Source organism: Streptomyces sp. NBC_01334, from assembly GCF_035983595.1.
Taxonomy (GTDB): domain Bacteria; phylum Actinomycetota; class Actinomycetes; order Streptomycetales; family Streptomycetaceae; genus Streptomyces; species Streptomyces coriariae.
In genome coordinates, this window is sequence record NZ_CP130718.1 from 8982989 (window position 1) to 9039978 (window position 56990).

Below are 56990 nucleotides of genomic sequence, written 5' to 3' on the forward strand. Positions count from 1 at the left end.
ACCTACCTCGGCGAGGTCAAGGCCCTGTTCGCGAAGTACGAGGCCTTCGACCGGGAGGACGCGAGCGGCGGTGGCGTCCTGGCCGACGCGATCCTGGCACCGCCCGTCACCACCCTCACCATCACCTCGCCCTACGGCTCCCGCCAGCACCCCCTCACCGGCGTCACCAAACTCCACACCGGCGTGGACTTCGGCGCACCCCAGGGCGCCCAGGTCTCCGCCGCCCGCGCGGGCACGGTCGTCTTCGCGGCCATGACCACGGCCTACGGCAACCGGGTCGTCGTCGACCACGGCACGATCGAGGGCAAACGGCTGCAGACCACGTACAGCCACCTTTCCGCCATCGACGTCACCGTGGGACAGACCGTGCAGTCCGGGACCCCGCTGGGGCGGGTCGGCTCCACCGGCCTGTCCACAGGGCCCCATCTGCACTTCGAGGTGATCTACGACGGCTACTACGCCGACCCGGTGCCGTGGCTGGCGCCGAACGGCTGACGGCTCCTCACGGAGGGCAGGTGCGACGGCCGGCTCAGAGCGCGAGGCGGCTGCCGACCGACCGGGCGACCTCGGTGTGGGCGAGGTACTCCACGATGCTGTGGGCCCGGTCGCGGGCGTTGATGACGGCGAGGTCGGTCAGGCCGTCCGCCCAGTCGTCGGCCAGCGGGCATCCGATGGCGACCGCGTCGTTGGGGCACCACACGTTGCCCCAGTCCGCGACCATGTCGGGACGCTTGGGCCCGCCCAGGAGGAGCCTGCTGTACACACTGTCCAGGCCGAGAGGGCTGCCGGCGGTGGTCAGATGGACGACGCTCACCCCGGGGGACAGCCGTGTGGTGAGGTCCAGGCCGACGACCGTGCCCAGGCTGTGACTGACGAGGACCACCTCGCCCGAGTCCGGCACCGCCTCGAGGACACAGTTCAGGACCTCCTCACGGACGGGCCGGGTGTCGTCGAGGTACGCGGCCACGTCACGGAAGATCAGGGCGATGGCCCATTCGTCGAGGTCGCTCCTGGCGGCCAGCCAGCTCAGCCTCTTCTGGAGGACACCGACGATGTCGCCCAGACCGAAGCCCTCGGTGGCCAGTTGCCGCTCCTGCGGCATGTCCCACTTCAGGGCCGCCTCGCCGATGATCTCCTCGTACACCGCCCGGGCGGACGGAGCGGAGGGCGCGACCGCCTCCGCCGCCATGGCGGTCGGCGCCTCGACCACGTGGGGGACGGCTTCGTACGCGGTGAGGGCCTGCGCCAGCCTGTCGCCGTAGTAGGGGAACCAGACGTCCGCCGGGTCGACGGGAGGAAGCCCGGCCCGCACGAGACCCTGGTTGAGCCCGGCCGCCCATTCGCGGCGCAGTTTCTCGGGGTCCTTGCCCTCCTGGGAACGACCGTGCAGGAAGACCAGGTGCCGGTCGCCGCCGAACGCGCCGTCCCGGGCGCGCAGGCCCGCCCGCGCGGCGGCCCGCTCGGGAGCCGGTGGCGGCGCGGCGACGACAGCGGGTGCCGGGGCGGGACCGGCGGCGGCCCGCGCCTGGGCCAGGCCAGCCTCGGCGCCCAGGTCGTCCAGCGGTGACGGCGGCGGGGAGGTGCGCGGCAGCGCGGCGAGGTGCTTCAGGATCGAGCTGATGCGCACGCCCTCGTTGGCCACCCAGTCGATGGCGTCCTCGCCGTCCCCGGGGCGCCAGACCTGCCCGTCCTGGCGCAGGACGCGGCCCTTGTCGTCCGTCCTGGGCACCCCGCTGTGATGGAGCGCGACGACCTCCCACTGGTCGTTGAAGACCGGGGATCCGGAGTTCCCGGGCTCGGTGTCCGTCCTGTAGTGGAGGAAGTCGTCGAGGCGCGTCTGGAGCATGTTGTCGCGTACGGCGATCTCCTTCAGCCGGCCCATCGGGTGGCCGATGACGTTGACGGGCTCGCCGATCACCAGCTTCCCGGTCTGGACGCTGAGCCGGTTCCAGCCGAACGTCTCCCCGGGGGGCCGCCCGTCCGGGCCGGAGGCGACGAACACCAGCGCGAAGTCGAGGCGTTCGTCCGCCGCGAAGAAGGAGTCGGGGTCGAGCCCCAGCCGTGTCGGCGCCTGAGGTGTGTTGTCGACGGTGACCTGGGCGTCGAACTCCACGAAGCACTGCCGGGAGGCGTCCGCGTCGGTGAGGACATGATGGTTGGTCATCAGCAGGCTCGGCGAGACGAGGAAGCCGGTGCCGAGCGGCAGTTCACGGCCGTTCTCCCGGACCGAGATCCGGGCGACGGTACGTGCGGCCCGGCTGCCGCGCGGCAGGAAACTCCAGGCCTGGAGCTCCTTGGACACCCCGAGGATGCGTTCGTACGCCGCGGTCGCGGCCAGCGGCTCCGCGCGGACGGCCTCCACCACCATGGAGGGAGGCACCGCGTGCCGTTCGAGCAGACGGGCCGCGCGGGCCGCGAGTGCCTCCTCGGAGTCGGGGAAGGCGACCCCGGCGTCCTGCCGCCGCTCGACCGCGCGCCGCTCGTCGCCGGCTTCGCCGTACCGTGCGGCGGCCGCCGCTACCTGGCGCTCCCGCTCGCCACGGGACCTGTCCGTCGCAGCCACGTCAGTTCACCGTCCTTCCGGCGATGTGCCACGGCACGAACGCGTTCGTCAGGCCCGCGAGCGCCGGACGCAGCTCCGCGTGGTGGCGCAGCAGCACCGTGATCATGCTGTTGTCGTCGATCCAGGCCATACCGGCCTTGGAGTACACCTCGGGCGTGTAGTACTCGGTGAAGAAGCGATCGCTGTTCAGTCGGCGCGAGGCCATCAGGACGAAGATGCGGAACGCCGTGTCGCTGAAGGCGAATCCGGTCGGCAGCCGTTCCGCGTACAGCCCCACCATGAGATCGACCTTCTCGACATCCCCGTCGTAGAGCCGCTCGATCTGCTCCGCCCACTGCGGATTGTCCGTCAGCTCCGCGAAGGTCTTCGCCGGCCTCAGCCGCAGCAGACGGCGGAACTCGTTGTAGCGAGGGACGCCCAGCTCACGGGAGCGCAGGATGTCGGTGGCGGCGAGGTCCTGAAGACGGCCGTCGGGACGCTCGAACTCCTGGAGGAACCGGGGGAAGTTGTGCAGGGTGACCAGTCCGGGATGCAGGGTGCCGAAGCTGTAGAGCAGATCGGCCGTCCCGGTGGTCTCCAGGACCTTCAGCGCACCGGGGCCCGAGATGTCACGGAGGGTGCAGTGCCGCAGGGTGGCGTCGTCGGCGGCGGAGCGCAGGTGCCATTCGTCACGGATCAGCGGGTGCATCCGGTAGACGGCGACGAATTCCTCGGTGAGGGCGTACGGGACGCCGTAGTGGTCCGTCTTGCCCCCGGGGATACCGCTGACGACCTCGCTGCCGCTGATCCGGCCGAAGAGGTTGTGGACGCGCTCGCCCGCGAGACCCCACCAGTTGGCGCGCAGCGCCGTGACGGTGGTGGGGTGGCTGATCACAGCCGGGGTCCACTCCACGGTGTGGATCTTGGCGAGCAGTGCGGCGTTGATCAGGCGGGCGCGCTGGAACAACTCCTCGTCGCCCCAGGACGGGTACGCGCCGTGCAGGTGGTCGCAGATCGCGTTGTGCTCCCGGGCGAACAGGCGCTGCATCATCGCCAGACCCAGCCAGAAGCCGGGCACCCGCGAGGGATCGTGGGAGGCGTCCGAGGGGAACGGGGACTGCTCGTCGTCCCACAGGTGCACCTTGCCCAGCTCGCCGGTGCGCATCAGGCGCTGCTCGGACTCGTTCGATCCGTAGAGCTGCGAGGCGTCCCACCAGTGGGAGGAGACGTTGACGCGGGTGTCGGGCGTCCCGGCCGGTGCCGCGGGGTCGCGCGTCGGGTCGTCCGGTGTCCGCATGATCCGCATGGGCTGTTCCGGCCACGGGTCGTCGTCCGTGAGGGGGAGTTCCCAGGGCCGCTCCGTGGGGCTCGTACCGTGGCTGAACCAGTCGCGGACCATGAACTGGAGCCAGGCGGCGACCAGGGAGTTGACCGACTCCGCCGGGGTCAATCCGTCCCGGGTGAGCAGCGCGCGGCTGACTTCGCGGGGGCTCGGCCGCGACAGGACGTCCTCGGGCGCGGCCGGGGCGATCCGGTCCAGCGGGATGTTCCGGCCGAAGCGCGTGCCCGCCATGCCCATCCGAGGCTCGCCGAGGTCGTTGTGGCTGCCGTCGGCGGTCCGGTTGACCTTGTGGCTCTCGGACGGCGGCGCCGAACCGGCGGGGTCGACCGAGGGCAGACGACCGGTGTCGTGGAGGTTCTTCTGCCGGAGCCTGACGCGCAGCCCGAGGAGTGTCAGCAGCCCCGGCAGGACGGGCAGCCTGTCCCAGCCGACGCGCCGGTCGATGTACTGGGCGCCCGCGGTGACGATCCGCCAGGGCAAGGACGTACGGTATCCGGCCGCGGGACGCCGTGCGGCGCGTGGTCGCTCGCTCATCACGTTGCTCCTGTCCTGCACGAAAACGGCGCACGCCCTCGCACGGACGACGGCCAAGGGGGGGCGAAAGAGCGAGGGAGTCGAAGCCTGCGGCGGCCGCTCGTCCCGGCCGACGGGTCGGGGTCGGCGAGGGCCGCCGTCGGCGACCGGCCGAGCCCGCCTCCGGCGCGCGAATACCATGAAAAACCCTCGAATACCATGTTATGAGAGCCGCCTCTCACCCGCACCTCAAGGCCGGGACCGCGCCACGTCACCGGTGGTCCTCGACGCCCAGCCGCACCGTGACGGCCTTGACGGCCGCACAGGTGCAGATTCGGCCGGGCACGCCGCGACTCCTCCGCGTCGAGCCGGGCCGGCGCGTGACGCGCCCGCTCGTGCGCGCAGCGCCCTCGGCTCGGAGGCGGCCTCGGCCCCGGTCCCCGTACCGCCGGGACAACTCCGCGTGATACCGGGCCCTGTTGAACCTGAAACAGCTCGCTGCTTCGCAACTCGATCACCCGACATCGGCAGGGCGTCGACGCGCACGGCCCACCCGGTCGGCCTAGTCTGGGAAGAGGGGTGACTCTTCGTCCGGGCCGACATGGAGGAGAACCGCGATGAGCAAGGTCGCCACCAACACCTTCCAGACGTATCGAGCGGTCGCCAGTTTCGAGCGGGCCAGAGAAATAGCCCGCACGACGTCACCGTTCACCATCGAGATCCGCTTCCTCGGCGGACTGACGAGCACTCAGCAGGACGCCTTCGCCGCGGCGGCCGACCGTTGGGCGAAGGTCATCGTCGGGGATCTGGACACCGCCCTCGTCAACGGCGACATCATCGACGATCTGCTCATCGAGGCCGAAGGGGTCACCATCGACGGCCCCGGCCGTGTGCTGGGGATGGCCGGTCCCACCGACTTCCGTGACGACTCCGCGCAGTTCGGGTCGTTTCTGCCGGCGAAGGGCGTGATGAGGTTCGACTCCGCCGATCTCAGCCAGATGGAAGCGGACGGCACGCTCGTCGACGTGATCACGCACGAGATGGGACACGTCCTGGGCGTCGGCACCCTGTGGGCGGCGTTCGACCTCCTCAAGGGCGCCGGGACCCAGAACCCCACTTTCGTCGGTCCCCAGGCGATGGCCGAGTTCGCCGCACTCCTCGGTGAGGAGGACCCGGTCCCGGTACCGGTCGCCAACTTCGGCGGGCCCGGCACTCAGGACAGCCACTGGCGCGAGGCGGTCTTCGTCAACGAACTCATGTCGCCGTTCATCTCCGGAGCCGGCAACCCGCTGAGCCGGATGACGGCGGCGAGCCTCGGCGACCTCGGCTACCAGGTCGACCTAGACGGTGCCGAACCGTACGCACTGCCGGATCTGCTCCAGATCGCCAGGGAGGGTGCCCTCGTACCGCACACGGCGCCGCTCGGTGACGGCATGATGCTTCCGGTGGTGCCGACACGGCTTCCCGCCGAGACACCGTAGGCTCCCGCCCCTGATCAGGCCGTCCGTGTGCGCGGACCGGGCGCGCACGGTCACCGCAGGACGGCCTCCCAGGTGTCCACGGCGTAGTGCAGGACCATTCCGTGGCGCGCGTACAGCCCGGGCGCGCCGGTCGCGTTGGAGGTGTCCACGCCGAGCCCGACGGTGTCCCGGCCCCGGGCGGCGAAGGCCGCGAAGGCGTGCCGCAGCAGCAGCCCGGCCAGCCCGCATCCCCGGGCCTCGCGCAGCACGCCGATGCTGCGGATCCAGCCCATCGCCTCGCGGTCGTCGCGGGCCATCAAGAACCCGGCGTCCCCGGACTCGTCCGTGCCGGCGATCCACACGAGCGACCAGTCGAGCCCCGCCGCGTCCACGTCGTGCAGCCACTGCTCGTAACCGCGCGGCTGGAAGTCGAAGTGCTCCGCGAAAGCGGACTGGTAGAGCGCGTGGACACGGACCCGGTCCGCCTCGGTGGCGCAGGACCGCAGCCGGAACCCGGCGGGCAGCGCCGACGGCTGGTCCCCGGCCCGGTCCAGGGGGCGGCGCAGCACGTGATACCGCCGTACGACCGACCAGCCGCGGGCGCGGAGCAGCTCGGTGTCGAGCGTGGGCGCCGCGTTGAGATGCAGATGCACCACGGCCCGCCCGGCGCCGTTCTCCCGCGCCTTCTCCAGCGCCCGGGTCTCCATCGCCGCCAGGACGAGCCGGCCCGCCTCCTGCCGGTCGGGCAGGACGTAGTGGTCGATATCGACGCGTTCGCCGCCCGACTCGTCCCACAGCAGCCCGTAGCCGACCAGCCGGTCCCCGTCGAAGGCGAGCCAGGAGTCCCGCTCCAGATCCGTCTCGGGATGCTTCAGATCGGCTTCGACGGTGTGCAGGTCCGTCTCGGGCCGGCCGATCTCGATGAGGTCGATCTCGTTGAGGAGACCGGTGACGGCAGGCGCGTCGGCGAGGGCGGCGGGACGCAGGGCGTAGGGCATGGCGCCAGGGTCCTGGGGAGGGGAGCAGGCCGCAACGCAATTTCACCTTGCGCAAGGTGCAGCCATGAGCCCTGTATGCGCCCCCGTGCGCCTGGGCAGAATCCGTTCTGCCATTGATCATGCGGGCGGGTGAACACGGGGACACACGATGACGCCGTGTCACTCGCCACGAACATCCAGGGAAGGCAGGTCGGTTGTCGTGCAGTTGCGTCTTCCCTCCTCCATATCCGAAGCCCAGCGGTGTCTGGCCGAGGGAGCGGTACCGGTAGGAGGTGCCACGCTCGTGTGGGCCGGCTGGCAGCGGGACGGCTTCCCCGAGCAGGCCGTGTCGCTGCGCAACGTCCCGGAGGCCGGCACGGTCGGCCCCGAGGAACTCGGCGGGGCCGTGCTGCTGAACCGCGTCGACGCCACCGTGCCCGAGGCGCTGCACCGGGCGGCCTCCGGCGTGGGCACCGGCGCGGTGCGCCGGGCCGCCACGGTCGGCGGCAACATCGTCGGCAGCACCCTGCGCTGTCTGCTCCCGGCGGCCCTCGTCCTGGACGCCCGGGCCACCGTCCTGGAATCCGACAGCGTCTACGACACCGATCTGACCGAGCTGCTGGCGAAGCGTCACGTGCTGCTCGCCCTGCGCTGGCGCGCACCCCTGGTCAGCGGCTACCGCAAACTGGAGGGCGAGGCGGGCGGCCCACCGCCCCTCGTCGTCGCCGCCGCGGTGCACGCCGACGGCGACAGCCCCCGCGACCTGCGGGTGGCCGTACGCGACGGCTACGAGGTGTTCAGCGAGAGCACGCCGTACGACCCGGACCCGGAACAGGTCCTGCACGCCCTGGCGGGCACCGACCTGGGCGCCCTTCCCGCCGTCGCCCGGGACGCGGTCCACGCCCAGGTCGCCGACGTACTGGCCCGCGTCGCCGAAGGCTGAGGCCCGGCCGCGAGGCCTCCGGGTCACGACAGGCTCTCCGGTTCACGTCTCCCGCTCGGGCGCGTACACCTCCGCCGTCAGTTGGAAGGTCCAGGCGACTCCCTCCCGCGCCGTGCGGGTCGCCGGCGGTACCCGCAGCCAGTAGGTGCGTCGCGTCCCGTCCGGCTCCGGTGTGGAGTTGAGGACCTCCACCATGACGACGGGCTCGTCGTCCGGGAGGTCGATCCGCCATAGGGTGCCCGTCTCGTCGCGGTGGACGTGACGCGCTCCGGAGTCCGCCAGGTAACGGTCGTAGCCGTAGTACTCCAGCATGACCCGGCGCAGTTCGGCGTTCTCCTCGGACCGGATCCGGTCCGGGGTGAGCGCCGGCAGTTCGGCGAGGAACCCGGCCGGGACCGGCATGCCGCGCCAGGCGTGCAGGGCGAAGCCGTCGGGATACGCCAGTGCCGGGCCGTCCCCGTGGTCGAGCCGGCCCGCCTCGTCGCGGTGCAGGGCGACGGGACGCTCACAGACCACCGCCAGCCGCGCGAACGGCCACCACCAGCCGGCGTGGCGACTCACCGCGGCCAGCCCCTCGAGCGGGCCCCGGTCCGTCGGGAACGCGGCGAGCCACGGTGCGTCGTGCTGACCGAGCACGGCGTCCAGCAGCACCAGCCGGACCTCCGCCGCCTCCTTCCCCGTGTCCCCGCCGGCCAGTTCCTCCAGCACCCCGGCGCGGATCCGGTCGACCAGCGCCTGCGTCGTGTCCCACAGGAGCCCGCCGGTCGCCGCCCAGTGCGCCGCCCAGCCCGCCGCGCCCAACCGTGTGTGCAGCCGCTGCCGTTCACCCGCCCACGGGGCGCTGCGGACTGCCTCACGCACGCTGGGGCCCTTGTCCGCCGACTCCCGGACCAGCGTGACCGCCGCCCGCGGTGAAGCGGCCCACACCACGTGCTCCGGCTCCGGCAGCCCGGCCTGCCGGTAGGCCCGGCGGACGCCCGCCTCGGCGGCCGCGCGGTCGGCGGGCACGGCCGCCGCGGCACAGGCGCGCCAGCCACGGACGTCGTCGAAGGACGTACCCTCCACCACCGCCCCGGGAATGTCCGTGGTCGTCATCTGCCCCTCCGTCATCTCGGTCACCCGCTCCTCAGTCCGCGACGATCCGCACGGATCCGGGCACGTACTCCCGCTGCCGGATCACCCGGTACCAGCCCTTCGGCAACGCGATCGCCGCATGCTCCTCGTGGACCACCCGGCCGCCCTGGGGAAGGCGCAGCAGCAGCGGACCGAACGGCCCGGGCTCCCGGACCAGATCGCCCGGGCCCACCACCGCGTGGGCGTGCCCCGTGACCTCGCCCAGCGCCAGCACGAGCCGGCCCCGCCCGTCCCGCCGCTCCTTCGGCGCGACCGCCACGTGCGGCGGCAACGCCTCCTCCTCGACGGGCACGATCAGCACGTCTCCCTGCCGGTACATGGCTCTCCCCTCCCCGCCGGACGCTTCGCGCACCGGCCTCATGACGAAGACGGTACGGACCACCACTGACAACGCCCCCGCACCGAGGCCCGAGCCGATGCTCCGAACCGAGGCCCCGGCGCGGGGGGTTGTCAGTGCCTGTTGGTAGAACTGCGGACACATCACGGACCGCGCATCTTTTTTCTCCCGGGAGCAGCCGCATGACCGTCACCGACCACCTGCACGCGCTGTACCGGCTGCCCGCCCACACCTTCCCGGGCCCCGGTGGCAGGACGGACGACCTGCCCGACCCGGAGGCCTTCGCCTGGCGCGTCACCAGCGACGTCTACGACGCCGACGAGGACTGGACGAAGGCGTTCGCCCGCTTCTGCTCCGCCGTCGACACCACCCGCGTGAGAGCACTGATCGTCGGCGCCTGGCAGGAGGCCTACGACACGGACCCCTCCGACGTCATCGAGGCACTGGTGGCCGCCCGGGACAGGTTCCCCGCGCTGCGGGCGGTGTTCCTCGGCGACATGGTGGGGGAGGAGTGCGAGATCTCCTGGATCAACCAGACCGATGTCACCCCGCTCCTGGCCGCGTACCCCGCGCTGGAGGAGTTCGGCGTGCGCGGCGGGTCCGGGCTCCGTTTCCCCGCCGTGAGCCACCGCGCGCTGCGCAGCCTCGTGATCGAGACGGGCGGGCTGCCCGCGGAGGTCGTGCGCGGGGTCGGCGGCAGCGACCTGCCCGCGCTGGTCCACCTCGACCTGTGGCTCGGCACCCCCGAGTACGGCGGCGACAGCGAGGTCGCCGACCTGGAGCCGATCCTGTCCGGCGCCCGGCTGCCGAGCCTGTGTCACCTCGCCCTGCGCAACAGCGAGATCCAGGACGCCGTGGCCGCAGCCGTCGCGTCCGCGCCCGTGGTGGCCCGGCTGGAGGTGCTGGACCTCTCCATGGGCGTGCTGACCGACGAGGGTGCGGCCGCCCTGCTCGGCGGTCAGCCGCTCACCCACCTCAAGAAGCTCGACCTCCACTACCACTACCTGAGCGAGTCCCTCCAGGAGCGCGTCCGGCGGACCGTGGAGACCGCGGGCGTCGAGGTGGACCTCGACCGCGACGACGCCGAGGAGGACTCGGACGACGACGGCACGCCGTGGCGCTACGTTGCCATCGGGGAGTGAGCACACCACCCATGGGTCACCGTCCCTCCTCCCTCGACGGGTTCCGCCCGGCGCGCGCGTCCGAGCCGCGCCTGGCGGTGGTCGGCAACCCGGAGAACCGTCGGGTCGCCCTCTTCGAGGACGCGGTACGCGCGGCCGGCCTGCCGGCCCCGCGTGTCGTGCCGTGGGCGGACGTGCTGCGCGACGGCGGCGCCGACTTCGCCGCCGAGGAGATCGTCCGCCTGGACTCACCCGGCGAGAACCCCGAGGTCGACCGGCTGCTGCGCGGAGCCGTCGATCCGACGCGGGTCGAGGGCTCGGGCCGCTGGTACACCCGCTTCACCACCGCGGTACGCAGCCTGCGCGGCGGCGTCCGCCTCGACGACCCGGACGAGCTGGCGGTGCTGTTCGACAAGCGGCTCTGCCACGCCGTCCTGGACGCGGCGGGCGTCCCGGTGCCCGCCTCACCCACCTCGGGTCCGCAGGGCGCGCCGGTGCGCGGCTGGGACGACGTACGCGCGTCGATGCGTGAGCACCGGATGGCCCGGCTCTTCGTGAAACCCGCGCACGGATCGTCCGCCTCGGGCGTCCTCGCCGTCGAGTCGGGCGGCGGCGGCCGGATCAGGGCCACCACCTCCGTGGAACTGGCCGCCGACGGCGGCCTGTACAACTCCCTCAAGGTGCGCCGTTACGAACGCGAGCAGGACATCGCGGCCGTCGTCGACGCGCTCGCCCCGGACGGACTGCACCTCGAGCGCTGGCTGCCGAAGGCCTCCCAGGACGGCAGGGCCGCCGACCTCAGAGTCGTCGTCGTGGCCGGTCGCGCCACCCACGCGGTGGTGCGCACCAGCCGCTCGCCGATGACCAACCTCCATCTCGGCGGCCGCCGGGGCGACCTGGACGCCGTCCGGGAGGCCGTCGAGGCGGCGGGCGCCCGCTGGACCGACCTGCTGGGCGTGTGCGAGCAGGCCGCCGCCTGCTTCCCGCGCACCCTGTGCGTCGGTGTCGACCTGCTGCCGGCCGTCGGCTGGCGCAGGGCCGCGGTCGGCGAGGTCAACGCCTTCGGCGACCTGCTGCCCCGGCTCACCGGCCTGCCCGGCAGCGGCGCGGAGGGCCTCGACACCCATGCCGCCCAAGTGGCCGCCGTCCTGGGTGACCTCGCCCGGTACAGAACAGGAACACCGCATGCCTGAGCCCGACATGAACGAGGTGGTGGGCAGCCACGACCTCCTGCTCGTCACCCTCGACACACTCCGCCACGACGTCGCAGCCGAGCTGGCGGCCGCGGGCCGTATCCCCCACCTGGCCGGCCACCTCCCCGGCGGCCGCTGGGAGGAGCGGCACGCGCCGGGCAGCTTCACCTACGCCTCCCACCAGGCGATCTTCGCGGGCTTCCTGCCGACCCCGGCCGCTCCCGGACCGCATCCGCGCCTGTTCGCGGCGAGCTTCGCGGGCAGCGAGACCACCGCGGGCGGAACCTACGTCTACGACACCCCCGACCTGGTCTCGGGCCTCGCCGCGGACGGCTACCACACCGTGTGCATCGGGGGAGTGGGCTTCTTCAACAAGCAGGGTCCGCTGGGCTCGGTGCTGCCCGGCCTGTTCCACGAGTCGCACTGGGCACCGGAGTTCGGCGTCACCTCACCCGGGTCCTTCGAGAACCAGGTCGCCGAGGCCGAGCGCGTCGTACGCCGGCTCCCGCACGAACAGCGACTGTTCCTCTTCGTCAACGTGTCCGCCCTGCACCAGCCGAACTGGTTCCATCTGCCCGGCGCGACCCGTGAGACCGGCGACAGCCGGGAGACGCACGCCGCCGCGCTCGAGTACGTGGACCGGCACATCGGGCGCCTGTTCGCCGCCGCGAGCAGCAGGCGCCGCTGCTTCGCGATCGTCTGCTCCGACCACGGCACCGCCTACGGCGACGACGGCTACACCGGGCACCGCCTCGGCCACGAGTCCGTGTGGACCGTGCCGTACGCCCACTTCTTCCTCGACCCCGCACCCCGTCCGACGGAGGCCGGCCGATGACCACCGCCGAGCCGGCCACCCGCACCGGCCCGTATCAGCACTACGTCTACGCCTACCCGCACAAGACGGCCTACCGGCAGCTCCCCGACCGCCCGTCCCTCAAAACCCTCTGGGCGGCCGAGCCCAAGGACGCACTCTCCCTCTACCTGCACATACCGTTCTGCGAGGTCCGCTGCGGCTTCTGCAACCTCTTCACCCGCATCGGCGCCCCCGACGGACTGACCGGCGCCTACCTCGACGCCCTGGAACGGCAGGCGAGGGCCGTACGGGAGGCACTGGGGGAGACGGACGACGTCCGCTTCGCCACGGCTGCCTTCGGCGGCGGCACCCCCACCTTCCTCACCGCCGCCGAGCTGGACCGGCTCTGCGACATCGCCGAGCACCGCATGGGCGCCGACCTCCGCGCGGTCCCGCTGTCGGTCGAGGCCTCGCCCGCCACGGCCACCGCCGACCGCCTCGCCGTCCTGGCCGGCCGGGGCGCCACCCGACTGAGCCTGGGCGTGCAGAGCTTCGTCGACTCCGAGGCCAGGGCCGCCGTACGCCCGCAGCGGCGCGCCGAGGTCGAGGCGGCGCTCGCCCGCGTCCGCGACACCGCCGTCCCGGTCCTCAACATCGACCTGATCTACGGCATCGACGGCCAGACCGAGCGGACCTGGCGGCACTCCCTGGACGCGGCCCTTGCCTGGCGGCCCGAGGAGCTCTACCTCTACCCGCTCTACGTCCGTCCCCTGACCGGCCTCGACCGTCGCGGTCCCGGCGGGGCCGCGGGCCCCGACCCGGCCTGGGACGAGCAGCGGCTACGGCTGTACCGCGCCGGCCGCGACCACCTCCTCGCGCACGGCTACACCCAGCAGTCCATGCGCATGTTCCGCCGTACCGACGCCCCGCCGCAGGGCGCGGACGACTACGCCTGCCAGACCGACGGCATGATCGGCCTCGGCTGCGGAGCCCGCTCCTACACGGCCGGCCTGCACTACTCCTTCGACTACGCCGTCGGCATGCACCAGATCCGGGGCATCATCGACGACTACGTCGCCGCCGACGCGTCCGACTTCGCCCACGCCGAGGTCGGCCACCCCATGAACGGCCAGGAGGCGCGCCGCCGCCACCTGCTCCAGTCGCTCCTCCAGGCCGAGGGCCTGCGCCTCGACGACTACCGGGCCCGCTTCGGCGGCGCGCCCGCCGACGACTTCGGCCCCGAGCTCGAACGCTTCGCCGACCGCGGCTGGCTGACCGACGCGGACCCGACGACCCTCAGGCTCACCCCCGAAGGCCTCGCCCACTCCGACGCCATCGGCCCCGAGCTGTTCTCCCCGGCCGTGCGGGCCGCCATGGCCGCCTACGAGCGGAAGTGAACCGGCCGCCATGGACCTGACCCTGCTCTACCGCGGCCCGCTCGCCTCCTGCGACTACGACTGCCCCTACTGCCCGTTCGCCAAGCGGCGCGACAGCACGGAGCAACTGCGCGCCGACCGGGCCGCCCTCGAACGGTTCGCGCAGTGGGCCGCGGCCCGCACCGACGACCGGCTCTCGCTCCTCTTCACCCCGTGGGGCGAGGGACTGGTCCGCTCCTGGTACCGGCGCACCCTCGCCGACCTCTCCCACCTCCCGCACATCCGCCGGGTCGCCGTCCAGACCAACCTCAGCTGCCGCACCGACTGGCTCGCCGAGGCCGATCCCGACACCCTGGCCCTGTGGTGCACGTACCACCCGGGCCAGACGCCGTACGACCGCTTCCTCGGCAAGTGCCGCGAACTGTCGGAGCGGGGCATCCGCTTCAGCGTCGGCGTCGTCGGCCTGCCCGAGCACCTCGACGCGGCCCGCCGGCTGCGCGCCGACCTGCCGGCGCACGTCTATCTGTGGATCAACGCCGCCGAGGGCCACACCTACGAGGACGCCGAGGCCGACCGGTGGACCGCCCTCGACCCGCTCTTCCCGTACAGCCGCCATCCGCACACCAGCGCCGGCCTGCCCTGCCGCACCGGCGACTCGGTGATCTCGGTCGACGGCGAGGGCACCGTCCGGCGCTGCCACTTCGTCCGCGCCGAACTGGGCAACCTCTACGACGGCTCGTACCGCGCCGCCCTGCGTCCCCGCCCCTGTCCGCTCGCCGTCTGCGACTGCCACATCGGCTATGTCCACCTCGAGACGCTGCCGCTGTACGACGTCTTCGCGGGCGGGGTCCTGGAACGGATCCCGGCCCCCGCCCCCGCACAGCACTCCGCCCGCATCACGACGATCGCGATGCGGGCGGAGACACGGGCGGGGACGACGGACCCGCAGGACGTGGACTGATACGGGCTACGGGGTCACGTCCGTGACCCTCCAGCGCTGGTTGGAACCGGAGTTGGCCTGCCAGGTCGTGACGGCCGCGCCCTCGTTGGTCGCCTGGCCGCCGACCTCGAGGAGACGTCCGGTGGCCACGTTGACCAGGGTCCATGTCCCGTCGCCGGTGGTCGACATGATCCACTCGGTGGCCGGGTCACGCTCGCCGGTGTCGGGTTCGACCACCGGCACGTTGTCGCGGACGGCGAGGCGCTCACCCTCGGCCGGGTTGGCGAGGACGTAGTGCTGGCGGGCGCCCGTCTTGCCGTACCGGGCGTCCAGCTGCCACTGCTGCGCGGTGCTGCCGTCGGCCGAGCCGATGACGAGGTTCGTGCCGTTGGCCCCGACGGTCACCGCCTTGCCGCTCTGCACGCCGGTCAGCGTGTACGAGTGGCCCTTGCTGAACAGACCCGCGTTCTTCGCGACGCCGGAGACGCCCTTGACGGCGAAGGAGGTCACCGACTGGGCGGGGACGGTGTAGGTGGCCCTGCCGTCGACGACCTTGACCGGGGCCTGCTGCTTGAGCTTGCCGTCGGCGCTGGTCACCGTGGGGGTGACGGTCGCGCTGCCCTTGACGGTGCGGAACTTGGACAGGTCGATGGTGACCGTGCGGGCCTCGGTGGTGCTGTTGACGTGGACGACCGAGGCGCCCTTGCCGTCCTTGGTCACGGCGGCGGCGCTGGAGGTGTCGTCCACCTTGATCAGCTTGTCGCCGGGCTTGATGAAGTGCGTGAAGTTCCTGGCCGTGTCGAACTTGGTGTTGGTGTAGATCGGGCAGGACTGGAGGGTGTCCGTGCTGGTGCAGCTGAACGGGAGCTGGATGGAACCCCAGTTGCCGCCCTTCGCGGACTCGCCGCCCGGCTTCATGTTGTCGTAGTCCTCGACCGGCTGCCAGAACACCCAGGCGGTGGGCTCCAGTTCACGCAGGTCGTTCACCATCTGCTGGGCGAGCCCGAGGCCCGGACGCATGTCCGTGAAGCTCTGCCCGTCACCCCAGTCGCCCTCGACCTCGCTCATCCACAGCGGCTTGTCGGCGGCCTTGGCGAGATCGCGCACGGTGGTGCGCTGCCCGGTGCCGTAGGTGTGGACGTTCATCTGGTCGACGAGGTCCTTGGAGGCCTGCGAGTAGGCGTTCCAGTTCGTCGCGAAGATGGACGGGTTGGTCTCGTCCATCGCCGATATCTGCGCCTTCGTCTTCGCCTTCTTCAGCGCGGGCGCCAGCGCGGCGAGCACCTTCTGCTGGAGCTCGGGGCCGATGTGGGCGCCCTCCTGACGGCCGCCCACGGGCTGGCCGTTCGCGTCCAGCCGGGTGCCCCAGTAGCCGGTGTTGGGCTCGTTGAACGGGTCGACGGTGTCGACCTTGATGCCCTCGGCCTTCTCCAGCCGCTTGGTCGCGCCCGCCACGTAGGCGGCGAAGTCGTCGACGGAGTCGGCCTTGAGCTGGTCGGTGTTGGCGTTGAAGCCGCCGGACACGTATCCGCTCTCGGTCATGAACCACGGAGGGGAGTTGCTGAACGTCTCCCAGTGGGTGATGTCCTTCTTGATGCGGTCCACCCACCAGCGCTGGGTGGCGTCGGCGTCCTTGTTCCAGTCGGCCGGGTCGTCAGCGCTCCACCAGTCGGTGTCCTCGCGGGTGGTGCCCTCGGGCGCCTTCCACCAGCCCTCGACGGCACCGCCGGCCCGCAGATAGTCCGTGACGTCCGGGGCGTTGCCGCCGCCGATGTTGTACCGGGCGATGTTCAGCGCGAGGCCGTCGTCGCCGAAGAGCAACTTGGCCAGCTTCTCGCGGATCGCCGGGGGATAGTCCCCGGTGGCGTTGGCGAACCAGACCAGGCTGGTGCCCCAGCCCTCGAACTTCTGCTGCTGGTACGACGGATCCGGCGTCACGGTGACGGCGGCCTCGGCGTGGGCCTGCACGGGGACGCTGAGGAGGGCGGCCCCGGTGGCCAGCGCGGTGAGTGCGGCGGCCCCGAGGTTCCGTCTGCTGCGGGTACGGCGTGCCATCTGTGCTCCCAACTGCGGTGCGGTCGCTGTGGTGGGCCCCTCCTGCCGCGCGGACAGGAGGGGATGGCCCTCGGCGCGGCTGCGTGCCGTGCCGAGGAGTCGTGGGGGGTGCGGGTGTGTGGCGTCAGTCGCAGGGCCGGCGCAGTACGGCGACCTCCCGCGGCCCGAGGACGAGGGCGCCCTCCGTGCCGCCGGTGCCGAGCAGGACCTCTCCGTCCATCCCGGTCACCGGTACCGTGTCGTCGGTCCGGTTGACCAGGAACAGGAACCGTCCCTCGGCGCCGCGCCGGACGGTCAGCTCGACCGCCCCCCGGACGTCCGCCGGGAGTTCACTGCCGACCCCGGCCGGCTCCAGCAGCCGGGGCAGCAGCGAGGTGAGCCCGTCGACACCGAGCCGGGTGGAGACGTACGAGGCCGAACCGTCGCCGGTCGGGCGCCGGGTGATGGCGGGACGCCCGGCGTGCACACCGGTGTTGTAGTGCGCCAGCACCTCGGTGTCGGAGTCGGTGACGGTGATCCGGTCGGTCCACAGGCTGCCCGAGGTGGCGTCGTCCAGTTCCACGGACTCCCCGGCGAGCAGCGGGCCGAACTCCTCGATGCGGATGCCGAGCAGGTCGCGCAGGGCGCCCGGGTATCCGCCGAGCCAGACGTGGTCGTTCTCGTCGACGACCCCGGAGAAGTACGTGGTGACGAGGTGGCCGCCCTGCTCGGCGTAGCGCGTGAGGTCCTTGGCCAGTTCGGCCGGCACCATGTGCAGCACGGGTGCGATCAGCACCTGGTGCCGGGAGAGGTCGGCGCGGGTGGTGACGAGGTCGGCGCGGACACCGAGCGCGAGCAGCGCCGAGTACCAGTCGAGCGCCTCCTGCCGGTAGTCCAGCAGGGCCGTGGGGTGGGAGTCCTGCTCACTGGCCCACCACGACTCCCAGTCGTAGAGGATGCCGACGGCCGCCGACTCCCGCTCCGAACCCGCCACCGGGGCAAGGGACTTCAGCGTGGCGCCGAGGGCGGCCACCGCGCGGAACAGGTCGCTGTCCTCGCCGGCGTGCGGGACCATCGCCGAGTGGTACTTCTCGGCGCCGGCCGCCGACTGCCGCCACTGGAAGAAGCACACCGCGTCCGCGCCGTGCGCCACGTGCAGCAGCGAGTCACGGGCCAGGTCGCCGGGCCGCTTCGCCACGTTCACGGGCTGCCAGTTGACGGCACTGGTGGAGTGCTCCATCAGGAACCAGGGCCGGCCGGCCGCGATGCCGCTGGTGAGGTTCGCCGAGAAGGACAGCTCGTCGCGGTCCTGCGGGCCGGGGTGGACGTAGTGGTCGTTCGAGACGAAGTCGATCTCGCTCGCCCAGTCCGGGTAGTTCATGCCCTTGGTGTTGCCCATCACCATGAAGTTCGTGGTGACCGGGATCTCCGGCGTGATGTCCCGCAGGATCTCCCGTTCCGCGACGAGGTGGTCCTTCAGGGCGTCCGAGGAGAACCGCTTGAAGTCCAGCTGCTGCGTCGGGTTGGGGTGCGAGGCGGCCAGCCGGGGCGGCAGGATCTGCTCCCAGTCGCTGTAGCGCTGCGACCAGAAAGCGGTGCCCCAGGCGTGGTTGAGGGCGTCGAGCGAGCCGTAGCGGGCGCGCAGCCAGACCCGGAAGGCGTGGGCCGCGTCGTCCGAGTAGTCGTAGACGTTGTGGCAGCCCAGCTCGTTGGAGACGTGCCAGGCGACGAGCGCCGGATGGTCCCGGTAGCGGTCGGCCATCTTCCGGACCAGGCGCAGGGCGTACTCACGGAAGACGGGAGAGGTGGGCCGCCAGTGCTGGCGGGCGCCCGGCCAGAGCGTCTCGCCGTTCGCCGTGACCGGCAGGATCTCCGGGTGGGCGGTGGTGAGCCAGGGCGGCGGGGAGGCGGTGGCGGTGGCCAGGTCGACGCCGATCCCGCCCGCGTGCAGCAGGTCCATGACCTCGTCGAGCCAGCCGAAGTCCCAGGTGTCCGGACCCGGCTGGATCCGGGCCCAGGAGAAGATCCCCACGGAGACGACGGTGACGCCGGCCTCCCGCATCAGCCGCACGTCCTCCTCCCACACGTCCCGGGGCCACTGCTCGGGGTTGTAGTCGGCGCCGTACGCCAGACGCGGAGCGGGGTCACCGTCCGCCCCGCGCAGCATGCGGGACTGGAGGGTGGAGATCATGGCGGTCCTTCCGAAGGTGGTGCACGGGGGCGGCGCGGCCCGGGTGCCGCGCCGCCCGGCGTTTTGTGCTTCTCGACTGCTTGCCGAGTGCGTGTCGAATGTCTGCCGACTGCTTGCCGACGGACTACTTCTCGACGGTGAAGCCCTGCTCCTCGCCGTACTTGATCGAGGCGTCCTGCCAGGCCTTCAGACCGTCCGCCAGCTTGGTGCCGGAGACGTAGGCCTTGCCGACGGTGTCGTTGAAGATCGAGTTGGCGTACGGCTGGAACGGGAGGTACGACCAGTCGCTCGCCACGTTCGCCGCGGAGTCGGCGAAGATCTTGTTCGCTTCCTGGCCGCCGAAGTAGTCGAACTTCTTGCTCTGGAACGCGGCCGACTCCAGCTCCGCCTTGGTGGCGGGGAAGGCACCCTCGCTCACCCGGGTGGCGACACCGTCACCGGCGTTGGCGTACTCGGTGAAGGCGTAGGCGAGTTCCTTGTTCTTGGCCAGCGCCGGAACCGCCAGCGAGCTGCCGCCGTTCTCCGCGCTCGCCTTGTCACCCGCGGTCCAGGCCGGCATCGCCGCCGCGCGCCACTGGCCCTTGGCGTTCGGGACGCCGGTGACGAAGTTGGCGGGCATCCAGGCGCCGGTGGGCAGGGTGGCGATGGTGCCGTCGCCCAGGCCCTTGTACCAGTCGTCGGTCCAGCCGTTGACCGGGGCGAGCAGCTTCTCGCTGATCAGCTGCTGCCAGACCGCCTCGTACTTCTTGGCGCCCGCGTCGTCGAAGTTGACGCCGAGCTTGGTGCCGTCGACCTTGTAGGGGCGCGAACCGGCCTGCCACAGCAGGGAGGTGGTGAGGCCCGCGTCACCGAGGTCGCTGGTGATGTATGCCTTCGGGTCGGCCTTGTGGAGCTTGCGGGCCGCGTCCAGGTACTCGTCCCAGGTGGTGGGGACGGCGATCTTGTACTTGTCGAAGACCGTCTTGTTGTAGAACAGCGCCATCGGGCCCGAGTCCATCGGCAGGCCGTAGACCTTGTCGCCGTCGCTGACCGCGTTCCACGGACCCGGCGTGTACTTCGAGGCGAGCTTGTCGGCGCCGAAGGGGGCCAGGTCGGTCAGGCCCTTGGTCAGGGAGTACTGGCCGAGCGCGAAGTACTCGACCTGGGCGACGTCCGGGACGCCCTTGCCGGCCGAGATCGCGTTGGACAGCGCGGTGTAGTGCTTGTCGCCGGAGCGTTCGCCGACCAGGTTGATCTTGACCTTCGGGTACTTCTTCTGGAAGTCGGCGGCCACGGTCTTCAGGGTGGGCTCCCAGGCCCAGACCGTGATGTTGCCGCCCTTGTCCAGGGCAGCCTGGATGTCGCCGGCGGAGACGGCCTTCGTGTCGGAGTCGTCGTCCGAGCCACCGCAGGCGGTGACGCCCAGGGCGAGGGTGGAGACGAGGGCGATGCCGCGCAGGATGCGGCTCGTTGTTCTGCGCATGGGGCTGCTTCCACTTCTTCGTGGGTGGGACAGGTGAGGGTGGGGGTGGTGCTGGTGGTGCTGGTGGTGCTCAAATGTGGGGCTTGGGGGCGCTGCCCAGGTCACTCCTTGACACTTCCGGCGGCGAGGCCGGACTGCCAGTACTTCTGGAGGAACAGGAAGGCGGCGATCAGCGGGAGGATCGTGAGCAGGGACCCCGTGATCACCAGGTTGAAGATCACGTCGCCACCAATGGTCTGTGCCTGGGAGCTCCAGGCGCTCAGACCCAGCGTCAGCGGGTACCAGTCCGGGTCCTTCAGCATGATCAGCGGGAGGAAGTAGTTGTTCCAGGTGGCGACCGTGGTGAACAGCAGCACGGTCACGATCCCGGGGGCCAGCAGCGGCAGCGCGACCTGGAAGAAGGTCCGCACCTCGCCCGCCCCGTCCATCCGGGCCGCCTCCAGCAGCTCGGTCGGGATCGCCTCCGCGGCGAACACCCACATCAGATACAGACCGAACGGCGACACGAGCGACGGGATGATCACCGCCCACGGGGTGTCGGTCAGCCCCATCTTGCTGAACATCAGGAAGGTCGGCACGGCCAGCGCCGTAGCCGGCACGGCGACCGCACCGATCACCACGGCGAAGATCGCACGCTTGCCGGGGAACTGGAACTTCGCCAGCGCGTACCCGCCCAGCACGGCCAGCAGTGTCGCGCCGCCCGCACCGAGGACCACGTACAGCAGGGTGTTCAGCAGCCAGCGCCCGAAGATGCCGTCGTGGTAGGTGAAGGTGGTCCGGATGTTGTCCCACAGGGCGAAGTCGTCGGCGAACCACAGGCCGTTGGAGTCGGCCAGGCCCGACTGGGTCTTCGTGGCGTTGATGACCAGCCAGATCAGCGGCACCACGGTGTAGAGGGCCATCAGGGCCATCAGCACCGTCAGCAACACATTGCGCTTCGGCTTGCCCGGGGTGTGCTTCTTACGGGGGGTTCGCAGCCTCGGGGCGGTGTTCTTCGCGGGGGAGGCGGTGACAGCGGTACTCATCGGGTCACGCTCCCTTGCGCATGCCGCGCAGCTGGACGGCGTAGGCGACGATCATCGTGATGACGCCCATGATGATGGCCACCGTCGCGGAGTAGTTGTGCTGCTGGCCGTTGAAGGACAGCGAGTACGTGTAGAAGTTCGGCGTGTAGTCCGTGGTGATGGAGTTCAGCGCCAGCGGACGCAGGATGCTCGGCTCGTTGAAGAGCTGGAAGCTGCCGATGATCGAGAAGATCGTCGCGATGACGAGCGCGCCGCGGATCGCGGGCAGCTTGATCGAGCCGATGATCCGCCACTGGCCGGCGCCGTCGATCTCCGCCGCCTCGTACAGCGAGGTCGGGATGACCCGCAGCGCCGAGTAGAAGATCAGCATGTTGTACCCGACGAACTCCCAGGTCACGATGTTGCCGATGGAGGCGAGCACCCAGCCGGGGGAGAGCAGGTCGGGCAGGGTGACACCGAACGCGGAGTTGATGTCGCCCACCAGGCCGTACTTGGTGCCGTACATGAAGCCCCACATCAGGGTGGCGACCACGGCGGGCACGGCGTACGGCAGGAAGATCGTGATCCGGAAGAAGCTCTTGCCGTAGAGCCGGCCACTGTCCAGGGCCAGCGCCACCAGCAGGCCGATGCCCAGCATGATCGGCACCTGGACGACCAGGAAGAGGGCCACCCGGCCGACCGCCGACCAGAACGCGTCGTCCTGGAAGGCCCGCGTGTAGTTGTCCAGGCCGACGAACTGGTTGCCGCCGATCAGCTGGTCCCGGAAGAGGCTCAGATAGATCGAGTACGCGATCGGAGCCAGGAAGACCAGGGCGAAAACGGCCACGAAGGGACCGATGAAACCCCACCCCGTCCAGGAGCGGCGGTCCCCTTTCGCCGGAGGAGGTGCCGGCCGCGGCTCGGCGGCCACCGGCGGTTGCAGCGTCGTCATGTCGTTCCTCGCTCGTCCAGTCCTGGAACCGGGGCGGCGTTGCGCGGAGATTTCCGAACGCCCCACCGCCACCATGATGTTTACGTAAACATCAGCCACGCAAGAGGCTCGGCAAGCTGTTATGTTTACGTAAACATCTGATGGCGGCATGTCTACACTGCCCCGATAACGATGGTCAAGGGTCCTCCGGGGAGACCGTGGCACCTGCGCCGACAGAGAGGTGGGCACACCGAGTGGACATGGCTGAAAGAACACCGGCCCAAGTGCCGGGACGCGCCCGGGCCACCGCATCCATGGCGGACGTCGCACGGCTCGCCGGGGTGTCCTCGCAGACCGTCTCCCGGGTCTCCAACGGTTACGCGGGTGTGAACGAGGAGACCCGGCAACAGGTCCTCGAGGCCATGAAGGAACTCGGCTACCGCCCCAACAGCGCCGCCCGCGCCCTCAAACGCGGTGAGTTCCGCACGATCGGCGTCATCACGTTCACGCTGTCCACGACCGGCAACGTGCGCACCCTGGAGGCGATCGCGACCTCGGCGGCCGCCGAGGGCTACGCGGTGACACTGCTCCCGGTGGCCGTCCCCACCACCGACGAGGTGCGCGGCGCGTTCTCCCGGCTGGAGGAACTGGCCGTCGACGCGGTGATCGTCATCATGGAGGTCCACCTGCTGGACGCGGCCACCGTGAAACTCCCGCCGCACGTCCAGGTCGTGGTCGTGGACTCCGACGCAGGCGACCACTACACCGTCGTCGACACCGACCAGGCCGGCGGCACCAGGACCGCCGTCCAGCACCTCCTCGAACTGGGCCACCGCACCGTCTGGCATCTGGGCGGCCCCGAGGACTCGTTCGCCGCACAGCGCCGCGCCGACGCCTGGCGGGCGGCCCTCACCGAGGCGGACCGCGCGGCACCGCCCCTGGTCAGGGGTGACTGGTCGGCGGAGTCCGGCTACCTGGCCGGCCGTGAGCTGGCCGCCCGCGAGGAATGCACCGCCGTCTTCGCGGCCAACGACCAGATGGCCCTCGGTCTGCTGCGCGCCCTGCACGAAGCCGGGCGCCGGGTGCCCGAGGACGTCAGCGTCATCGGTTTCGACGACATCCCCGAGTCAGGCTCCTTTCTGCCCCCGCTCACCACCCTGCACCAGGATTTCGCCGAGGTCGGCCGGCTCTGCGTCCAGGCCGTGCTGCGCAAGATGCGTCCGGACGGTTCGGAACACGGAACGACGCTCGTACCGACGCGGCTGGTGCTGCGGCAGAGCACGGCGCCACCGCCCGCGGAGCGGTGACAGCCGCATCTGATTCGGGTGCCGTGGGGCGGCTGCTGCGGGGGTCGGGCGGCGGCTGCTTCGGGTGCCGGCGGCAGCTGTCTCGGTTCCGGTGGTAGCTGTCTCGGGTCTCGGCGGCAGCTGTCTCAGGGGCCTTGGCGGTGGCTGCCTTCGGGGGCCGCCGGTGACTGGGTCGCGAGTCCGCCGGTGGCTGCCTTCGGAGGTGTGTCGGTGGCTGTCTCGCGGGTTCGCGGTGGCTGTCCGGCAGGTGCCGCCGATGGCTTTCTCGCGGGTTCGCCGGTGGTTATCTCGGGTGTTCGCCCACGGCGCGGGCCGCCGTCCGCCAGGCCGCGGTGACGGCGAGCCGGGCGGCCGCCGTACCGCGCTCCGTCTCCGCGGGCAGCCGCAGCGGCGCCCCGAGGTGGACATGGCAGTGCGGACGCCGGACGGGCGCCGTCAACGTGCCCGCCAGCTGCTTCGCGGCCGACCCCGAGGCGATCCGCCGGGCGCCCGCGTGGCCCACCGGCACCACCAGCGCGCCGGTCGCCTGTGCCAGACGGGCGAGCCCGGTACGGAACGGCTCGGGTGCGGTGGCCGCCGCGTCCCTGCGGCGCGGCAGTCGGCCCTCGCCGTAGAGGAGCACGTGCCGGCCGCCGGCCAATGCCTCGGCGGCGGCGTCGAGGGCCAGCGCCGCATGCGCCGTACGGCGGTGGACCGGGATGTGACCGTCACGGCTCAGCGCCCTGCCGAGCAGCGGAATGCGCCACAGCCCCGCGGTCGCCATCACCACCGGGTCGAGCTCCAGCCGCCGCAGCGCGGCCATGACGACGGCGGGGTCGGCCATGGAGTCGTGGTTGGCCACGAAGAGGGTCCCCGCGGGCAGGCGCAGCTTGATCTCACTGGTGACGGTGAGCCGCCCGAAGAACGGTGTCAGGGCGATGACGGCACGGCTGAACACGAGGGAACCTCCGGTAAGGGCGATCGGAGCCTCAGTGTCGTGCCGCGGGGGAGGAGAGCGCCTGAGTACGGATACTCAACGAGCACGCCGAAACCCGGTTGCATCGAGAGCCGCCTGTACCGGAGCCCTGTCGCGCCCGAAGAGCGGTGGCCCCGGACCCGGATGCCTCGGCCTGCCTCGACCGACGCCAGATCACGCGGAAAAGATCGGCGGCTGCATGTCGGTGAAGTCCTCGACCGAGCGGAGGCTGTCGCACTGGGCCTCCAGAACCGAACCGGCCGCGGCGGCGCGCGGGGCGCCGACGGTCACACCGAAGACCCGGAAGCCCAACCGGTGCTTGGTGTCGTTCCGGCCGCGCATCCGTTCCTCGGTGAGTGTCCGCGCAGACCGCCCCCATGTCGTCACGGTCGTCCCCGGAGTTCATCAGGAGCAGGCCCATGGCATGCCTCAGCTCTGTCATGGCGGCGCGTCCCCCCGCCTCGATCGCGAGGAGCGCCTCACGTGACTGCGCGGGCGCGGCGTCCAGGACCGTACGGGCGGCGCCGGCCTGGATGACCATCATGCGGACGTGGTGGGTGACCACGTCGTGGAGTTCGCGGGCGATGCGGGCCCGCTCGTGCTCGGCCGCGCGGCGCAGCTCCGCGGCCCGCTCGCGTTCCAGCTCGGCCATCCGCGTCTGCCGCTCGTCGGCACGGGCCCGCCAGGTACGTATGCCGTACGCGGCCATGGCGAGCGGGAGGAGGACGAGCGGGGGGACGTACCGGTCCGGGACGGCCGGCACCCCGGCGTCGCCGATCGAGGCGAGCACGAGCAGGGCCGGCGGCAGACCGACCACGATGGCCGCACGGTACGGGCTGTGGGCGACGGCGCTGTAGGTGGCGACGACGAAGGAGTGGAAGACGATCCGGGCCTCGCCGTCCGGAGCGAGGATCCCCGCGCACCGCACGACCCACAGCACGGCCAGGGGATATCGCCTGCGCAGCGCCAGGGGCAGCGTGACCAGGAGCGCGGGGACGACGGCGCCGGGCCAGGTGTCCGCTCCGGTCCGTGCCCGCTCCACCCCGTCGACGAGCAGATAGCTCCGGCCGACCCCGGCACCGAGGGCGTGGACGGTTCCGACGACGGCGAGGACCAGAGCGAGCAGCGCGTCGAAGAGGAGGTTGCGTCGGGTCGGCCGGGGCGGCGGCGCGACCGGACGCACCAGCGCGGTCACGGCCTCGCGTATCCGGCCGGCCGCCCCGACGTTCATCACCGGTTCATTCTCACCGAGCCCTCGTCCGAGGGACGTCCTCCCACGCGTCCCTCTTCCGGCCCCTCGTACTTCTGGCGCCTACATCTCAGGGAGGACACCGGCCCGAGGTCGTGCCCACCGGCTGCTACCGATCAGTTGGGGTGCCGGCGCTCCCCGTCGGGGGACTGCTCCTCCTTCGCCGCCCGCGCCTCCGCCTTCAGGACGCGCGCCGACTTTCCGGCCGAACGGGCCAGCTCGGGCAGCTTCCTGGCGGCGATGACGGCGATGACGACGATGAGCAGGATGGCGAATTCGCTCAGTCCGAACATGAGGAAACCCCCGGTCAGACGTTGACGCCGAAGTCGGCGGCGATCCCCGCCAACCCGGAGGCGTAACCCTGGCCCACGGCACGGAACTTCCACTCCGCGCCGTTGCGGTACAGCTCGCCGAAGACCATCGCGGTCTCGGTGGAGGCGTCCTCGCTCAGGTCGTACCGTGCGATCTCCTGGCCGCCCGCCTGGTTGACGACACGGATGAACGCGTTGCGGACCTGGCCGAAGCTCTGGCCGCGGTTCTCGGCGTCGTGGATGGAGACCGGGAAGACGATCTTGTCGATCTCGGCGGGCACGGCGGCGAGGTTCACCTTGACCGACTCGTCGTCGCCCTCGCCCTCACCGGTGAGGTTGTCGCCGGTGTGCTCGACCGAACCGTCCGGGCTCTTCAGGTTGTTGTAGAAGACGAAGTGCTGGTCGGACAGGACCTTGCCGGACGCGTCCAGGAGCAGGGCGGAGGCGTCGAGGTCGTAGTCGGTGCCCGTGGTCGTCCGCACGTCCCAGCCCAGGCCGACCAGGACCGCGGTCAGGCCCGGCGCCTCCTTGCTCAGGGATACGTTGCCACCCTTGGACAGGGAAACTCCCACTGTCTTCCTCCTGGTTGAGACGGGTCGAGACCGGCCGGGACCGATCGGGATGTCATGCGCGGTTGCGCCCGAATCGAATCTACAGCACTGTAGAAATGATGGGGAGGCGGCGCTTGACCGGAAGTATGACTCGTATCATCGCCGACATCTCGGTCTCCCTCGAACTGCGCCGGTACCCCCACGCGTTCGCGCCGTGGGTGCGCAGGCGGAACCGTCCGGGGTGGCGGGTCGAACGGCGGGCTTCAGGAGCTTTCCCTCCGTGCCTCCGGGCCGGCCCGCAGGCACGGAACGGAAGGTGTCATGCGTCGGCCGGCGCGGGCTGTTCCTCGGACGGTGCGGTCGCGGCGGACCGGGATGCGTCGGCGGAAGTGTAGAAGACGGATGAGCCCTGCTTGGAGCGTTGTGCCTGGGTCTTGGCGACGAGGCCTTCGAGGGTGGTGCGGACCACGGTGGTCTTGATGGCGCGGTCGGGGTGGGTCTGGCCGAGGGCGGTGGCGATCTCCGCTGCCGAGCGGGGTTCGCTCTGCTCGGTGAGGTGGCGGCGGACCAGGTCCACGAGGGTCGGCTGCGCCGTCTGCGCGACTTCGGTCCTGCCCGCGCTCGGCTTGCCCGCGCTCGGCTTGTCGGCCGTCTCCTCGGCCGTCTTCCCGGTCGGCCGGGCGGGCTGGGCGGCGGTCTTCCTGCTCGGCCGGGTCCGCTTGCCCGTGCCGGACGGGGCGGTCTTCTTGCGCGTGCCGGACGGGGCGGTCTTCTTGCGCGGGGCGGGCACCGGGACGTTGCCGGACGGTGGTGCCGTCGTGCCGGGCACCGGCACCGCGTCGATGGCCTGCTGGATGTTGACGAGCACCGTGTGATCCCGCTGGAGGGATGCCAACTGCTCTTGCAGGGCGGCGATTTCCGCGCCGACACGTTCCTGCTCCTTGGTGTTGCGTTCCAGGTCGGCGGTCACCTGAGCGGTGTACTGCGAGGTGAGTTCGGTGGCGGAGGCGTTCTCGGACATGAAGCGCACAACCTTTCCTCGGTGTGAGGCGGCAGTCGAAGGACCTGCCGGGCCCGCCCTCCGGGCGGGTCGATGCCTGCCGGGCACATCACTGCAAAGCCCTGTGCAGAGCACTGATGGAGAGATAGTACGGACAAGCGGAGGAGATGGTTCTCTTCACGTGTCCACCGGGTCGGGTCCCCCCGGGCACGGCGGCGATCCGTGTACGCACCCGACATCGTCGCCCTCGTCGCGCCGAAGCCCCCTTCGCACCCGGTCACGTCGTCGCGCGCCCCGAGGCTCACACAGTCGGATCGAGCTCAACCGACCCGCAGGAATGGACAATTGCTCGATGGAGCAGCGCCGACGGCACTACGCTGCCATGTCGTGCAGGAGACGCGCCTCGACACCGCTCGTATCCGGGCGGCCCGCCGGGTGATCGACCCGGTGTTCCTCGACACACCGCTGTACCGCTGCGAGGCGCTGGAGCCCCGGCTCGGGTGCGCGGTGAGTATCAAGCTCGAAACGGCGAACCCCGTCCGCAGCTTCAAGGCGCGCGGCACCGAGGTCGTCGCGAGCCTGCTCGCCGACCACGGCCCCCGAGCCGTGGTGTGCGCCAGCGCGGGCAACCTCGGCCAGGCCCTCGCCTGGTCCGGCCGCTCCCGGGGGCTCGAGGTCGCCGTCGTGGCATCCCGCTTCGCGTCCGCGGCCAAGCTGGATCGCATCCGCGCGTTGGAGGCCAGGCTGGAGCTGGTGGACGGCGACTTCGACATGGCTCGCGAGCGGGCGGCGGCTGTCGCGCGGCACGACGACATCCGGCTGGTCGAGGACAGCCTGGACATCGAGACCTGCGAGGGCGCGGCGACCATCGGCCTGGAACTGGTGGACACGGCGCCGTCGTTCGACACGGTCCTGATCGCTCTCGGCGGCGGGGCGCTGGCCACCGGGGTGGGTCATGTGGTGAAGGCCTTGGCGCCCGAGGTCGAGGTGGTCTGCGTCCAGCCGCTGGGCGCACCGGCGATGACACGGTCGTGGCGCCGACGCAGCGTCGTCACCACCGACTCGACCGACACCATCGCCGACGGTGTCGCCGGACGACGCCCCATCCCGGCCGTCCTGGACGACCTCCTCCTGGTCGCCGACGACGCCGTCCTGGTCGAGGAGGCGTCGATCATCGCCGGAATGAGGATGCTCCTCGACGACGCCGGCCTCGTCGTCGAACCGTCGGCCGCGCTCGGCATCGCGGCGATCCTCGAGAACCGTGACCGCTTCGCCGGTCGGCACGTGGCCACCATCGTGTGCGGCAGCAACGTCGACGTGGACGCCTATCGCCGCTGGGTCGATACGCCCCTCACCCACAGGCCTTGACGATCTCCCGCCCGGACGCCCCGCCTTCGAGCACCTGCCGGACCTCGAGGATCCGCCGCGCGGCGGGCGATGCGCAGGGCGCAGTGCGCAGCCCTGGGGGGACGTGGACGTGGCAGTGCCCGGCGTGTCGGCGGTCGTCCGTACGTCAGCGCACGGTGGGAATCGCCCCGCCCTCGACCCGTGTCACCTGGACGCCCGGCAGGCCGGTGCTCCACCGGCCTGCGATGGTCGCGAGCCGTTCCGCGTCGAGAGGTGTGTGCCCCAGCCCGATGGCGTAGCGCGCGCTCGCGGGTCCCTCGGTGGACGTGGGCCCGGGGGCCAGGGGCTGCGGCCAGGCGTGTGCGTCCTGGACCCCCGCCTCCTGCAACGCCCTGAGCAGCGCGCGCATACGTCCGCGTACACGCCCGTTGAGCTCGTCGAAGACCTCCTCCTGTCGGCGCGGGACCGTCACGACCGCCCATGCCGCGTGCCGTCGGTGCAGGGGCGGCGGGCAGAGCAGCTCGGGCCAGGGATCCGTACCGGACTCGGCCGCGGCCTCCACCGTCTCCCAGGCGCTGTAGAGCTCCTGGCTCAGCAGGTCCCGGCCGTGCGGGCCTACCTGTTCGGTGCACGAGCGCACGGGGGCGCTGGGCGTCAGCACGGTCACGGCCGCGTCGGTCCCGCGACCCTCCGGGGCAAGACCGACGGGCTCCCGCCAGTCCCACGCGGCCCAGGTGCCGAAGAACCGTCGCAGCAGATCGCCGGAGTCCACGAGGTCCGGGGACCGGCGGACCGTGAGAGCCGCAAGGACCGCCCAGGCCACTCCGGGCAGGCCGCCGAACGGTGCCCCGTCCAGGCCGCGCGCCCGCGCCCACGCCTTCACCCCTCGTGCCAGCACCACGAACTGCCGCCTTCGGTGGACGCCCACGGCCGTCAGCACGGCCTCCGCGTCGGAGACCGAGCTGAGCGCGATCGCCGCGTCTTCCCCCAGTTCGGCCCGCCGGGCCGACGCGTCCTTGGCGGGCATCGACCCCGTGGCCACGACCACCAGATCCACGTCGAGCCCGCCGAAGCGGAACCGCAGACCCGGCACGCGCGCGCCGACGACCTCGCGCATCCGCTCGGCGTCCGGCAGCGCCGCCGTGACCCGCTCCCGCACGGCCGCGAGGTCCACGGCGCCGGGCAGTGCCGCGACGACGTCCACATCGGATCCGGCCCGCGCGCAGCCCATGCGCCGCGACCCCGCGAGACGGACGGCGCCCTCGCCGAGCGCGTCGGTCAGGCGCCGCACGACGTGTTCGGCCGCCGCGTCGTCCGGGGCGGGCAGGACGGCCGCGTCGGCGGCGGGCGCGGCCCAGTCCTCCCACCCGCGGTCGGGCCTGCCGAGGGCAGGCTCGGCAAGCCATCGCACCTCGCCGGTGCCGAGGGCGACCGTGGCCCGCGGCCGCATCGGTTCCTCGCCCCGCCGTGACAGCAGGACCAGTTCGCCTATCGGCGCGGTCATCGGGGAGAGACGGGCCGCGCAGTCGACGGCGACGGCCCGCGGGTCGGCGGTCCGGCCGAGGCTCAGGTGCGGGGTGAATCCGTCGTGGCGTCCACGGCAGCGCGGGAAGCGCCGCACGAGTGCCTGCCACAGCTCCGCCCACGGCGTCTCGTCCTCGGCCGCGGGGTCCAGCCACACCGTGGCGCCGTCCCGGTGGCCGAAGCTGTGCAGCCCCTCCAGCCGTGCCGTGAACGGCGCGACCTGCGCGGCCGCCGTGGCCAGCAGCGGGGCCGCCCGCTCGAAGTCCGACTCGGGGACGAACCCGAAGAGCACGTTGACGTGCGGCGGCCAGCGCCGGATCTGCACGTCGTGGTCGCGGCGCACGTCCTGGAGCGCCGGCCACAGTTCGCGCGGAGGGACCCACGCCAGTGCCGTACGAGGGCTCGGCGCGACGTCGAGCACGTCGACGGGCGTGTCGGCACCGCAGTGCAGGTCCGCGGCGACCCCGTAGTGGTCGGAGACGTACAGCCCCGCAGGGTTGGGCGTGTCGCCCAGCAGCGCCGCCTCGGTGACGCGCGGACCGTCGCCGGGGCGGACGAAGACGCGGTCGAGACGCGAGACCCGGCCCGACAGCGAGGAGACCGCGGCCAGCGGATTGACGCCGGGATCGAAGGTGGGCGTGTGATCGTGCGGCCCGTGCGCCTCGGTCCAGGCGTCGCGCATGCCGAGCGTGCGCGCCGGTCCGGGGCCGCCGTCGTTGAAGTCGCCGACCAGGACCAGGCCACCCGTCACCCCGGCCAGCCCCTCGGCGAGCCGGGTCAGTTCGGCGCCGCGCCGGGTCGGCCCGTCCTCGGAGTGGTCGCTCGTCAGATGGGTGGCGGCCACGGTCAGCGGTCCGGACACCGTGTCCACCACGACGGCGGTGACGGCCTTGTGGTGGCCGAGGACGTGCAGGGCCGCCTCCCGCACCGGCAGCCGGCTGAGCAGGAGGAGACCGCAGTCGTCTACGTCCTTCCCGTAGGGGTCGGCGCCGACGGTGTAGTGGGCCCGTACCCACGCGGCGTCCAGCAACATGGCCAGCAGCCCCGCCTCGACCTCCTGGAGGGCGATGACGTCCGCGTCGGCGCGCTCGAGCGCCTCCAGCAGCAGCGGGCGGCGCAGGGCGGTGTCGATGCGGTCGCTGTCGTAGCGGTCCCACAGGGTGTTCCAGGTCAGCACCCGTACCCGCTCCCGCCCCGTCTCCCCCTGGGCGGACGCCGCGGGCGTCCAACGCCCGGCGGACACGTCCCACGCGTGCGGCGGGCGTGCCGTGAAGAAGGGCGCCCGCAGTCGCCGCGCCTCGCGCGCCCGGCCGGCGCCGGACGCGTCGACGCGGTCCACGCCAGTGGCGCGGTCCCACACGACCTCGCCGTCCGCCTCCACGAACAGCACCCGGTGCCACGGGATCTCGCCGCCCGGCACGAACGTCGGCAGCGGCACCCGCTTCGGCGCCGCGCCGCGCTGGTTGATGCCGAGCACGAACCGCGCGGGATCGAAGCGGGGGTCCCAGCGCACGCGGTGATAGATCTCCTCGCTGGTACGCATCAGACGTCCTCCCCGTCCAGTGTGCCGTCGCGGTCCTCCACGGTCCCGTCCGCGCCCACGTACCAGGTGCGGTGCGCCTGACCGGGATACGGCGGCACGAACCGGCGCAGTTGTCCCGAGAGCACGTCCGCCGGCACCGGATGGGCGCGCGTGGCGTTGCGGCGCAGCAGCTCGTCCTCGTCGGCGAGCACCACGGCGTGCGTGACCAGCGCGTCCCGGCGACGTGCCACGGCGTGCACCAGGGACCGCTGGTGCGGGTTGAGCGACGTGGCGTCCCACACCACCGTGCCACCGGCGCCGAGCGCTCCGTCCAGCCGCTCCAGCCCCTCCCGCAGCACCTCCCCGTTGGCCTTCTGGTCCGCCCGCGAGCCGCGTGCCGCACGCAGTCCGTCCAGTTCGACGCGCGCCGAAACGTCCTTCAGCCGCGCCGCGAAGGTGCTCTTGCCGCTGCCCGACGGCCCCACCAGGTGCACCAGCCGCGGAAAGTCCCCGCTCCGCCACCGCCACGTCGCCGCGACGGCCTCCTCCACCGTGGAGACCCGCCCCTGCGCGTACAGCTCCCGTGCCTCCGCCCAGCACCGGTCCCCGGCTGCACCGCCGATCCCTTCGCCCGCCAGCGCCCGGCGCAGCCCGGACCGCAACGGCCCGAGCGGCCTCTCGCCGAGCAGCCCGGCCTCCTCCGCGTGCAGAGCCGACCACTGCGCCTGGTCCCGCGCCTGCTCGTCCTCCGCGACCGCTCCCGCCACGGCGTGCAGCACCCCCAGGTCGGTGGCGAACGACATCCGCACGAGTCCGGCCCGGCGCTCCGCGTCCGGGTACGGCCGGTGCACGGCGGTGTGCAGTCCCACCAGGTCGGCGATCCGCCTCGCGAGCGGCACGCCCAGAGATCCGGCGGCGCGGCTCATCAGCCACGGCCGTCGCGTGCGGTGGAGCAGCGCGGCGAGCACCCCCGCGAGCCGCGCCTCCCCGCTCCGTCCCAGCGCGTCCAGCCGCGCACCCACCTCGGCGGCGGCGTCCGCGTCGCCGTCCGCCACGCCCACGACCCCGCCCAGCGCCCCCGCGTCCGGCGCCGCCCCGGACCGCACGGCCCACAGCGCGGCCGCAGGTCCGAGCCCGTTGGCGACGACCGCCGCGTGCATCCAGTGCGTCCCCGTCGTGACGTGCCCGGGCCGCACCCACTTGGCGACCCGCCCGGCGAAGTCCTCCCGCGCGAAGCCCTCGGCGGTGCGTACGACGTAACCCTCCTGCCGCCCGGTCTCCACCCGCAGACGTCGCAGCGCCCGCTCGTCGAACGTCCCCCGCCACAGCACCGGCGGCGCCGGCACGCCCAGCCCCCGCAGGAACCGCACGGTCTCGTCCCAGCCCAGGCACCGGTCACGCTCGTCCCACACGGAGAACCCGTAGAAGTAGCTGTCCAGGTCGTCGTACGGGATCGAGTGCCGCGCGTACAGGTTCTCTCCGCACACCCGCCACCCCGCGGGTATCCGCGCTCCCAGCCGACCCTGCAGGGCCTTGACCCACGCTCGCGACGGATGGTGCGCGGAATCCAGCGAGCGGGCATGCAGCCCGTCCGCGTACAGCGTGGTGTTCTCCCCGTCGAGCTTCTCCGTGACGACGATCTCCCGCCCCACGAACCCGCCCAGACCACCGGCCCGCACATCGTCCGCGGAAAAGCCCGGTGACCAGGGCACATGGGGGGTTCGGGGGTAGGAGGCGCGCATGGCCGCCACTATAGGAGCGCGGAAACGGCCTGCTCCAACGGAATATCGACCGGCGGCGACTGCCCGCCGGGTGAACCGGCCCGCCGCACGCCGGCCCGGGGGAGTGCGACACCGGAGCGGCAGACCCGCACGAACGTGCGTGGGCAGTTCCTCAGTTGTCCTCTCCACCGAACACCTTCAGGATGCGCTCCGCGGCCAGTGTGGCCGTCAACTCGCCGTCTCTGACCTGTTGTTCGAGGGCGGGTGCCAGGGACCGTACCGCCGGGGCGGCGTGCAGGCGGCCGAGGAGTTCGTCGCGGACCATGGACCAGGTCCAGTCGACCTGCTGCTCACGGCGCTTGGCGGCCAGTCGGCCGGTGGAGTCGAGCAGGGTGCGGTGCTGTTCGAGGCGCTCCCAGACGGTGTCCAGGCCGGCCGCCTCGCGGGCGCTGCAACTGAGGACCGGCGGGGTCCACGCGGCGTCCCTGCCGTGCATGAGCCGCAGGGCGCCCGCCAGTTCACGGGCCGCGGCACGGGCGTCGCGTTCGTGCGGGCCGTCCGCCTTGTTGACGGCGATGACGTCGGCCAGTTCCAGGACGCCCTTCTTGATGCCCTGCAGCTGGTCGCCGGTGCGGGCGAGGGTGAGCAGCAGGAAGGAGTCGACCATGTTGGCGACCGCGGTCTCCGACTGGCCGACGCCGACGGTCTCCACCAGGACGACGTCGTAGCCCGCGGCCTCCATCACCACGATCGACTCGCGCGTCGCCTTGGCCACCCCGCCCAGCGTGCCCGAGGTCGGGGAGGGACGCACGAAGGCCGCCGGGTCGACGGCCAGGCGTTCCATCCGCGTCTTGTCGCCGAGGATCGAGCCGCCGGTCCGGCTGGAGGACGGGTCCACGGCGAGCACCGCGACCCGGTGGCCCAGTCCGGTCAGCATCGTGCCGAACGCGTCGATGAACGTCGACTTGCCCACGCCCGGCACCCCGCTGACGCCGATCCGCCGCGCCTTGCCGCTGTGCGGAAGCAGCTCGGTCAGCAACCCCTGGGCCAGGGTGCGGTGATCGGGCCGGGTGGACTCGACCAGCGTGATCGCGCGGGCCACCAGGGCCCGCTTGCCGTCGAGCACACCCTTCACATACGTGTCGAGGTCGATGGCCATGGGGCTTACAGTTCGTGCCCGAGGCCGGCCGACAGCCGTTCGACCAGGTCGTACGCCGCGTCCGGGATCACCGTGCCGGGCGGGAAGACGGCCGCCGCGCCCATCTCCAGGAGCGTCGGCACGTCCTGCGGCGGGATCACTCCGCCGACCACGATCATGATGTCCTCGCGTCCCTCCTCGGCGAGTTGCTCGCGCAGTGCCGGTACGAGGGTGAGGTGTCCTGCGGCCAGTGACGAGACGCCGACGATGTGCACGTCCGCCTCGACGGCCTGGCGGGCCACTTCGCCCGGGGTCTGGAACAGCGGGCCGACGTCGACGTCGAAGCCGAGGTCGGCGAAGGCGGTGGCGATCACCTTCTGGCCGCGGTCGTGGCCGTCCTGGCCCATCTTGGCGACCAGGATGCGCGGGCGGCGGCCCTCGGCCTCCTCGAAGGCGTCCACCAGGGTGCGGGTGCGTTCCACGGACGGTGACTCCCCGGCTTCGTTGCGGTACACGCCGGAGATGGTACGGATCTGGCTCGCGTGCCGTCCGTAGACCTTCTCCAGAGCGTCGGAGATCTCCCCGACGGTGGCCATCGCGCGGGCGGCGTTCACCGCCAGTTCCAGCAGGTTGCCCTCGCCGGCGGCGGCGCGGGTGAGGGCGTCCAGCGAGTCCTGGCAGGCCCTCTCGTCGCGTTCCGCGCGCAGGCGCCGCAGCTTGGCGATCTGCTGGGTGCGCACCGAGGAGTTGTCGACCTTCAGCACGTCGATCTGTTCGTCGGTCTCGACGCGGTACTTGTTGACGCCGATCACCGGCTGGCGTCCGGAGTCGATGCGGGCCTGGGTGCGGGCCGCCGCCTCCTCCACCCGCAGTTTGGGGATTCCGGCGTCGATGGCCTGTGCCATACCGCCCGCCTGCTCCACCTCCTGGATGTGCTGCCAGGCCCGGCGGGCGAGGTCGTACGTCAGCTTCTCGACATACGCGCTGCCGCCCCAGGGGTCGATCACGCGGGTCGTGCCGGACTCCTGCTGGATCAGCAGCTGGGTGTTGCGGGCGATGCGGGCGGAGAAGTCGGTGGGCAGCGCGAGCGCCTCGTCCAGGGCGTTGGTGTGCAGCGACTGCGTGTGGCCCTGCGTCGCCGCCATGGCCTCCACGGCCGTACGCGTCACGTTGTTGAACACGTCCTGCGCGGTCAGCGACCAGCCTGAGGTCTGCGAATGGGTGCGCAGGGACAGCGACTTGGGGTTCTGCGGGTCGAACTGCCGCACCAGCTTCGCCCACAGCAGGCGGGCCGCGCGCAGCTTGGCGATCTCCATGAAGAAGTTCATGCCGATCGCCCAGAAGAACGACAGCCGGGGCGCGAACGCGTCCACGTCCAGGCCCACTTCACGGCCCGCCCGGATGTACTCCACGCCGTCCGCGAGCGTGTACGCCAGCTCCAGGTCGGCCGTCGCACCCGCCTCCTGGATGTGATAGCCGGAGATCGAGATGGAGTTGTAGCGGGGCATCCGCTGCGAGGTGTAGGCGAAGATGTCGGAGATGATCCGCATCGACGGCTTCGGCGGGTAGATGTAGGTGTTGCGGACCATGAACTCTTTGAGGATGTCGTTCTGGATGGTCCCGGCCAGCTTCTCCGCCGGTACACCCTGTTCCTCGGCGGCCACGATGTAGAGGGCGAGGACCGGCAGCACGGCGCCGTTCATCGTCATCGACACGGTCATCCTGTCCAGCGGGATGCCGTCGAAGAGCTGGCGCATGTCGAGGATGGAGTCGATGGCCACGCCTGCCATGCCGACGTCGCCGGTCACCCGCGGGTGGTCGCTGTCGTAGCCGCGGTGGGTGGGCAGGTCGAAGGCGACCGACAGGCCCTTCTGACCGGCCGCCAGGTTGCGGCGGTAGAAGGCGTTGGACTCCTCGGCGGTGGAGAAGCCGGCGTACTGGCGGATCGTCCAGGGCTGGTTGACGTACATCGTCGGGTACGGGCCGCGCAGATACGGGGCGACGCCCGGGTAGGTGCCCAGGAAGTCCAGGCCCTCCAGGTCACGACCCGTGTACAGCGGCTTGACCCCGATGCCCTCCGGCGTCTCCCACAGCGGCTCGTCACCGCCGGTGGCCTGCTTGACGGCCGTACGCCACTCGTCGGCGCCGCCGTCGGCGGCCGGGGTCCCCAGTTCGATCCCGGAGAAGTCGGGGATTCCCATCAGGACACTCCCATGCGGTCGAGGGCGGCGGAGAGCACGGCGACGGCGTCGCAGCCCGCGAAGACGTACGCGTCGACTCCCGGGTACTGCCCCGGGCGGCCCGCCAGGAACACGTGCGAGGCACCCGCGTCCTTGAGCTCCCGGGCCAGGGTCGCGGCCTGCTCCTCGTACAGCGCGTCGCTGGAGCAGAGGACGGCCTCGGTGGCGCCGCTGTCCGCGAAGGAGCCTTGCGTGACGGGCTCGATGCCGCCGGCCTGGAACAGGTTCGCGGCGAAGCCGACGCGGGCGGTGTGCGCGGCGGCGGGGCCGAGGGCGGCCAGATAGATCCGTGGGCGGGATCCGGTCGCCGCCAGGTGGGCGTCGGACCGGGCGCGCAGCCCCTCGTACGACTCGTCGCGCCGTACCCGGGGCAGCCCGCCGGAGCGGGGAGCGGGCGCGGGCGCCCGCTCCACCGGGCGCTCGCCGAGGTCCGGGAACTCGCTGACACCGGTGACGGGCTCGCGCCGCTTGGCCAGCCTCGCGCTGCGGGCCTCCCAGGTGTCCGCCAGGTCCTGGCCGATCCGGCCCGAGCGCAGCGCGGCCGCCTGGCCGCCCGTCCGCTCGATCTCCTGGAAGAACTCCCAGCCCGCACGGGCGAGTTCGTCGGTGAGCCGCTCCACGTACCAGGAGCCGCCGGCCGGGTCGACGACCCGGGACAGGTACGACTCCTCGATGAGGATCGTGGACGTGTTGCGGGCGATGCGCCGCGCGAAGGCGTCCGGCAGGCCGAGCGCGTGGTCGAAGGGCAGCACGGTCACCGCGTCGGCACCGCCCACCCCGGCCGCCAGCGTGGCGACGGTCGTGCGCAGCATGTTCACCCAGGGGTCGCGACGGGCCATCATCACCGGCGAGGTCACGGCGTGCTGCACCTGTCCGACCGCGGTCCCGCAGACCTCGGTGACCCGCGCCCACAGCCGGCGCGCCGCCCGCAGCTTGGCCACGGTCAGGAACTGGTCGGCGGTGGCCGCGTACCGGAACTCCAGCTGGGCGCAGGCGTGTTCCACCGGCAGGCCCGCCTCGGTCAGCTCCCGCAGATACGCCACCGCGGTCGCCATCGAACAGCCCAGTTCCTGCGCGGCCGAACCGCCGGCCTCGTGATACGGCAGCGCGTCCACGGTCAACGCCCGCAGCCCGGGATACGCCTCGGCGCACCGGCGCGCGAGACCGGCCACGGGCGCGAAGTCGTAACCCCGGCCGGTACGGGCCTCGTGGCCCAGCGGGTCGGCACCGAGGTTGCCGCGCGCCGCCTCCCTGGCGACGCCGCGCTCCTCGTACAGCCGCAGCAACTCCTGCGCGGCGGACTCGACGTCACTTCCGGCGTCGAGGACGACGGGTGCCAGGTCGAGATACACGCCGTCGAGGACCCGACCGAGCGAGGCGACCGGCATGCCGCCGTCGCCGAGGAGCAGCCACAGCGACGTGACGCCGTTCTCCAGATCGGCGAGGACCGCGCCGTCGGCCGTGTGCTGCTGTCGCACGTCCCAGCCGCCGACGGAGTTCCCCTCCGCCCGGCCGCCGCGGACGAACGGCGCGAAACCGGGCAGGCCGGGGTCGGGTGCGGCGTCGTGCGCGCTGTACAGGGGCCGGAGGTGGAGCCCGTCCTCCAGCGCGGTGGACAGGGCCTCCTCGGCTGCCGCGTCCGAGACGTCCCTGCCCGACTTGCGCAGCACACCCGCCACGAGGCGTTGCCACTGCTCATGGGTCGCGTCAGGGAACTCGGCGGCCAGCGAAAGCCCGTCGTCGGGCAGGACCGTCATGCTCGGATGCTAGGCCAGACGGGCCGAGCGACAGCAGAGGGCGCGGCTGTGACCTTGGCCGCTTCCCTCCTGTGACCTCGGCCTCTCCTGGCCTCACGGGCTCTTTCGGCAGGCGCGGAGCGCGTCGGCGAGCGCGGTCGGCGCGCGGCCGGGGCGGGCCGGGGGACACCGTCCGGCGCCCCCCTCGCCGCAGCGGACACCTGGGCTTCGCGCGCCGTTCGCCCCGTGTACGGACATGCTTGCTTCCATCGCGAGATGGACCAACTGCTGTCAGGCATGCGCGTCGACTACACGGACCACGACGATCCGGTGCTGATCCGGCCGGACGGAACCCCCGTGGACACCTGGCGGGAGAACTACCCGTACGACCAGCGCATGGAGCGCAAGGAGTACGACCTGCACAAGCGGCTCCAGCAGATAGAACTGCTGAAGCTGCAGAGCTGGATCAAGGAGACCGGGCGGCGGCTCGTGATCGTCTTCGAGGGCCGTGACGCCGCGGGCAAGGGCGGCACCATCAAGCGGTTCACCGAGCACCTCAACCCGCGCGGTGCCCGTGTGGTCGCCCTGGAGAAGCCGACCGAACGCGAGCGCGGACAGTGGTACTTCCAGCGCTACGTCGAGCATCTGCCGACCGCCGGCGAGATCGTCCTGCTGGACCGGTCCTGGTACAACCGTGCCGGTGTGGAGCGGGTGATGGACTTCTGCACGGACGACGAGTACCGCCGTTTCATGCGCCAGGCACCCCTGTTCGAGCGGATGCTCGTGGACGACGGGGTCGAACTGGTCAAGTTCTGGTTCTCCGTGTCGCAGGGCGAGCAGCGCACACGGTTCACGATTCGCCAGGTCGACCCCGTGCGGCAGTGGAAACTCAGCCCGATGGACCTGGCCTCCCTCGACCTCTGGGACGACTACACCGCCGCCAAGGTGGCCATGTTCCGTGAGACGGACACCGAACACGCCCCGTGGACGGTGGTGAAGAGCAACGACAAGAAGCGGGCCCGGGTGGAGGCCATGCGCAGTGTCCTGGCCCGCTTCGACTACGCCGACAAGGACGACGAGGTCGTCGGCCGCCCCGACCCGCGGATCATCGGCGCGGCCGCCACCCTGCTGGAGGCGGGCGAGGACGACACCACGCACGAGCGCTGACGGGTCGGCGGCCGCCCTGCCGGTCCGCGTCCGGGACCGGCGCGCCCCCCCCCCGCAGATCGCCGACCGCGCAGCACGGACCGCAGTCCGCAGATCGCTGACCGGACACCGCGGACAGCGTGCGCGCGGCCGGGCGCGCGCCGCGACTCACCGGACGCGCGCCGCGATCCACCGGGCCGGACCTGGGCCCTTCCGTACGACGATTGTGGCCTCCGCTCCGACGTCGGGCCGGGCGAACACCGTGATCAGCGCGGGCGCGACCACACGACGGCGCCGGCGATCAGCGTCGCTGCCACCAGGTCCGCGGACGGCCGCTCCAGGGCCGCCGCTCGGGGTACGCGCAGCAGGACGAGGTCGGCCGGTGCTCCCCGGGCGACCTTCCGCGGCGGGCCGCCGGGAGCGTCGGGCGGCCCGAGGAAGGCCTCCAGCGCCTGCAGCGTGGTGAGACCTTCCCCCGGGCCGACGATCTGTCCGGACCGGGTACGCCGTCGTACCGCCGCGTCGATCACCAGCCATGGATCGACCGGGCCGTACGGCGCGTCGCTGGCCAGCGCGACCGGCACGCCGCCCTCGATCAGCGACCGCGCCCGGTAGAGGTCCTGGTGGTCCCCGGCAGGGACGTCGCGCAGGTAGTCGTCACCGCGGTCCGCGATGAACCCCGGCTGGGTCACCACGGCCGGACCGAGGTCCCGCAGCCGGGGGATCGACTCGGCGGGTACCAGCGAGGCGTGCTCGATCCGGTCGCCGGCTCGCCCGCCGATCGCGTCGAGAGCGGCGGTCAGGAGGAAGAAGGCCTCGCGGGTCACACAGTGCACGGCCACCGCCCGGCCCGCACGACGCGCCGCGCGGATGCGTTCCACCAGCGCGTCGAAGCCCGGGAGGCCGGAGTCCGCGAGGACGATCTTGTAGGGTCCGGCGGTCGGCGACCGCGGGCCGCCGGGCGCGGTCCAGTGCAGGGGCGCGCCCAGCAACCGGACCCGCTGGGGGAGCGCCCCGGTGCGCACGGCCTCGCCGATCGCGTCGATCGCCGTGGCACCGAGATCCGGGGTCGCGTCCGTGACGTGCGTGATGCCCAGGCCCGCGAGTCGGGCGCCGACCGGCCGCAGATCGGGGGGGCGGGCCCCGGAGGTACGGGTGCGGAGCCAGTCGTCGGCGCGCCACAGCCGGCCGGTGGGACGTCCCCGACCGTCGCGTTCGACGCCCGCGTGATCCGCGCGCGCGAGGTCCAGGGCCTGTGCCCCCAGGGTGTTGACCGTCCACAGCGCGCCGCTGCGGTGCTGGACGCGCACCGGACGGGCGGCATGCAGGCGGTCCAGCGCGACGCGGTCCAGCAGACCGGCGACGCCCTCGGCGTACCCGATGCCGCGGACCCAGCCGCGTTCGTCGGCGGGTGCCTGGGCGAGGGCCTCGGCCAGTCCCTCCGGGGTCGTCACCGCAGTCGGGCCGCAGTCGACGGAGCGGGCCGCCGCGGCCAGGGCGTGCAGGTGCAGGTGGTGGTCGCAGAGGCCGGGCAGCAGGGCCCCGCCCCGGGCGTCGAGCACGTCCTCGCCGGGGTGGGCCGTCAGCCGTACGCCGATCTCGACGACGCTCCCGCCGCTGACGCGTACGTCCGTCACCGTGCGTCCGTCCAGCTCTGCGTCGCGGAGCAGCACTCCCGTCGTCATGGCGAAGGGATCCGCAGCTCGCGCAGGACCTCGGCGGTGTGCTCGCCCGGCTCGGGAGCGTGGCCGCTCACGGTCCGACGGCGGGGCGCGGCGACCGGCACGGCTCCGTCGGAGGTGTCGACGGCCCAGCCGGCGCCGTCCCGGTGAGCGGTGCCGGTGGGGGAGCCCGGGGCGTCGGCCAGGGTCGCGGAGACCACCTGGGACATCGCGACGTCGAACAGCCGTCCCCGACCGTTCTCCGGTGCCGACAGGGCGAGTTCGGCGGCGAACAGGCCGGTCAGCGGGTCCGCGAGCGCATCGCCGCAGAAGACCGGCTCCCCCCGGGCGTCCTGGGCCACCAGCCCGGCGCCCGCGGCCACGTCGTCGCCGAAACCGACGCGCGGGGAGCCGCGGCCGTCCGCCGTGACGGACACCCAGATCGTGCCCTGCCGGGCCGATGCCTCCGCGTCGAGACCGAACCCGGCCAGGGCGCGCGGTCGGGACGCCTCGATGACGACGTCCGCCGCGTCGACGAGCGCGGACAGCGCTCGCCGCCCGCCAGTCGTCGTGGGATCGAGGAGAACGGCGCGGTGGCCCGCGTGCAGCAGCCGGAAGAAGCCGGGGCTGCCCCGGCGCGCTCCGTCGAGGCGCTGCGGCGTCTCCACCTTGACCACGCGGGCGCCGGCGAGGCCGAGGAGCTGGGCGCACAGCGGACCCGCCCACAGCGCGCTGAAGTCGACGACGAGAAGGCCCGCCGGAGACCTGGGGCGACCGGGCGCGGGCAGCGGGAGGGCCGGGGAGGGGTCCACGGGCGTGGCGGCGAGACCGAGCAGCGCGGCCCGCTCGGCCAGCTCCGCCCCGGTGTGCGTCCGCAGCCAGGCGGCCACCGTGGGCCACGGGTCGTCGGGCAGGGCGGCCCCGACCAGCGCCCCCAACAGCAGCGGGTCGTCAGGGCGGGCGCAGGAGACCGCCGCCCAGCCGTCCGCGGTGGGCAGCAACCGGCCCGCGCCGCCCGCCGAGATCCGCCCCCGCCGGCGGTGCCCGGTGAACGCGGCCCGCTCCGTGAGGAGCGACGCACCGTCCACCCGCACCGGATGAGCGCTGTCCGCCGTGGCGGCGGCGAGCCGTGCGGAGATGCGGCCGGCGAAGGCGGCCGCGTTCCCGGGTGGTACCAGCGGCGGTCCGTCGAGGTGCCCGGTCAGCGCCATGACACCGCTCCGCGCCCAATCCGCCGCACCGGCCCCGGCCCGCTCCGTCGACACGGCGCCAAGATTACGCCGATCACCCGTGGCGATGTCATGACCTGAACACGGCCGTGCGCCCCCACCGCGTCGGGTGGATCGGACCCGGACCGCTGTGACTTCTCCCACCTGCTCTTGTCCGGGTGAGGAAGGCTTACCTACGTTCGGTCACATGTCCCCCCATGATCGCGCCCTTCCTGACGAGCCGGACGAATCCGGCGCGGCGGGCCGGCCCACCGCGGACCGGCCCGGCGCCCACCCCTCGGCCGACCTGACCATCGACCTGACCGCCCACGAGTTGCTCCGGCGCGCCCATGTCCTGGACGCGCTCGGCCCCGACTGGGACCCCGTCACCGTGCTGCGCGACGAGGAAGCGGCGTACGAGCTGCTGTACTCCGGCCTCGACGCGGAGCAGCAGCGCATGTACGACGAGCTGGTCGCGGCCGGCGTGCTGCCGCGCCGAGGGGGTGGCCATGCTGCCGCTTGACCCCCAGGCCGACATCGGGCGCCGGGCCTGGGTGGCCTGCCCCAACTGCGACGACCGGCGCGGCTGCGCCACCTGCGAGCAGGGCCGCACCTGCTCCGAGCACTGGCGCTACCTGCTCTCCAACGCCGGCAGCCTGCTCCACCTCCAGTGCCGGTCGTGCACCCACATCTGGGCGCACGAGACCCATTTCGGCGCAACCCGCTCTCCGTGGGAACGCATCACCAGCGGTCTGCGACGACGGTGATCTCCTTCGGGGGGTGACCCGGGATGCCCGGGGTTCCGGGGTTCCGGCGCCGCCGCCGGTGAGGCGAGGGCCGCGGGTGAGGTGAAGGCCGCGGGTGAGGAGAGGGCCGGTGGGTGACACCGGACGACGGATGCTTGCCCGCTTTCGGATGATTTCGGATGATCCGACCGCCTGTCGTCGGGGACGGCGGGCCGCCAGGGCCGAGGATCGCGGCGGCGGCCATTTCTGCCTGCCGTTCGTCCCGCCCGGAGGCAGCCGTGCACATCCTGCTCCTAGCCAGCGCGTTCAACAGCCTGACCCAGCGCGTCCATGCCGAGCTGCGCGACCGCGGCCACCGGGTGGCGGTGGAACTCGCCCTGCCGGGCTGTTCGCTGCCGGACGCCGTGCGACGGCACGCGCCGCAGCTGATCGTGGCGCCGATGCTGAAGTCGGCGATCCCCGAGGAGGTCTGGTCGGCCCACACGTGTCTCGTCGTCCACCCGGGCCCCGTGGGCGACCGTGGACCGTCCTCCCTGGACTGGGCGATCCACGAGGGCATCGACGAGTGGGGTGTCACCGTCCTCCAGGCCGACGGGGAGATGGACGCCGGCGACGTGTGGGCCTGTGTGCCCTGTCGGCTGCCTCGGGTGCCGAAGAGCGAGCTGTACCGGGGCGAGATCGCCGACGCGGCGCTCGAGGCCGTCCTGCTGGCGGTGGAGCGCTTCGCCGGGGGCACCCACGTGCCCTGCAGGCAGGACACGGTCGGTGCGGCCGACGCCCGCCTGCGTCCGCGTCCGTACCTGGACCAGAGTGTCCGGCGCGTCGACTGGGCCGAGGACGCGACCGGGACCGTCCTGCGCAAGCTGAGGGCGGCGGACTCGCAGCCCGGTGTGCTGGACACGCTGCTCGGCGGCGAGTGGTACCTGCACGGCGGTCACCCCGAGAGCGTGTTGCGCGGCCGCCCGGGCGAGCTGCTCGCGACCCGGGCCGGAGCGGTCTGCCGGGCCACCAGGGACGGCGCCGTGTGGATCCCGGAGCTGCGGGCCCGGCGGCTCCCCGGGCAGCCGCCGACGTACAAGCTGCCCGCGACCGCGGCCCTCGGTGACCGGTTGCCGCCCCTGCCCGAGGTGCCGGAGGCCACCTGGGCGGACATCCGCTACCGGGAGAGCGGCGACGTCGGCTTCCTGTCGTTCTCCTTCCCCGGCGGCGCGATGAGCACCGGGCAGTGCCGGCGGCTGCTGGACGCCTACCGGGAGGCGTGCGCGCGGCCCACGTCGGTGCTGGTGCTGGGCGGCGAGCGGGACTTCTTCTCCAACGGGATCCACCTCAACGTCATCGAGGCCGCCGACGACCCCGCCGCCGAGTCCTGGGCGAACATCAACGCCATCGACGACCTGGTCGAGGCGGTCCTGACGACGACCGACCGGCTGGTGGTCGCGGCCGTCGCGGGCAACGCCGCGGCGGGCGGGGTGATGCTCGCCCTGGCGGCGGACGAGGTGTGGTGCCGCTCGGGTGCCGTGCTGAACCCGCACTACCGGCTGATGGGCCTGTACGGCTCGGAGTACTGGACGTACACCCTGCCCCGCAGAGTGGGCCCGGCGGTGGCCGAACGCCTCGCGCGGGAGGCGCTGCCGGTGAGCGCGGCGAGCGCGCTGGGCCTCGGGCTCGTCGACCGGGTGGTGGACGGTGCCCCGGGAGCCTTCGCGGGGGAGGTCGGCCGCCTGGCCGCGCACCTGGCCGCCCTGCCGACGACGGGCAGCAGGATCGCGGCGAAGAAGACGGAGCTGGAGCGGCGGGAGAGCGAAACCCCGCTGGCCGCGTACCGGGAGCGGGAGCTCGCCCGGATGCGGCGGACGTTCGACGACCCGGACGCCCCGTATCACGCGCTGCGCCGGGCGTTCGTGCACAAGGAACGCCCCGCGGGCACCCCGGCGCACCTCGCCGCTTCTCAAACCGATCCGCGCCCGTCTGCCGCCGAATTCACCGGAACGGCCCCCCATGACATCCCGTCGCGGCTCATCGGCTGATACCAAGAATCCGATGAACGCGGAAAGTCCTGAAACGGGGCTTTCATTCCTCACCTCCCCAGGAGGCGGTCCCATGACTGAGGCGACGACGAAGACGGTCGGCGCTGCGCCCGCCGACGAGACACCCACGATCCACATTCTCTGGATCAACGCGGGGCTGAGCTGCGACGGCGACTCGGTCGCGTTGACGGCGGCCATGCAGCCCAGCATCGAGGAGATCGTGCTCGGCGCTCTGCCGGGGCTGCCGAAGATCGCCGTCCACTGGCCGCTGATCGACTTCGAGTGCGGTCCGGTCGGCGGCGCGGACACGTTCATCGAGTGGTTCTTCAAGGGCGAGCGGGGCGAGATCGACCCGTTCGTGCTGGTCGTCGAGGGTTCCATCCCCAACGAGGCGATCAAGCCCGAGGGCTACTGGTGCGGCTTCGGCGACAATCCGGAGACCGGCCAGCCGATCACCACCAGCGAGTGGATCGACCGGCTCGCCCCCAAGGCGCTGGCCGTCGTCGCCATCGGCACCTGTGCCACCTACGGCGGCATCCACGCCATGGCGGGCAATCCGACCGGTGCCATGGGCCTGCCGGACTATCTCGGCTGGGACTGGAAGTCCCAGGCCGGCATCCCCATCGTGTGCGTCCCCGGCTGTCCGATCCAGCCCGACAACTTCTCCGAGACGCTCACGTACCTGCTCTACCAGGCGACCGGCGCCGCCCCGATGATCCCGCTGGACGACAAGCTGCGTCCCACCTGGCTGTTCGGGGCCACCGTCCACGAGGGCTGCGACCGCGCGGGCTACTACGAGCAGGGTGAGTTCGCCCTGTCGTACGACTCACCGAAGTGCCTGGTCAAGCTGGGCTGTTGGGGCCCGGTCGTCAAGTGCAACGTGCCCAAGCGCGGGTGGATGAACGGCATCGGCGGCTGTCCGAACGTCGGCGGCATCTGCATCGCCTGCACCATGCCCGGCTTCCCCGACAAGTTCATGCCGTTCATGGACGAGCCGCCCGGAGCCAAGCTCTCCAGCACGGCCAGCGGCGCCTACGGAGCCGTGGTCCGCAAGCTGCGCTCGATCACGGCGAAGACGGTGGACCAGGAGCCCAAGTGGCGCCGCACCGGAGAGAAGATCACCACCGGCTACCGGCCTCCCTGGTGACGCCCCACCACGAGTGACCCGCTTCTGCTTCGCGCACCCCCACAACCGAACCCCGCGCAACGAAGGGCACGGCAAAGACGATGGCAAGGACGAAGGCGGCCGGAGACGGCAGCGGCCTGGTGGAGATGGCCTGGGACCCGATCACCCGGATCGTGGGTTCCCTCGGCATCCACACGAAGATCGACTTCAAGCAGAAGCGGGTCGCGGAGTGCTACAGCACCTCGTCGGTCTTCCGCGGCTACAGCGTCTTCATGCGCGGCAAGGACCCCCGCGACGCCCACTTCATCACCAGCCGCATCTGCGGAATCTGCGGCGACAACCACGCCACCTGCTCGGTGTACGCGCAGAACATGGCGTACGGGGTGAAGCCCCCGCACCTCGGTGAGTGGATCATCAACCTCGGCGAGTCCGCGGAGTACATGTTCGACCACAACATCTTCCAGGAGAACCTGGTGGGGGTCGACTACTGCGAGAAGATGGTCAGGGAGACCAACCCCGGTGTCCTCGAACTCGCCGAACGCACCGAGGCCCCGCACGCGGCCGAGCACGGCTACCGCACCATCGCCGACATCATGCGCTCGCTGAACCCCCTCGAAGGCGAGTTCTACCGCGAGGCCCTCCAGGTCAGCCGCTACACGCGCGAGATGTTCTGCCTGATGGAGGGCCGCCATGTGCACCCCTCCACGCTCTACCCGGGCGGCGTCGGCACCATCGCCTCGGTGCAGCTCTTCACGGACTACCTCAGCCGCCTGATGCGGTACGTCGAGTTCATGAAGCGTGTCGTGCCGCTGCACGACGACCTGTTCGACTTCTTCTACGAGGCGCTGCCGGGCTACGAGGAAGTGGGCCGTCGCCGGGTCCTGCTCGGCTGCTGGGGCGCGCTCAACGACCCCGAGTACTGCGACTTCACCTACGCCAACATGTCCGACTGGGGCCGGCGGATGTTCGTCACGCCCGGTGTCGTCGTGGACGGCAAGCTCGTCACCAACGACCTCACCGACATCAACCTGGGCATCCGCATCCTGCTGGGCAGCTCGTACTACGAGGACTGGCAGGGACAGGAGCAGTTCGTCACCCACGACCCGCTCGGCAACCCGGTGGACCCGCGCCACCCGTGGAACCAGCACACCATCCCCGCCCCGCAGAAGCGGAACTTCGACGACAAGTACAGCTGGGTCATGTCCCCGCGCTGGTTCGACGGCAAGGACCACCTCGCCCTGGACACCGGCGGCGGCCCCATCGCCCGCCTGTGGTCGACGGCGCTGTCCGGGCTCGTCGACATCGGGTACGTCAAGGCCACCGGGCACAGCGTGGTCATCAACCTGCCGCGCACCATGACCAAGCCGGAGACCAGCTTCGAGTGGAAGATCCCGAAGTGGTCCAACGCCCTGGAGCGCAACCGCGCGCGCACCTACTTCCAGGCGTACGCCGCCGCGGTCGCCCTGCACTGCGCGGAGAAGGGCCTCGAGGAGGTCCGCGCCGGACGCACCCAGACCTGGGAGAAGTTCGAGGTCCCGGACGAGGGGCTCGGCGTCGGCTTCACCGAGGCGGTCCGCGGCGTGCTCTCCCACCACATGGTGATCCGCGACGGCAAGATCGCCAACTACCACCCGTACCCGCCCACCCCGTGGAACGCCAGCACCAGGGACACCTTCGGCACGCCCGGCCCGTACGAGGACGCGGTGCAGAACACCCCCATCTTCGAGGAGAACACCCCGGAGAACTTCAAGGGCATCGACATCATGCGCGCCGTCCGCAGCTTCGACCCCTGTCTGCCCTGCGGCGTCCACATGTACGTCGGGGGCGGCAAGACGGTGAAGTCCATGCACGTGCCCACCGGACTGAGCGGACTGGGCGGATGAGCGCGCCCACGGCGGCGCGACCCGTCGACGCGGAACAGACCGGACGCCGTGTCGAGGAGGTGCTGGACCGGCTGGCCGCGAGCGGCGACCCGGCCGCCGTCGAGGCGGCCGAGGAACTCGTGCGTTCCCTCATGGACTTCTACGGCGCCGGTCTGGCCCGCGTGCTCCACCTGCTGTCCGCCGCCCCGGGCGACCCGGTGGCCGGCCTGCTCGGCGACGAACTCGTCGCCGGCCTCCTCGTCCTGCACGACCTGCACCCCGAGGACCGCGACACCCGCATCGCCAGGGCCCTCGACAGCGTCCGCGAACACCCCCTGGACGTCGTGGCCTTCGACGAGGAGAGCGGCGCCCTGACCCTGCGGGCCCGGGAGGCCGGCGGCTGCGGATGCGGGTCCGGCGAGAGCGCCCGGGAGGCCGCGCGCGCGGCCCTCGCCTGCTTCGCACCGGAGGTCGGCGCGGTCGACGTACAGACCGCGCCCGCGGGGCCCACGCTCCTCCAGATCGGCACGGCACCGACGGGCGCCCGATGACGGCGTCCCCGGCGACGCGCACACCCGGCCTGCGGAGGTTCCTCACCGAGCGACCCCCGCGGCCCGAACGGTGCGAGCTGTGCGCCGTGCCGGTCGAGGCGGACCACCGCCACCTGGTCGACACCGAGAAACGCGCCCTCGTCTGCGCCTGTGCCGCCTGCGCCCTGCTGATGCAGCAGCAGGGCGCCGCCGCGGGCCGCTTCCGCACGGTCCCGGCCCGTTACCTCACCGACCCCGGACATCGTCTCGACGAAAGCGCGTGGGAGGCGTTGCAGATCCCGGTCGGCGTCGCCTTCCTCTTCCGCAACGCGGCGCTCGACCGGCTGGTCGCCCTCTACCCGAGCCCGGCCGGAGCCACCGAGAGCGAACTCGAACCGGCCACCTGGACGGCGGTCCTCGGCGGCAGCCGCCTCGCCGGGCTGCTCGAACCCGACGTGGAGGCGCTGCTGCTGCGCCGCGCCCACGGTCGCTTCGAGCTCCACCTCGTACCGATCGACATCTGCTACGAACTCGTAGGCCGTATGCGCCTGTTGTGGCAGGGCTTCGACGGCGGGGCCGAGGCCAGGGCGGCGCTGGACGCGTTCTTCGCGGACGTCGCACGACGCGCCCGGCCGGTGGACGAGGAGCCGCGGCCATGACGGAGTTCTCCTTCGCCTGCACCGGCGTCCGCGCCGACCGCTACGCCGCCGGACCCACCCTCGTCTTCCGGCTGCGCGTCACCGCCGCGGACGGCGCGCGGGTGCACGCCCTCGCGCTGCGCTGCCAGATCCGCATCGAACCCGCCCGCCGCGGCTACGAGTCCGCCGAGGCCGACGGGCTGGCGGATCTCTTCGGCGAGCGCTCCCGCTGGGGCAGCACGCTCCAGCCGGTGCAGTTCGCGCAGATCTCGCTCATGGTCCCCGGCTTCACCGGAGAGACCGAAACCGATCTCGTCGTCCCGTGCACCTACGACATGGACATCGCGGCGACCCGCTACCTGGACGCCCTCACCACCGGAGAGGTCCCGCTGCTGATGCTGTTCTCCGGCACGGCGTTCATCGGCGAAGGCGGTTTCCGGGTCGAGCCGGTGCCGTGGGACCGGGAGGCGGTGTTCCGGATGCCGGTCGCGACCTGGCGGGAGATGGTCGAGCAGCACTTCCCCGGATGCGGCTGGATCCGGCTGCCGCGCGACACCATGGACGCCCTCCTCGCCTACCGCTCCCGGCACGCGCTGCCCTCCTGGGACGCCACCCTCAAGGCCCTGCTGGACGACAGCGGCGACGCGGACCCGCCCCGGCGCGACCCGCTGCGCGCGCTCACCGGGACCACCGGAAGGACGGATCCGTGACCGTCACCGCGTTCGCCTCCGAGACGGAGGCGCGGTTCGCCCTCGCCCGGCAGGTGGCCGACGCCGTCCTCTTCGAGGGCTATGTGCTCTACCCGTACCGCGCCTCGGCGGCCAAGAACCGGCTGCGCTGGCAGTTCGGGGTGCTGGTGCCGCCCGGCTGGGGCGCCGAGTGCGAGGAGCACGACTTCCAGCACACCGAATGCCTGATGGAACCGAAGGCGGGCGCGACCCTCTCCGTCGAGGTCCGCTTCCTGCACGCCCGACGGCGCACCGTGCAGCGGGTACGCCCGGACGGCGGCTTCGAGACGGTCGCCGAACTCCGCCTCGACGACCGGGTGCTGGTGCCCTGGGACGAGGGCGGCGAGGAGCGGGTCGAGGTGGTCGCCCCGGTGGACGCACTCCTCGGCGACGGCGTCACCCATCCCTTCCGGCGCCCCGCCCGGGAGGACACCGAACCCGTCCTGGACGCGGCCGGCCGCACCGTCGGCCGCCTCCTGCGGCGGTGCGAGGAGATCAGCGGGACGATCCGGCTGTCCGCCCGCGAGCTCGACGGCCCCTACCGGGTCCTGCGGCTGACCGCCGTCGTCGAGAACACCAGTGCCTGGACACCGTCCGAGGCCCGCGACGCAGGCCGGGACGCGGCACTGCCGCACTCCCTGGTGGCCACCCACCTCCTCATGGCACTGAGCGCCGGATCGTTCCTGTCGATGACCGATCCCCCCGAGTGGGCGAAGGGCGCGGTCGCCGCCTGCCGCAACCTGCACACCTGGCCGGTGCTCGCCGGCGAGACCGGCACCGCCGACCTCGTACTGTCCTCGCCGATCATCCTGGAGGACCATCCGGCCATCGCACCGGAGAGTCCCGGCGCGCTCTACGACGCCACCGAGATCGACGAGATCCTCGCGCTGCGCACCGCGGCCCTCACCGACGAGGAGAAACGCGAGGCCCGCGGCACCGACGAGCGGGCGGCCGCCGTGATCGAGCTGGCGGACTCGATGCCGGCCGAGGTCCTGGAGCGGCTGCACGGGGCGGTGCGCAGTCTGCGCGAGGCGACCGGCCCGGCCCCCGTCGCCGCGGACGTCGGCTTCCCCGACGAGCACGGGGTGCAGCGCCCGGACACCCCCTGGTGGGACCCCGCGAGCGAGGCGGGCTTCGACCCGGCGAAGGACCACGTGCTGGTGGACGGCCGGCCGGTGGGCAAGGGCAGCCGCGTCGAGCTGCGCCCGGGCCTGCGGCGCACCGACGCGCAGGACATCTTCCTGCGCGGCCGCACCGCGACGGTCGAGGCGGTGCTGCACGACGTCGACGGCGGGGTGCACCTGGCGGTCACGGTCGACGGCGACCCGGGCGCCGACATCCGCCGCGAGCAGGGCCGGTTCCTGTACTTCCAGCCCGACGAGGTCACCCCGGCCGAGGACGCGGAGGACGACGCATGAGCCCTCCCGCACCGGCAGCTCCGAGGACGCTCGTGGCGGGCATCGGCAACATCTTCCTCACGGACGACGGCTTCGGTGTGGAGACCGCCCGCCGGCTCGCCGAGCGCGACCTGCCCGGACACGTCGAGGTGGTGGACATCGGAGTGCGCGGGGTGCACCTCGCCTACCAGCTCCTGGACGGCTACGACACCCTCGTCCTGGCGGACGCCACCGCGCGAGGCGAAGCCCCCGGCACGCTGTACGTGATCGAACACGACGTCGGCGGCGGGAGCCCGCCGCCCGGCACGCCCGCCCTGGACGGCCACCGGATGACCCCTGACGCCGTCCTGGCGCTGCTGGGCACCCTGTGCGCCGGGACCGGCGGCGAGCCGCCACGGCGCGTCCTGGTCGTCGGATGCGAACCGGCCTCGGTGGACGAGGGCATCGGTCTCAGCCCGCCGGTGTCCGACGCCGTACCGGAGGCCGTCCGGCTGATCGAAGAGCTGCTGCGGAACGGGGAGCCGGGAGAGTCCGCGCCGCGGGCCACGGCCGACGGGATCTCGACATGAGGAGAGACGGGATGAAGAAGATGATCATCGGCGGAGCGGCCCTCGCGGCCCTGGTCGCCATCGGCGCCGAGGTGTTTCCCGACGTGCGGCGCTACCTGCGCCTCCGACGGATGTGAACCACGGCCGCCGCCGGTGTGCCGCGCGGTTGCGTCGAACGGCGTACCCGGTGGCCGGTGACGGCGTGCCGGGCCGTGCGGCCCTGGTGCGCGCGCCTCTAATGAAGGCCGACCGCAGGCAGGCCGCGAAAGGACGGAGACCCATGCACGAGATGTCCGTCGCGCTGGCCGTCGTCGACCAGGTGGCAGAGGCCGCCGAGCGGGCCGGCGATGTCACGGCGGTGCGATCGGTACGGCTCCAGGTCGGCGAACTGGCCGGCGTCGTACCCGATTCGCTCGCCTTCTGCTTCGAACTGGTCTGTGCCGGAACGCTTCTGGAAGGCGCCGAACTGGTCACCGAGGCGGTGCCGGGGCGGGCCCGCTGCACACCCTGCGCCCACGAGTGGGCCGTCGGCATGCCACCTCGGCTGACCTGCCCCGCGTGCGACGGGACGACCACGGATCTGCTCGCGGGCCGGGAGCTGCGGATCGCCGCCGTGCAGTGGGAGACCGGCGCCCCCACGCCCACCCGCGAACCGATCTCCGAGGAGTGCTGAACCATGTGTCGTGTCGTCGACCTGCGCCAGGCCGTGCTCGCCAAGAACGACGCGAGCGCCCACACGCTGCGCACCCGCCTCGCGGCCCACGGCACCACGGTCGTCAACCTGCTGTCCAGTCCGGGCAGCGGCAAGACGGCCCTGCTGGAGAACGAACTGCTGCGGGCGCGGGAGCGGGCCGTGCCGGTCGCGGCGCTGACCGCCGATCTCGCCACCGAGAACGACGCGATCCGGCTGGCCCGGTCGGGCGCCCCGGTCAAGCAGGTGCTCACCGACGGACTGTGCCATCTGGAGGCGGGCATGCTCGCCGGGCACCTGGACGGATGGCTGCCCGACGGCACCCGGCTGCTGTTCGTGGAGAACGTCGGCAACCTGGTCTGCCCCGCCGGCTACGACCTGGGGGAGACCCTGAGGGTCGTCCTCGCCTCGGTGACGGAGGGAGAGGACAAGCCGCTCAAGTACCCCACCGCGTTCGGCCTCGCCCACCTGGTCGTCGTCACCAAGATCGACCTCGCGGAGGCCGTGGAGTTCGACGAGATCGCCTTCCGCGCGAACGTGCAGCAGGTCAACCCGGGCGTCGAGGTGGTCCTGACTTCGGCACGCCGCGGGAAGGGCGTGGGCGCGCTGCTCGACCGGGCGCTCGCCGCCGCGGAGGGCGCGCCCCCGCACACACCGGTGATGGCCGGCCGGCCGGACCTCCAGCACGGCCACGCGCACAGCCACCCGCACACCCATGCCGACGAGACCGACGCCGGCGACCTGGCACCCACCCCCTCGTGAGCGCTCCGTCGCGGCCCTCGGCCGTAGTCGCCGGTGACCCGCCGCTGCGCCGCCGGGTCACCGTCCGGGGAGTGGTGCAGGGCGTGGGCTTCCGGCCCTACCTGTACGGCCTCGCCACCGAACTCGCCCTGGCCGGACACGTGACCAACACCCCGGAGGGCGTCGTCGTGGAGGTCGAGGGAACCGCCTCGGCCGTGGCCCGGTTCTGCGACCGGATCGCCGCCCAGGCGCCCCCGCTGGCCCGCGTCGAGTCCGTCCAGCACCGCGAGATGCCGCCCGTCGGCGGCACCGCGTTCACCATCCTCACCTCCCGGACCGGCGGACCGGCCCGCACCCTGGTCTCCCCGGACTCCGCCACCTGCGCCGACTGCCTCGCCGAGCTGGCCGATCCGGCGGACCGGCGGTACCGCCACCCGTTCGTCAACTGCACGCACTGCGGCCCGCGTTTCACGATCGTCACCGGAGTGCCGTACGACCGGGCCCACACCACCATGGCCGGCTTCGCCATGTGCCCCGACTGCGCCCGGGAGTACGCGGATCCGGCCGACCGCCGTTTCCACGCGCAGCCGGTCGCCTGCCCGGCCTGCGGACCGCGGCTGCGGCTGCTGGTCCCGCCGCCCGACGGCCTCCCGGGGACGGACCCGGTCACCGAGGCGCGCGCACTGCTGTCGGGTGGCGCGATCCTCGCCGTCAAGGGACTGGGCGGCTATCACCTGGCCTGTGACGCCACGAACGAGGAGGCGGTCGCGCGTCTGCGTCGCCGCAAGGCGCGGGGGGACAAGCCGTTCGCCGTCATGGCCAGGCGCACGGCCGACGTCGAGCACCTCGTCCGGTTGTCCCCCGAGGAGCGGGAGCTGATCGGGGGCGGTGTCCGGCCCGTCGTGCTGCTGCGCCGGCGCCCGGACCCGGTGTACGCGGCGGGGGCCCCACGCCTCGCCGACTCCGTCGCGCCCGGCAGCCCCGACCTGGGGGTGATGCTGCCGTACACACCCCTGCACCATCTCCTGCTCGGCCTGTCCGGCGACCCGGACGGCCCCCGGCTGCTCGTCATGACCAGCGGCAACGTGTCCGGGGAGCCGATCGTCACCGACGACACCGAGGCACTGGAGCGGCTCGCCCCGCTGGCCGACGCCTGGCTCACGCACGACCGGCCGATCCACGTCCCCTGCGACGACTCGGTGGTCCGCGTCTGCGACGGGGAGCCGCTGGTGATCCGCCGCTCCCGCGGCTACGCCCCGCTGCCGGTCGCCCTCCCGCTGCCCGTCCGTCCGGCTCTCGCCGTCGGCGGCGACCTGAAGAACGCCTTCTGTCTGGGGGCGGGCCGGCGCGCCTGGCTGTCCGCGCACATCGGCGACATGGACGACCTCGGTACCCAACGGGCCTTCGAGGGCGCGGTGGCGCAACTGGAGTCCATCACCGGCGTACGGCCCGGCACCCTGGTGGCCGACCGGCATCCCGGCTACCGCTCCGCCCGGTGGGCCGACCGCCATGCGGCGGCGCGACCCGTCGTACGCGTCCAGCACCATCACGCGCACGTCGCCGCCGCGATGGCCGAGCACGGGCTGGACGGCACCCGGCCGGTGATCGGCGTCGCCTTCGACGGCACGGGCCACGGCGACGACGGAGCCGTCTGGGGCGGCGAGTTCCTGCTCGCGGACTACGACGGTTTCAGTCGGTTCGGGCACCTCGCGTATGTCCCGCTGCCCGGCGGCGACGCCGCGGTGCGCAGGCCGTACCGCATGGCGCTGGCCCATCTGAGGGCGGCCGGGATCGACCGGGCGGACGACCTCGCCTGTACGGCCGCCTGTCCGCCCGACGAACTACGGCTGCTGGAAAGGCAGTTGGAGCTCGGTCTGCACTGTGTCCCCACCTCCAGCATGGGGCGGTTGTTCGATGCCGTGTCCTCCCTGGCCGGGGTGTGCCACCGTGCCGGATACGAGGCACAGGCCGCCGTGGAGCTGGAGGGGGCGGCGCTCGGCGCGCCCCTCGGCGACCGGGCCGCGTACGCCTTCGACCTCCGGGCGCCCGGGCGTGCGCGCGAGGAGGACGACGCGGTACGGGCCGACCCGGCGCCCGTCCTCGCCGCGATCGTCGCCGACCTGCGGGCCGGCGTCGAACCCGCGCTGGTCGCGGCCCGCTTCCACCGGGCGGTGACCGGCCTGGTGCACCGGATCTGCGTACGGGCCCGAGAGCGGCACGGCCTGGACACGGTCGCCCTGACGGGAGGCGTGTTCGCCAACACGCTGCTCTCCTCGGCCTGTGCCGCCGCCCTGCGCGAGGACGGTTTCACGGTCCTGCGGCACCGGCTGGTGCCGCCGGGCGACGGCGGTCTGGCACTGGGCCAGCTGATGGTGGCCGCCCGGACGAACCCCACCGACTGAGTAACGCGCGACCCACAGCGAGGAGAGGCTCATGTGCCTGGCGGTACCCGGCAGAGTGCTGGACATCGAGGACCGGGACGGCACCCGGATGGCCACCGTCGACTTCGGCGGTGTGGTCAAGGAGGTGTGCCTGGAGTATCTGCCGGATCTCCAGGTCGGCGAGTACGCCATCGTCCACGTCGGCTTCGCCCTTCAGCGGCTGGACGAGGAGTCGGCGCGGCAGACGCTCGAACTCTTCGCCGAACTCGGCATGCTGCAGGAGGAGTTCGGCGACGCCTGGGAGATGGCGGCGGCGGAGGCGGGCACGGACCCGGTGGAAGGGGTGCACAACCGGTGAAGTACATCGACGAGTTCCAGGACCCGGAGCTGGCCCGTCGGCTGCTCGACGACATCCATGCCACGGTGACGAGGCCGTGGGCGCTGATGGAGGTCTGCGGCGGCCAGACACACAGCATCATCCGGCACGGCATCGACCAACTCCTGCCGGAGCAGCTTGAGTTGATCCACGGTCCGGGCTGTCCGGTGTGCGTGACCCCGCTGGAGGTCATCGACAAGGCGCTGGAGATCGCCTCCCGGCCGGAGGTGATCTTCTGCTCCTTCGGGGACATGCTGCGGGTGCCGGGCACCGGACGGGACCTGTTCCAG

The 56990-nt window shown here is 72.3% G+C and carries 48 protein-coding genes and 2 pseudogenes (2 of these 50 running past the window's edge); 27 read left to right on the plus strand and 23 right to left on the minus strand.

Features of this window, described 5'->3' with window-relative positions; all coding sequences use genetic code 11:
- Nucleotides 1-495, plus strand: partial view of a M23 family metallopeptidase gene (locus OG736_RS39975; protein ID WP_327186794.1) — the 3' end only. It extends 660 nt beyond the left edge of the window; the window shows 495 of its 1155 coding nt (coding positions 661-1155); its start codon lies off the left edge, out of view; the stop codon is at nt 493-495.
- 34 nt (nt 496-529) lie between these two features.
- Here the strand turns inward: OG736_RS39975 and OG736_RS39980 are convergent, their stop codons facing one another.
- Together OG736_RS39980 and OG736_RS39985 are read right to left on the minus strand one after the other, a co-directional pair.
- The gene (locus tag OG736_RS39980) at nt 530-2563 is read right to left on the minus strand and encodes a trypsin-like serine peptidase (protein WP_327186795.1); all 2034 of its coding nucleotides are present in this window, start codon (nt 2561-2563) and stop codon (nt 530-532) included.
- Nucleotide 2564: 1 nt separating this feature from the next.
- Entirely contained in the window at nt 2565-4418 is a 1854-nt protein-coding gene (locus OG736_RS39985) for a peroxidase family protein (protein WP_327186796.1), read from the minus strand.
- A gap of 596 nt (nt 4419-5014) precedes the next feature.
- Here OG736_RS39985 and OG736_RS39990 point away from each other — a divergent pair.
- Nucleotides 5015-5878: a leishmanolysin-related zinc metalloendopeptidase gene (locus OG736_RS39990; RefSeq protein WP_327186797.1), complete on the plus strand. Its 864-nt coding sequence runs from the start codon at nt 5015-5017 to the stop codon at nt 5876-5878.
- Nucleotides 5879-5928: 50 nt separating this feature from the next.
- Here OG736_RS39990 and OG736_RS39995 read toward each other — a convergent pair whose 3' ends face one another.
- On the minus strand, nt 5929-6855 hold the full coding sequence (locus OG736_RS39995) for a GNAT family N-acetyltransferase (RefSeq protein WP_327186798.1): 927 nt from the start codon (nt 6853-6855) through the stop codon (nt 5929-5931).
- A 199-nt stretch (nt 6856-7054) separates the two neighbouring features.
- Between OG736_RS39995 and OG736_RS40000 the strand changes: the two genes are divergently transcribed.
- Nucleotides 7055-7777: an FAD binding domain-containing protein gene (locus OG736_RS40000; protein WP_327186799.1), complete on the plus strand. Its 723-nt coding sequence runs from the start codon at nt 7055-7057 to the stop codon at nt 7775-7777.
- 42 nt (nt 7778-7819) lie between these two features.
- Here OG736_RS40000 and OG736_RS40005 read toward each other — a convergent pair whose 3' ends face one another.
- Both OG736_RS40005 and OG736_RS40010 read right to left on the minus strand, forming a co-directional pair.
- A complete protein-coding gene (locus OG736_RS40005; RefSeq protein ID WP_442817211.1) occupies nt 7820-8872 on the minus strand; it encodes a DUF6745 domain-containing protein in 1053 nt (350 codons plus the stop codon).
- A gap of 31 nt (nt 8873-8903) precedes the next feature.
- Nucleotides 8904-9230, minus strand: a complete 327-nt coding sequence (locus OG736_RS40010; RefSeq protein ID WP_327186801.1) for a DUF8820 family protein — start codon at nt 9228-9230, stop codon at nt 8904-8906.
- Nucleotides 9231-9430: 200 nt separating this feature from the next.
- Here OG736_RS40010 and OG736_RS40015 point away from each other — a divergent pair, with 200 nt between their 5' ends.
- The 5 genes from OG736_RS40015 to OG736_RS40035 are packed head-to-tail and all read left to right on the plus strand — an operon-like array spanning nt 9431 to nt 14692.
- On the plus strand, nt 9431-10390 hold the full coding sequence (locus tag OG736_RS40015; protein WP_327186802.1) for an STM4015 family protein: 960 nt from the start codon (nt 9431-9433) through the stop codon (nt 10388-10390).
- An 11-nt stretch (nt 10391-10401) separates the two neighbouring features.
- The gene (locus OG736_RS40020; protein ID WP_327187840.1) at nt 10402-11562 is read left to right on the plus strand and encodes an STM4014 family protein; all 1161 of its coding nucleotides are present in this window, start codon (nt 10402-10404) and stop codon (nt 11560-11562) included.
- A 7-nt stretch (nt 11563-11569) separates the two neighbouring features.
- Nucleotides 11570-12397, plus strand: a complete 828-nt coding sequence (locus tag OG736_RS40025) for an STM4013/SEN3800 family hydrolase (RefSeq protein WP_327187841.1) — start codon at nt 11570-11572, stop codon at nt 12395-12397.
- On the plus strand, nt 12394-13752 hold the full coding sequence (locus OG736_RS40030; protein WP_327186803.1) for an STM4012 family radical SAM protein: 1359 nt from the start codon (nt 12394-12396) through the stop codon (nt 13750-13752). Before OG736_RS40025 ends, OG736_RS40030 begins: the two co-directional genes overlap by 4 nt.
- Nucleotides 13753-13762: 10 nt before the next feature.
- A complete protein-coding gene (locus OG736_RS40035; protein WP_327186804.1) occupies nt 13763-14692 on the plus strand; it encodes an STM4011 family radical SAM protein in 930 nt (309 codons plus the stop codon).
- 6 nt (nt 14693-14698) lie between these two features.
- On the opposite strand, the gene OG736_RS40040 is transcribed toward OG736_RS40035, so the two are convergent.
- The 5 genes from OG736_RS40040 to OG736_RS40060 all read right to left on the minus strand — a co-directional run bounded on the left by OG736_RS40040 (nt 14699) and on the right by OG736_RS40060 (nt 22314).
- The gene (locus tag OG736_RS40040; RefSeq protein ID WP_327186805.1) at nt 14699-16726 is read right to left on the minus strand and encodes an RICIN domain-containing protein; all 2028 of its coding nucleotides are present in this window, start codon (nt 16724-16726) and stop codon (nt 14699-14701) included.
- A 124-nt stretch (nt 16727-16850) separates the two neighbouring features.
- The gene (locus OG736_RS40045; protein WP_327186806.1) at nt 16851-18896 is read right to left on the minus strand and encodes a beta-galactosidase; all 2046 of its coding nucleotides are present in this window, start codon (nt 18894-18896) and stop codon (nt 16851-16853) included.
- Nucleotides 18897-19020: 124 nt separating this feature from the next.
- Nucleotides 19021-20358, minus strand: a complete 1338-nt coding sequence (locus OG736_RS40050; protein WP_327186807.1) for an ABC transporter substrate-binding protein — start codon at nt 20356-20358, stop codon at nt 19021-19023.
- 101 nt (nt 20359-20459) lie between these two features.
- Nucleotides 20460-21383 (minus strand): carbohydrate ABC transporter permease, encoded by a 924-nt coding sequence (locus OG736_RS40055; protein ID WP_327186808.1) that lies wholly within the window; start codon nt 21381-21383, stop codon nt 20460-20462.
- A 4-nt stretch (nt 21384-21387) separates the two neighbouring features.
- Nucleotides 21388-22314 carry a carbohydrate ABC transporter permease gene (locus tag OG736_RS40060; protein ID WP_327186809.1) on the minus strand — a complete coding sequence of 309 codons (927 nt, stop codon included), beginning with the start codon at nt 22312-22314 and terminating at the stop codon, nt 21388-21390.
- A gap of 293 nt (nt 22315-22607) precedes the next feature.
- Between OG736_RS40060 and OG736_RS40065 the strand changes: the two genes are divergently transcribed.
- The gene (locus OG736_RS40065; protein WP_442817212.1) at nt 22608-23600 is read left to right on the plus strand and encodes a LacI family DNA-binding transcriptional regulator; all 993 of its coding nucleotides are present in this window, start codon (nt 22608-22610) and stop codon (nt 23598-23600) included.
- A 283-nt stretch (nt 23601-23883) separates the two neighbouring features.
- On the opposite strand, the gene OG736_RS40070 is transcribed toward OG736_RS40065, so the two are convergent.
- The 6 genes and pseudogenes from OG736_RS40070 to OG736_RS40095 all read right to left on the minus strand — a co-directional run bounded on the left by OG736_RS40070 (nt 23884) and on the right by OG736_RS40095 (nt 27687).
- A complete protein-coding gene (locus OG736_RS40070; protein WP_327186811.1) occupies nt 23884-24537 on the minus strand; it encodes a lysophospholipid acyltransferase family protein in 654 nt (217 codons plus the stop codon).
- A gap of 190 nt (nt 24538-24727) precedes the next feature.
- Nucleotides 24728-24912: pseudogene (locus OG736_RS40075) on the minus strand (hypothetical protein); the annotation flags it as partial.
- 64 nt (nt 24913-24976) lie between these two features.
- A pseudogene (locus tag OG736_RS40080) lies at nt 24977-25786 on the minus strand (sensor histidine kinase); the annotation flags it as partial.
- A gap of 134 nt (nt 25787-25920) precedes the next feature.
- Nucleotides 25921-26097 carry a twin-arginine translocase TatA/TatE family subunit gene (locus OG736_RS40085; RefSeq protein WP_327186812.1) on the minus strand — a complete coding sequence of 59 codons (177 nt, stop codon included), beginning with the start codon at nt 26095-26097 and terminating at the stop codon, nt 25921-25923.
- Between the two features lie 14 nt (nt 26098-26111).
- Complete coding sequence (locus OG736_RS40090) at nt 26112-26687, minus strand: TerD family protein (protein ID WP_020129565.1); 576 nt, start codon at nt 26685-26687, stop codon at nt 26112-26114.
- Nucleotides 26688-26985: 298 nt separating this feature from the next.
- The gene (locus OG736_RS40095; protein ID WP_327186813.1) at nt 26986-27687 is read right to left on the minus strand and encodes a hypothetical protein; all 702 of its coding nucleotides are present in this window, start codon (nt 27685-27687) and stop codon (nt 26986-26988) included.
- Nucleotides 27688-28053: 366 nt separating this feature from the next.
- On the opposite strand from OG736_RS40095, the gene OG736_RS40100 reads away from it, so the two are divergent.
- The gene (locus tag OG736_RS40100; RefSeq protein ID WP_327186814.1) at nt 28054-29034 is read left to right on the plus strand and encodes a threonine ammonia-lyase; all 981 of its coding nucleotides are present in this window, start codon (nt 28054-28056) and stop codon (nt 29032-29034) included.
- A 145-nt stretch (nt 29035-29179) separates the two neighbouring features.
- On the opposite strand, the gene OG736_RS40105 is transcribed toward OG736_RS40100, so the two are convergent.
- The 5 genes from OG736_RS40105 to OG736_RS40125 form a co-directional block, all read right to left on the minus strand.
- Nucleotides 29180-32080, minus strand: coding sequence for a poly(A) polymerase (locus OG736_RS40105; RefSeq protein ID WP_327186815.1), 2901 nt, complete (start codon nt 32078-32080; stop codon nt 29180-29182).
- Nucleotides 32080-33801, minus strand: coding sequence for an RNA ligase family protein (locus OG736_RS40110; RefSeq protein ID WP_327186816.1), 1722 nt, complete (start codon nt 33799-33801; stop codon nt 32080-32082). Before OG736_RS40110 ends, OG736_RS40105 begins: the two co-directional genes overlap by 1 nt.
- Nucleotides 33802-33952: 151 nt before the next feature.
- Nucleotides 33953-34939 carry a methylmalonyl Co-A mutase-associated GTPase MeaB gene (meaB, locus tag OG736_RS40115; RefSeq protein ID WP_327186817.1) on the minus strand — a complete coding sequence of 329 codons (987 nt, stop codon included), beginning with the start codon at nt 34937-34939 and terminating at the stop codon, nt 33953-33955.
- 5 nt (nt 34940-34944) lie between these two features.
- A complete protein-coding gene (scpA, locus tag OG736_RS40120) occupies nt 34945-37119 on the minus strand; it encodes a methylmalonyl-CoA mutase (protein ID WP_327186818.1) in 2175 nt (724 codons plus the stop codon).
- Nucleotides 37119-38915 carry a methylmalonyl-CoA mutase family protein gene (locus tag OG736_RS40125; RefSeq protein ID WP_327186819.1) on the minus strand — a complete coding sequence of 599 codons (1797 nt, stop codon included), beginning with the start codon at nt 38913-38915 and terminating at the stop codon, nt 37119-37121. Before OG736_RS40125 ends, scpA begins: the two co-directional genes overlap by 1 nt.
- A 255-nt stretch (nt 38916-39170) precedes the next feature.
- On the opposite strand from OG736_RS40125, the gene ppk2 reads away from it, so the two are divergent.
- Nucleotides 39171-40061, plus strand: a complete 891-nt coding sequence (ppk2, locus tag OG736_RS40130; protein ID WP_327186820.1) for a polyphosphate kinase 2 — start codon at nt 39171-39173, stop codon at nt 40059-40061.
- Nucleotides 40062-40306: 245 nt separating this feature from the next.
- Here ppk2 and OG736_RS40135 read toward each other — a convergent pair whose 3' ends face one another.
- A complete protein-coding gene (locus tag OG736_RS40135; protein WP_327186821.1) occupies nt 40307-41725 on the minus strand; it encodes an amidohydrolase family protein in 1419 nt (472 codons plus the stop codon).
- The gene (locus tag OG736_RS40140) at nt 41722-42912 is read right to left on the minus strand and encodes a CoA transferase (RefSeq protein ID WP_327186822.1); all 1191 of its coding nucleotides are present in this window, start codon (nt 42910-42912) and stop codon (nt 41722-41724) included. Before OG736_RS40140 ends, OG736_RS40135 begins: the two co-directional genes overlap by 4 nt.
- A gap of 205 nt (nt 42913-43117) precedes the next feature.
- Between OG736_RS40140 and OG736_RS40145 the strand changes: the two genes are divergently transcribed.
- The 16 genes from OG736_RS40145 to hypD all read left to right on the plus strand — a co-directional run.
- A complete protein-coding gene (locus OG736_RS40145) occupies nt 43118-43432 on the plus strand; it encodes a DUF6400 family protein (RefSeq protein ID WP_327186823.1) in 315 nt (104 codons plus the stop codon).
- On the plus strand, nt 43419-43676 hold the full coding sequence (locus OG736_RS40150) for a hypothetical protein (RefSeq protein ID WP_142267680.1): 258 nt from the start codon (nt 43419-43421) through the stop codon (nt 43674-43676). The genes OG736_RS40145 and OG736_RS40150 overlap by 14 nt, the downstream gene beginning before the upstream one ends.
- Nucleotides 43677-43933: 257 nt before the next feature.
- A complete protein-coding gene (locus OG736_RS40155) occupies nt 43934-45682 on the plus strand; it encodes an enoyl-CoA hydratase-related protein (RefSeq protein WP_327186824.1) in 1749 nt (582 codons plus the stop codon).
- A 73-nt stretch (nt 45683-45755) separates the two neighbouring features.
- A complete protein-coding gene (locus tag OG736_RS40160; protein ID WP_327186825.1) occupies nt 45756-46829 on the plus strand; it encodes an NADH-quinone oxidoreductase subunit B family protein in 1074 nt (357 codons plus the stop codon).
- 80 nt (nt 46830-46909) lie between these two features.
- A complete protein-coding gene (locus tag OG736_RS40165; RefSeq protein ID WP_327186826.1) occupies nt 46910-48691 on the plus strand; it encodes a nickel-dependent hydrogenase large subunit in 1782 nt (593 codons plus the stop codon).
- On the plus strand, nt 48688-49221 hold the full coding sequence (locus OG736_RS40170) for a NifU-related iron-sulfur-binding protein (RefSeq protein WP_327186827.1): 534 nt from the start codon (nt 48688-48690) through the stop codon (nt 49219-49221). The genes OG736_RS40165 and OG736_RS40170 overlap by 4 nt, the downstream gene beginning before the upstream one ends.
- Entirely contained in the window at nt 49218-49859 is a 642-nt protein-coding gene (locus tag OG736_RS40175) for a DUF5947 family protein (protein ID WP_327186828.1), read from the plus strand. The genes OG736_RS40170 and OG736_RS40175 overlap by 4 nt, the downstream gene beginning before the upstream one ends.
- Nucleotides 49856-50548 (plus strand): DUF6084 family protein, encoded by a 693-nt coding sequence (locus tag OG736_RS40180; RefSeq protein ID WP_327186829.1) that lies wholly within the window; start codon nt 49856-49858, stop codon nt 50546-50548. Before OG736_RS40175 ends, OG736_RS40180 begins: the two co-directional genes overlap by 4 nt.
- Nucleotides 50545-51984 carry a hypothetical protein gene (locus tag OG736_RS40185; RefSeq protein WP_327186830.1) on the plus strand — a complete coding sequence of 480 codons (1440 nt, stop codon included), beginning with the start codon at nt 50545-50547 and terminating at the stop codon, nt 51982-51984. Before OG736_RS40180 ends, OG736_RS40185 begins: the two co-directional genes overlap by 4 nt.
- Entirely contained in the window at nt 51981-52532 is a 552-nt protein-coding gene (locus OG736_RS40190) for a hydrogenase maturation protease (protein WP_327186831.1), read from the plus strand. Before OG736_RS40185 ends, OG736_RS40190 begins: the two co-directional genes overlap by 4 nt.
- Nucleotides 52533-52543: 11 nt before the next feature.
- Nucleotides 52544-52648 (plus strand): DUF6893 family small protein, encoded by a 105-nt coding sequence (locus OG736_RS47365; protein WP_442817131.1) that lies wholly within the window; start codon nt 52544-52546, stop codon nt 52646-52648.
- 143 nt (nt 52649-52791) lie between these two features.
- Entirely contained in the window at nt 52792-53184 is a 393-nt protein-coding gene (gene hypA / locus OG736_RS40195) for a hydrogenase maturation nickel metallochaperone HypA (protein WP_327186832.1), read from the plus strand.
- 3 nt (nt 53185-53187) lie between these two features.
- Complete coding sequence (hypB, locus tag OG736_RS40200) at nt 53188-53964, plus strand: hydrogenase nickel incorporation protein HypB (RefSeq protein WP_327186833.1); 777 nt, start codon at nt 53188-53190, stop codon at nt 53962-53964.
- Nucleotides 53961-56345: a carbamoyltransferase HypF gene (hypF, locus tag OG736_RS40205; protein WP_327186834.1), complete on the plus strand. Its 2385-nt coding sequence runs from the start codon at nt 53961-53963 to the stop codon at nt 56343-56345. The genes hypB and hypF overlap by 4 nt, the downstream gene beginning before the upstream one ends.
- 31 nt (nt 56346-56376) lie before the next feature.
- Nucleotides 56377-56682: a HypC/HybG/HupF family hydrogenase formation chaperone gene (locus OG736_RS40210; protein ID WP_079074245.1), complete on the plus strand. Its 306-nt coding sequence runs from the start codon at nt 56377-56379 to the stop codon at nt 56680-56682.
- A protein-coding gene (hypD, locus tag OG736_RS40215; RefSeq protein ID WP_327186835.1) for a hydrogenase formation protein HypD crosses the window boundary here: on the plus strand, nt 56679-56990 show its 5' end (the start). The gene runs 816 nt beyond the window's last position; 312 of the gene's 1128 nt are visible here — the first part of the coding sequence; its start codon is at nt 56679-56681; its stop codon lies beyond the right edge, outside the window. Before OG736_RS40210 ends, hypD begins: the two co-directional genes overlap by 4 nt.

What these genes read in the sequence shown, in the direction of transcription:
- OG736_RS39985 (WP_327186796.1), bottom strand. Translation starts at nt 4,418, where the DNA reads ATGAGCGAGCGACCACGCGCCGCACGGCGTCCCGCGGCCGGATACCGT.
- OG736_RS39990 (WP_327186797.1), top strand. Translation starts at nt 5,015, where the DNA reads ATGAGCAAGGTCGCCACCAACACCTTCCAGACGTATCGAGCGGTCGCC.
- OG736_RS39995 (WP_327186798.1), bottom strand. Translation starts at nt 6,855, where the DNA reads ATGCCCTACGCCCTGCGTCCCGCCGCCCTCGCCGACGCGCCTGCCGTC.
- OG736_RS40005 (WP_442817211.1), bottom strand. Translation starts at nt 8,872, where the DNA reads ATGACGACCACGGACATTCCCGGGGCGGTGGTGGAGGGTACGTCCTTC.
- OG736_RS40010 (WP_327186801.1), bottom strand. Translation starts at nt 9,230, where the DNA reads ATGTACCGGCAGGGAGACGTGCTGATCGTGCCCGTCGAGGAGGAGGCG.
- OG736_RS40015 (WP_327186802.1), top strand. Translation starts at nt 9,431, where the DNA reads ATGACCGTCACCGACCACCTGCACGCGCTGTACCGGCTGCCCGCCCAC.
- OG736_RS40020 (WP_327187840.1), top strand. Translation starts at nt 10,402, where the DNA reads ATGGGTCACCGTCCCTCCTCCCTCGACGGGTTCCGCCCGGCGCGCGCG.
- OG736_RS40025 (WP_327187841.1), top strand. Translation starts at nt 11,570, where the DNA reads ATGAACGAGGTGGTGGGCAGCCACGACCTCCTGCTCGTCACCCTCGAC.
- OG736_RS40030 (WP_327186803.1), top strand. Translation starts at nt 12,394, where the DNA reads ATGACCACCGCCGAGCCGGCCACCCGCACCGGCCCGTATCAGCACTAC.
- OG736_RS40035 (WP_327186804.1), top strand. Translation starts at nt 13,763, where the DNA reads ATGGACCTGACCCTGCTCTACCGCGGCCCGCTCGCCTCCTGCGACTAC.
- OG736_RS40040 (WP_327186805.1), bottom strand. Translation starts at nt 16,726, where the DNA reads ATGGCACGCCGTACCCGCAGCAGACGGAACCTCGGGGCCGCCGCACTC.
- OG736_RS40045 (WP_327186806.1), bottom strand. Translation starts at nt 18,896, where the DNA reads ATGATCTCCACCCTCCAGTCCCGCATGCTGCGCGGGGCGGACGGTGAC.
- OG736_RS40050 (WP_327186807.1), bottom strand. Translation starts at nt 20,358, where the DNA reads ATGCGCAGAACAACGAGCCGCATCCTGCGCGGCATCGCCCTCGTCTCC.
- OG736_RS40055 (WP_327186808.1), bottom strand. Translation starts at nt 21,383, where the DNA reads ATGAGTACCGCTGTCACCGCCTCCCCCGCGAAGAACACCGCCCCGAGG.
- OG736_RS40060 (WP_327186809.1), bottom strand. Translation starts at nt 22,314, where the DNA reads ATGACGACGCTGCAACCGCCGGTGGCCGCCGAGCCGCGGCCGGCACCT.
- OG736_RS40065 (WP_442817212.1), top strand. Translation starts at nt 22,608, where the DNA reads ATGGCGGACGTCGCACGGCTCGCCGGGGTGTCCTCGCAGACCGTCTCC.
- OG736_RS40085 (WP_327186812.1), bottom strand. Translation starts at nt 26,097, where the DNA reads ATGTTCGGACTGAGCGAATTCGCCATCCTGCTCATCGTCGTCATCGCC.
- OG736_RS40095 (WP_327186813.1), bottom strand. Translation starts at nt 27,687, where the DNA reads ATGTCCGAGAACGCCTCCGCCACCGAACTCACCTCGCAGTACACCGCT.
- OG736_RS40105 (WP_327186815.1), bottom strand. Translation starts at nt 32,080, where the DNA reads ATGCGTACCAGCGAGGAGATCTATCACCGCGTGCGCTGGGACCCCCGC.
- OG736_RS40110 (WP_327186816.1), bottom strand. Translation starts at nt 33,801, where the DNA reads ATGCGCGCCTCCTACCCCCGAACCCCCCATGTGCCCTGGTCACCGGGC.
- meaB (WP_327186817.1), bottom strand. Translation starts at nt 34,939, where the DNA reads ATGGCCATCGACCTCGACACGTATGTGAAGGGTGTGCTCGACGGCAAG.
- scpA (WP_327186818.1), bottom strand. Translation starts at nt 37,119, where the DNA reads ATGGGAATCCCCGACTTCTCCGGGATCGAACTGGGGACCCCGGCCGCC.
- OG736_RS40125 (WP_327186819.1), bottom strand. Translation starts at nt 38,915, where the DNA reads ATGACGGTCCTGCCCGACGACGGGCTTTCGCTGGCCGCCGAGTTCCCT.
- ppk2 (WP_327186820.1), top strand. Translation starts at nt 39,171, where the DNA reads ATGGACCAACTGCTGTCAGGCATGCGCGTCGACTACACGGACCACGAC.
- OG736_RS40135 (WP_327186821.1), bottom strand. Translation starts at nt 41,725, where the DNA reads ATGACGACGGGAGTGCTGCTCCGCGACGCAGAGCTGGACGGACGCACG.
- OG736_RS40140 (WP_327186822.1), bottom strand. Translation starts at nt 42,912, where the DNA reads ATGGCGCTGACCGGGCACCTCGACGGACCGCCGCTGGTACCACCCGGG.
- OG736_RS40145 (WP_327186823.1), top strand. Translation starts at nt 43,118, where the DNA reads ATGTCCCCCCATGATCGCGCCCTTCCTGACGAGCCGGACGAATCCGGC.
- OG736_RS40150 (WP_142267680.1), top strand. Translation starts at nt 43,419, where the DNA reads ATGCTGCCGCTTGACCCCCAGGCCGACATCGGGCGCCGGGCCTGGGTG.
- OG736_RS40160 (WP_327186825.1), top strand. Translation starts at nt 45,756, where the DNA reads ATGACTGAGGCGACGACGAAGACGGTCGGCGCTGCGCCCGCCGACGAG.
- OG736_RS40165 (WP_327186826.1), top strand. Translation starts at nt 46,910, where the DNA reads ATGGCAAGGACGAAGGCGGCCGGAGACGGCAGCGGCCTGGTGGAGATG.
- OG736_RS40170 (WP_327186827.1), top strand. Translation starts at nt 48,688, where the DNA reads ATGAGCGCGCCCACGGCGGCGCGACCCGTCGACGCGGAACAGACCGGA.
- OG736_RS40175 (WP_327186828.1), top strand. Translation starts at nt 49,218, where the DNA reads ATGACGGCGTCCCCGGCGACGCGCACACCCGGCCTGCGGAGGTTCCTC.
- OG736_RS40180 (WP_327186829.1), top strand. Translation starts at nt 49,856, where the DNA reads ATGACGGAGTTCTCCTTCGCCTGCACCGGCGTCCGCGCCGACCGCTAC.
- OG736_RS40190 (WP_327186831.1), top strand. Translation starts at nt 51,981, where the DNA reads ATGAGCCCTCCCGCACCGGCAGCTCCGAGGACGCTCGTGGCGGGCATC.
- OG736_RS47365 (WP_442817131.1), top strand. Translation starts at nt 52,544, where the DNA reads ATGAAGAAGATGATCATCGGCGGAGCGGCCCTCGCGGCCCTGGTCGCC.
- hypA (WP_327186832.1), top strand. Translation starts at nt 52,792, where the DNA reads ATGCACGAGATGTCCGTCGCGCTGGCCGTCGTCGACCAGGTGGCAGAG.
- hypB (WP_327186833.1), top strand. Translation starts at nt 53,188, where the DNA reads ATGTGTCGTGTCGTCGACCTGCGCCAGGCCGTGCTCGCCAAGAACGAC.
- OG736_RS40210 (WP_079074245.1), top strand. Translation starts at nt 56,377, where the DNA reads ATGTGCCTGGCGGTACCCGGCAGAGTGCTGGACATCGAGGACCGGGAC.